Source organism: Blastocatellia bacterium, assembly GCA_025055075.1.
In the GTDB taxonomy this organism is placed as follows: domain Bacteria; phylum Acidobacteriota; class Blastocatellia; order HR10; family HR10; genus HR10.
Map to the genome: position 1 here is coordinate 114,402 of JANWYV010000045.1, position 57,671 is coordinate 172,072.

The 57,671-nt window shown below is 61.2% G+C and carries 49 protein-coding genes and 2 tRNA genes (1 of these 51 only partly in view); 25 read left to right on the forward strand and 26 right to left on the reverse strand.

Translation table 11 applies throughout. The features are described from left to right. Positions 1–87 precede the first annotated feature (87 nt). The 6 genes from NZ746_10855 (at position 88) to NZ746_10880 (ending at position 6,595) form a co-directional block, all read left to right on the forward strand. Positions 88–528, forward strand: coding sequence for a helix-turn-helix transcriptional regulator (locus NZ746_10855; GenBank protein ID MCS6817862.1), 441 nt, complete (start codon positions 88–90; stop codon positions 526–528). Between the two features lie 19 nt (positions 529–547). Next, positions 548–772 carry a translation initiation factor IF-1 gene (gene infA / locus NZ746_10860; GenBank protein MCS6817863.1) on the forward strand — a complete coding sequence of 75 codons (225 nt, stop codon included), beginning with the start codon at positions 548–550 and terminating at the stop codon, positions 770–772. Between the two features lie 236 nt (positions 773–1,008). Next, complete coding sequence (locus tag NZ746_10865) at positions 1,009–1,623, forward strand: TetR/AcrR family transcriptional regulator (protein ID MCS6817864.1); 615 nt, start codon at positions 1,009–1,011, stop codon at positions 1,621–1,623. Between the two features lie 69 nt (positions 1,624–1,692). Next, positions 1,693–3,210 (forward strand): hypothetical protein, encoded by a 1,518-nt coding sequence (locus NZ746_10870; protein ID MCS6817865.1) that lies wholly within the window; start codon positions 1,693–1,695, stop codon positions 3,208–3,210. 48 nt (positions 3,211–3,258) lie between these two features. Then, entirely contained in the window at positions 3,259–5,436 is a 2,178-nt protein-coding gene (locus tag NZ746_10875) for an acyl-CoA dehydratase activase (protein ID MCS6817866.1), read from the forward strand. Positions 5,437–5,449: 13 nt separating this feature from the next. Then, positions 5,450–6,595 (forward strand): acyl-CoA dehydratase activase-related protein, encoded by a 1,146-nt coding sequence (locus NZ746_10880; protein MCS6817867.1) that lies wholly within the window; start codon positions 5,450–5,452, stop codon positions 6,593–6,595. Between the two features lie 9 nt (positions 6,596–6,604). Here NZ746_10880 and NZ746_10885 read toward each other — a convergent pair whose 3' ends face one another. Both NZ746_10885 and NZ746_10890 read right to left on the reverse strand, forming a co-directional pair. Further along, on the reverse strand, positions 6,605–8,056 hold the full coding sequence (locus tag NZ746_10885) for a DUF4139 domain-containing protein (GenBank protein MCS6817868.1): 1,452 nt from the start codon (positions 8,054–8,056) through the stop codon (positions 6,605–6,607). Positions 8,057–8,239: 183 nt separating this feature from the next. Beyond that, on the reverse strand, positions 8,240–9,661 hold the full coding sequence (locus NZ746_10890) for a hypothetical protein (protein ID MCS6817869.1): 1,422 nt from the start codon (positions 9,659–9,661) through the stop codon (positions 8,240–8,242). Between the two features lie 231 nt (positions 9,662–9,892). On the opposite strand from NZ746_10890, the gene NZ746_10895 reads away from it, so the two are divergent. Then, a complete protein-coding gene (locus NZ746_10895) occupies positions 9,893–10,684 on the forward strand; it encodes a PhzF family phenazine biosynthesis protein (protein ID MCS6817870.1) in 792 nt (263 codons plus the stop codon). Positions 10,685–10,713: 29 nt separating this feature from the next. Beyond that, entirely contained in the window at positions 10,714–11,853 is a 1,140-nt protein-coding gene (locus tag NZ746_10900) for an ArgE/DapE family deacylase (GenBank protein MCS6817871.1), read from the forward strand. A 198-nt stretch (positions 11,854–12,051) separates the two neighbouring features. Here NZ746_10900 and NZ746_10905 read toward each other — a convergent pair whose 3' ends face one another. The 3 genes from NZ746_10905 to dnaB all read right to left on the reverse strand — a co-directional run bounded on the left by NZ746_10905 (position 12,052) and on the right by dnaB (position 15,560). Beyond that, positions 12,052–13,143, reverse strand: coding sequence for a VWA domain-containing protein (locus tag NZ746_10905; GenBank protein ID MCS6817872.1), 1,092 nt, complete (start codon positions 13,141–13,143; stop codon positions 12,052–12,054). Next, entirely contained in the window at positions 13,121–14,089 is a 969-nt protein-coding gene (locus NZ746_10910; GenBank protein MCS6817873.1) for a VWA domain-containing protein, read from the reverse strand. The genes NZ746_10905 and NZ746_10910 overlap by 23 nt, the downstream gene beginning before the upstream one ends. Positions 14,090–14,225: 136 nt before the next feature. Next, positions 14,226–15,560: a replicative DNA helicase gene (gene dnaB, locus NZ746_10915; protein MCS6817874.1), complete on the reverse strand. Its 1,335-nt coding sequence runs from the start codon at positions 15,558–15,560 to the stop codon at positions 14,226–14,228. Between the two features lie 131 nt (positions 15,561–15,691). Here dnaB and NZ746_10920 point away from each other — a divergent pair, with 131 nt between their 5' ends. Genes NZ746_10920 through NZ746_10960 form a run of 9 tightly spaced genes read left to right on the forward strand, consistent with a single transcriptional unit; the run spans position 15,692 to position 24,501 of the window. Beyond that, positions 15,692–16,726: a gluconolaconase gene (locus NZ746_10920; protein ID MCS6817875.1), complete on the forward strand. Its 1,035-nt coding sequence runs from the start codon at positions 15,692–15,694 to the stop codon at positions 16,724–16,726. 27 nt (positions 16,727–16,753) lie between these two features. Further along, on the forward strand, positions 16,754–17,428 hold the full coding sequence (locus tag NZ746_10925) for a site-2 protease family protein (GenBank protein ID MCS6817876.1): 675 nt from the start codon (positions 16,754–16,756) through the stop codon (positions 17,426–17,428). 10 nt (positions 17,429–17,438) lie between these two features. Continuing rightward, positions 17,439–18,422, forward strand: a complete 984-nt coding sequence (gene trpS / locus NZ746_10930) for a tryptophan--tRNA ligase (protein MCS6817877.1) — start codon at positions 17,439–17,441, stop codon at positions 18,420–18,422. A gap of 16 nt (positions 18,423–18,438) precedes the next feature. Beyond that, complete coding sequence (locus NZ746_10935) at positions 18,439–19,239, forward strand: segregation/condensation protein A (GenBank protein MCS6817878.1); 801 nt, start codon at positions 18,439–18,441, stop codon at positions 19,237–19,239. Between the two features lie 32 nt (positions 19,240–19,271). Continuing rightward, complete coding sequence (scpB, locus tag NZ746_10940) at positions 19,272–19,811, forward strand: SMC-Scp complex subunit ScpB (GenBank protein ID MCS6817879.1); 540 nt, start codon at positions 19,272–19,274, stop codon at positions 19,809–19,811. Positions 19,812–19,817: 6 nt separating this feature from the next. Continuing rightward, entirely contained in the window at positions 19,818–20,597 is a 780-nt protein-coding gene (locus tag NZ746_10945) for an rRNA pseudouridine synthase (protein MCS6817880.1), read from the forward strand. Positions 20,598–20,600: 3 nt separating this feature from the next. After that, positions 20,601–22,274, forward strand: a complete 1,674-nt coding sequence (locus tag NZ746_10950) for an acyl-CoA carboxylase subunit beta (GenBank protein MCS6817881.1) — start codon at positions 20,601–20,603, stop codon at positions 22,272–22,274. Positions 22,275–22,284: 10 nt separating this feature from the next. Further along, positions 22,285–23,223, forward strand: coding sequence for a PfkB family carbohydrate kinase (locus tag NZ746_10955; protein MCS6817882.1), 939 nt, complete (start codon positions 22,285–22,287; stop codon positions 23,221–23,223). Between the two features lie 33 nt (positions 23,224–23,256). After that, positions 23,257–24,501: a glycosyltransferase family 4 protein gene (locus NZ746_10960; GenBank protein ID MCS6817883.1), complete on the forward strand. Its 1,245-nt coding sequence runs from the start codon at positions 23,257–23,259 to the stop codon at positions 24,499–24,501. Here NZ746_10960 and NZ746_10965 read toward each other — a convergent pair. Together NZ746_10965 and NZ746_10970 are read right to left on the reverse strand one after the other, a co-directional pair. After that, positions 24,476–25,252: a transcriptional regulator gene (locus NZ746_10965; GenBank protein ID MCS6817884.1), complete on the reverse strand. Its 777-nt coding sequence runs from the start codon at positions 25,250–25,252 to the stop codon at positions 24,476–24,478. The genes NZ746_10960 and NZ746_10965 overlap by 26 nt on opposite strands. 130 nt (positions 25,253–25,382) lie before the next feature. Then, entirely contained in the window at positions 25,383–25,964 is a 582-nt protein-coding gene (locus NZ746_10970; GenBank protein MCS6817885.1) for a VanZ family protein, read from the reverse strand. Positions 25,965–26,393: 429 nt separating this feature from the next. Here NZ746_10970 and NZ746_10975 point away from each other — a divergent pair, with 429 nt between their 5' ends. After that, positions 26,394–29,168 (forward strand): vitamin B12-dependent ribonucleotide reductase, encoded by a 2,775-nt coding sequence (locus tag NZ746_10975; GenBank protein ID MCS6817886.1) that lies wholly within the window; start codon positions 26,394–26,396, stop codon positions 29,166–29,168. Between the two features lie 306 nt (positions 29,169–29,474). Here NZ746_10975 and cmk read toward each other — a convergent pair whose 3' ends face one another. Genes cmk through hemW form a run of 3 tightly spaced genes read right to left on the reverse strand, consistent with a single transcriptional unit; the run spans position 29,475 to position 32,420 of the window. Next, entirely contained in the window at positions 29,475–30,179 is a 705-nt protein-coding gene (gene cmk, locus NZ746_10980; GenBank protein ID MCS6817887.1) for a (d)CMP kinase, read from the reverse strand. Between the two features lie 7 nt (positions 30,180–30,186). Further along, complete coding sequence (locus tag NZ746_10985) at positions 30,187–31,239, reverse strand: aminotransferase class I/II-fold pyridoxal phosphate-dependent enzyme (protein ID MCS6817888.1); 1,053 nt, start codon at positions 31,237–31,239, stop codon at positions 30,187–30,189. Positions 31,240–31,280: 41 nt separating this feature from the next. Continuing rightward, on the reverse strand, positions 31,281–32,420 hold the full coding sequence (gene hemW / locus NZ746_10990) for a radical SAM family heme chaperone HemW (protein ID MCS6817889.1): 1,140 nt from the start codon (positions 32,418–32,420) through the stop codon (positions 31,281–31,283). A 209-nt stretch (positions 32,421–32,629) separates the two neighbouring features. Here hemW and NZ746_10995 point away from each other — a divergent pair, with 209 nt between their 5' ends. The 3 genes from NZ746_10995 to NZ746_11005 are packed head-to-tail and all read left to right on the forward strand — an operon-like array spanning position 32,630 to position 36,320. Further along, complete coding sequence (locus NZ746_10995; GenBank protein ID MCS6817890.1) at positions 32,630–34,618, forward strand: 2-oxoacid:acceptor oxidoreductase subunit alpha; 1,989 nt, start codon at positions 32,630–32,632, stop codon at positions 34,616–34,618. Between the two features lie 24 nt (positions 34,619–34,642). After that, on the forward strand, positions 34,643–35,524 hold the full coding sequence (locus NZ746_11000) for a thiamine pyrophosphate-dependent enzyme (GenBank protein MCS6817891.1): 882 nt from the start codon (positions 34,643–34,645) through the stop codon (positions 35,522–35,524). Position 35,525: 1 nt separating this feature from the next. Further along, a complete protein-coding gene (locus tag NZ746_11005) occupies positions 35,526–36,320 on the forward strand; it encodes an alpha/beta hydrolase (GenBank protein ID MCS6817892.1) in 795 nt (264 codons plus the stop codon). Here the strand turns inward: NZ746_11005 and NZ746_11010 are convergent. From NZ746_11010 to NZ746_11040, 7 genes are all read right to left on the reverse strand, one after another. Then, complete coding sequence (locus tag NZ746_11010) at positions 36,286–37,101, reverse strand: glycosyltransferase family 2 protein (protein MCS6817893.1); 816 nt, start codon at positions 37,099–37,101, stop codon at positions 36,286–36,288. The two genes, NZ746_11005 and NZ746_11010, sit on opposite strands and share 35 nt — an antisense overlap. Positions 37,102–37,185: 84 nt before the next feature. Beyond that, on the reverse strand, positions 37,186–38,967 hold the full coding sequence (locus NZ746_11015) for a TolC family protein (GenBank protein MCS6817894.1): 1,782 nt from the start codon (positions 38,965–38,967) through the stop codon (positions 37,186–37,188). Positions 38,968–39,218: 251 nt separating this feature from the next. Then, positions 39,219–40,088: a deoxyribonuclease IV gene (locus NZ746_11020; protein MCS6817895.1), complete on the reverse strand. Its 870-nt coding sequence runs from the start codon at positions 40,086–40,088 to the stop codon at positions 39,219–39,221. Between the two features lie 262 nt (positions 40,089–40,350). After that, entirely contained in the window at positions 40,351–40,767 is a 417-nt protein-coding gene (locus NZ746_11025; GenBank protein ID MCS6817896.1) for a cobalamin B12-binding domain-containing protein, read from the reverse strand. 35 nt (positions 40,768–40,802) lie between these two features. Further along, positions 40,803–42,482, reverse strand: coding sequence for a methylmalonyl-CoA mutase family protein (locus NZ746_11030; GenBank protein MCS6817897.1), 1,680 nt, complete (start codon positions 42,480–42,482; stop codon positions 40,803–40,805). A 101-nt stretch (positions 42,483–42,583) separates the two neighbouring features. After that, complete coding sequence (locus NZ746_11035) at positions 42,584–43,717, reverse strand: hypothetical protein (GenBank protein MCS6817898.1); 1,134 nt, start codon at positions 43,715–43,717, stop codon at positions 42,584–42,586. Between the two features lie 91 nt (positions 43,718–43,808). Then, the gene (locus tag NZ746_11040) at positions 43,809–45,023 is read right to left on the reverse strand and encodes a right-handed parallel beta-helix repeat-containing protein (GenBank protein ID MCS6817899.1); all 1,215 of its coding nucleotides are present in this window, start codon (positions 45,021–45,023) and stop codon (positions 43,809–43,811) included. 285 nt (positions 45,024–45,308) lie between these two features. On the opposite strand from NZ746_11040, the gene NZ746_11045 reads away from it, so the two are divergent. The 4 genes from NZ746_11045 to NZ746_11060 all read left to right on the forward strand — a co-directional run bounded on the left by NZ746_11045 (position 45,309) and on the right by NZ746_11060 (position 46,302). Further along, positions 45,309–45,386: transfer RNA gene (locus NZ746_11045), tRNA-Pro, on the forward strand. 7 nt (positions 45,387–45,393) lie between these two features. Next, positions 45,394–45,669, forward strand: a complete 276-nt coding sequence (locus tag NZ746_11050; GenBank protein MCS6817900.1) for an acylphosphatase — start codon at positions 45,394–45,396, stop codon at positions 45,667–45,669. A gap of 33 nt (positions 45,670–45,702) precedes the next feature. Further along, positions 45,703–46,224, forward strand: coding sequence for an adenine phosphoribosyltransferase (locus tag NZ746_11055; GenBank protein ID MCS6817901.1), 522 nt, complete (start codon positions 45,703–45,705; stop codon positions 46,222–46,224). Between the two features lie 4 nt (positions 46,225–46,228). Further along, positions 46,229–46,302 (forward strand) — tRNA-Arg (locus tag NZ746_11060). A 2-nt stretch (positions 46,303–46,304) separates the two neighbouring features. On the opposite strand, the gene glmS is transcribed toward NZ746_11060, so the two are convergent. From glmS to NZ746_11105, 9 genes are all read right to left on the reverse strand, one after another. Further along, the gene (gene glmS, locus NZ746_11065) at positions 46,305–48,170 is read right to left on the reverse strand and encodes a glutamine--fructose-6-phosphate transaminase (isomerizing) (GenBank protein MCS6817902.1); all 1,866 of its coding nucleotides are present in this window, start codon (positions 48,168–48,170) and stop codon (positions 46,305–46,307) included. 105 nt (positions 48,171–48,275) lie between these two features. Then, the gene (locus tag NZ746_11070; GenBank protein ID MCS6817903.1) at positions 48,276–49,289 is read right to left on the reverse strand and encodes a GDP-mannose 4,6-dehydratase; all 1,014 of its coding nucleotides are present in this window, start codon (positions 49,287–49,289) and stop codon (positions 48,276–48,278) included. Positions 49,290–49,436: 147 nt separating this feature from the next. Continuing rightward, positions 49,437–50,663, reverse strand: coding sequence for a glycosyltransferase family 4 protein (locus NZ746_11075; protein ID MCS6817904.1), 1,227 nt, complete (start codon positions 50,661–50,663; stop codon positions 49,437–49,439). Further along, the gene (locus NZ746_11080; GenBank protein MCS6817905.1) at positions 50,644–51,894 is read right to left on the reverse strand and encodes a glycosyltransferase family 4 protein; all 1,251 of its coding nucleotides are present in this window, start codon (positions 51,892–51,894) and stop codon (positions 50,644–50,646) included. The genes NZ746_11075 and NZ746_11080 overlap by 20 nt, the downstream gene beginning before the upstream one ends. Then, entirely contained in the window at positions 51,875–52,846 is a 972-nt protein-coding gene (locus NZ746_11085) for a GDP-L-fucose synthase (GenBank protein ID MCS6817906.1), read from the reverse strand. Before NZ746_11085 ends, NZ746_11080 begins: the two co-directional genes overlap by 20 nt. Beyond that, entirely contained in the window at positions 52,827–54,581 is a 1,755-nt protein-coding gene (locus tag NZ746_11090) for a carbamoyltransferase (GenBank protein MCS6817907.1), read from the reverse strand. Before NZ746_11090 ends, NZ746_11085 begins: the two co-directional genes overlap by 20 nt. Then, positions 54,560–55,783, reverse strand: coding sequence for a glycosyltransferase (locus tag NZ746_11095; GenBank protein ID MCS6817908.1), 1,224 nt, complete (start codon positions 55,781–55,783; stop codon positions 54,560–54,562). Before NZ746_11095 ends, NZ746_11090 begins: the two co-directional genes overlap by 22 nt. Continuing rightward, positions 55,771–56,934 carry a glycosyltransferase family 4 protein gene (locus NZ746_11100; protein ID MCS6817909.1) on the reverse strand — a complete coding sequence of 388 codons (1,164 nt, stop codon included), beginning with the start codon at positions 56,932–56,934 and terminating at the stop codon, positions 55,771–55,773. Before NZ746_11100 ends, NZ746_11095 begins: the two co-directional genes overlap by 13 nt. Positions 56,935–56,943: 9 nt before the next feature. Further along, positions 56,944–57,671, reverse strand: partial view of an O-antigen ligase family protein gene (locus tag NZ746_11105; GenBank protein ID MCS6817910.1) — the end only. It continues 901 nt past the right edge of the window; the window shows 728 of its 1,629 coding nt (coding positions 902–1,629); its start codon lies beyond the right edge, outside the window; it ends in the stop codon at positions 56,944–56,946.

Here is a 57,671-nt window from a genome sequence, read left to right on the forward strand (position 1 = left end):
AAGCTAGACTCATATATTAGCATTCTCCTCCGGAAACGAGGATGTGTCTCGTCTTCCGAATCGCGCGCATGGGAGAGAGCCAATGGGGTGAAGAAGCGGAAAGAGAAAGGCTACACGATCAGCGCGGTGTCTGAGGCCTATGGAATTCACCCGCAGACGCTGCGGCTTTACGAAAGGCACGGGCTCTTGAAACCTTCCCGCTCGAAGGGGAACACGCGCTACTATTCCGAGAAAGACCTTGAGCGATTGGAATTCATCCTGACGCTCACGCGCGAGTTGGGGGTGAATCTGGCCGGAGTGGAGATCATCCTCAACATGCGGGACAAAATGGATGCCATGCAGCGAGAGATGCAACGATTCTTGGAATACCTGCGGATGGAGCTGGGCGAGCGCTTGGTCTCGCAGGTGACGGAGAAGTTCGCGCTGGTGCCGCTCAATTACAGCGCATGGCTGCGCGCGCGCGCTTCGGCTTCGGAGTCGGAAGACGAAGGCGACGTCTCGTTCACATACATCGAACACGATCGCTGAACGAAGGAGGTGAACGCCTATTAGCAAAGAGGACATGATTCCGGTGGATGGAACGGTCGTTGAGGCGCTGCCCAATGCGACCTTCCGCGTGAAGCTCGATGGCGATGGCCATGAAGTGCTGGCGCACCTCTCTGGGAAGATGCGAAAGAACTACATTCGCGTCCTGCCCGGGGATCGCGTGCGCGTGGAGCTCTCCCCATATGATCTGACACGAGGACGGATCACCTATCGTTACAGCAAGTGACGAGCGCGCTCACGCTCGGGCTCTGCTGTGTCCCATCCACTGAAGCCGAACCGAGGGCCTTCTGGGCGAAACCGGGATTGTACCTTCGTCCGAGGCTCGAAATTGAGTGATCTGTCGTCCCCGCACTCCCTCGAAGCCATTGGTCCGTGTTGCCAAACTCAACTTGACAGAGGCGATCCCCATGTGATAAGAATTCTTCCTCTTCGCGGAGATCTTCATAGGGAGGAGTAGGCGGGGTGGTCGTTCACAAAGAGCTGAAGGAGGCACGGCGGAATCAGATCCTTTTCTTCGCCAAACAAGTCTTCTCGCAGAAAGGGTATCACAACGCGAGCGTCTCGGACATCATCGAGAGTGCAGGCATCGCGCGGGGGACGTTTTATCTCTATTTCACGAGCAAACGCGACATTTTTGACAGCCTCTTGGATGAGGTCCTCAAGGAGTTGCGCCAGCGGATTCGGCCTATTGATCTCAGTCCGGGTGCGCCCGATCCGCTCGCGCAAGTCAAGGCGAACATCGGTCGGGTCCTGGAGTTTCTCGTCCACGATCCCGAGTTGACGAAGATTCTCCTCCATCACGCAGCGGGCTTGGATGAACGTTCCTCTGCGATGCTGCAAGCCTTCTACGAGCGTGTCCTTTCGCTCATCGAGCGGTCGTTGGAGCATGGGATCCGCATGGGTCTTGTGCGTCCTTGTCAGACGCGCATCGTTGCGTCCTGCATCTTGGGGACGATGAAGGAGGTGGCCGATCAACTGACGACTCATCGCGAGGATCTTCCGCCGCTTGAGGCCGTCGTTGAGGAACTCTTCAACTTCGGGCTGCGCGGCGTTTTCGCCCGTTCGGCCACGTTGTGAATTTTTTTACCTCCTCACTAGACTGACATGTCAGTCTAGTGGGTGTCGCAACAAATGGGAGGTATGCCTATGGAGACGATCCAGAGGATCAACCATTATACGGCCTATCGGCCTCGCCCCTTCACGCGAGAGGAACGGGCGACAGTGACAATTCTCTTCGGGGGATTGACCTGGAAGCATGAGCGACTGATTCAGGGCGTGATGCATAACCTGGGCTATCGGGCCCAACCGCTTCCGAATATCACGCGGGCGGATTTGGATGCGGGGAAGGAATTGATTGATGTCGGGGCGTGTTGTCCGACGATCTTCACCACGGGGAATTTGGTGAATTTCCTCAAGTCGGAGGTGGCCGCGCTGGGTCGCGATGAGGTCGTCAAGCGCTATGTCTTTCTGACGGCCGGAGCATGCGGCCCCTGCCGGTTCGGGCAGTACCATGAATCGTACACGATGGCGCTCGATGGGCTGGGACTTCGAGATTTCCGCCTCTTCCTCCTCGCCCAGAATCAGCTCGACCAAGGGGCGACGCACGGTGGGGGATTGGAGATCAATCTCCCGCTGAGCTTAGGGCTCATCTGGGCGATCCTCTGTGCTGATGTGCTGACCGATCTCGAGTACATGACGCGTCCCTATGAGGTTGTCCCCGGAGAGACAGATCGCGTCATGCGCGAAAGCATCGAGTACCTGTACGATGTCTTCCGACGTCGGCCTCAAGAGAAACTGCAGGGAGGAAAGTTGAAGGTCTTCGCGTGGCATGTCCTGACCGACTACTTCACCGATGCTCTGCGCGAAGTGCGGAAGCGGTGGGACACCATTCGCGTAGATCGGCTGCAGGTCAAGCCGAAGGTGAAGATCACGGGCGAATTCTGGCTCCAGACGCACGAGGGTGACGGCAACTACAACATCAAGCGATGGCTCGAACAAGAAGGGGCGGAAGTCATTCCGCCGCCGATCGCCGTTTGGCTCGACTATCTGCTGCATTCGCCGATCACTTCCGAAGAGTGGAAGGGCGCTGAGCGCAATCGCAAGAAGATCGCGCTCATTCGCGCCTTGGAGCACATCTATCACTTCGTCTACAATCGCTTCCGCAGGGCGCTTGGGAATCTCCCCTACGAACTGCCCGATCAAGAGGAGCTCAAGCAACTGGCCAAACCCTACTACCACTACGAACTGCGCGGAGGCGAGGGGCACATGCTCGTGGGGAAAGCCCTCTATGCTTATCGGCATAAGAAGGCGCATATGATTTGCGAGCTGTCGCCTTACTCCTGCATGCCGAACACGATGTCCATTGGGGCGATGGCCAACGTGCTCGGCCGCTATCCCGATCTGCTCTATGCACCGATCGAAATCAAGGGGGACGCCGAGGTGCACGCTCTCTCTCGGTGCCAGATGATCCTGACCGAGGCCAAGCGGCGCGCTCAAGCGGAATTCGAGGACGCGCTCGCCAAGACCGGACTCACCGTGGAGGCGATCCGCCGCTATGAGGAGCGGTACCCGGAGGTGCAACGAAGCACCTATCGCATCCCGCACTACGGCTATGCGGGGACGGCGGCCAATTACGTCATGCATCTGGCGCGGAAGATGCGATGAGCGCCAGCAGACTTCGCGACGAGAAGTCGTCGGCAAGGAGGAGGGGTGATGATCTGCGGCATTGATGTCGGCAGCACGACGTGCAAATACGTTCTGGCATCGCCTGACGGAGAGATCCTGGCGCAAGCGTATGAACGGCACAACACGCGGCAGGCGGAGAAGGTCTTGGAATTCCTCACCCGTCTGGAGCGCGAGCACGGACTGACGCCGGGGCGAGATCGCGTCTTCTTCACCGGCTCCGGAGCCGGTTTGATCGCTTCGCTCGTGGGTGCTCGAGTCGTGCAGGAAGTCGTCGCCGTGGCGGCCGCCGTCGAGCGTTTGCATCCGGCCGTACGGTTCGTCAGCGAGATCGGCGGGGAGGACATGAAGACGATCTTCTTCACGGGCGATGGCTCCTCCAAAGGGAAGCAAGTCCTCATGCAGAGCGCGTGCTCGGGGGGGACCGGCACCTTCATCGAGAAGACGGCGCGCAAGCTGCAGATCCCGCTCGAGCAACTGTCGGAGATGCGCTACGAGGGGTATCCGCTGCACAAGATCAGCAGCAAATGCGGCATCTTTGCCGAAGCCGATGCCAACACGCTGCTCAAAGCGGGCGTTCCCGTCGAAGAGATCATCGCCTCTCTCTTCGAGGCCGTCGTCTATCAGAATCTCGCGACGCTCACGCGCGGCAATACCCCGATGCCGGAGGTCCTTCTCCTGGGCGGACCGAATCTCTTCTTCAAAGGTTTGCAGGAAGCCTGGCGCCACCATTTGCTCAAGATCTGGAAGGAGCGTAAGGTCCCGCTGCCGGAAGATCGGGACCCAGCCTCCCTCATCTCCGTCCCCAAGGAAGCGCTCTATTACGCAGCTCTCGGATGCATCGAGATCGCACGACGCGAACCCGAACACGTCGGCGTGTACCAGGGCATGGATAAGCTCCGGTGGTGGATCGAGGAGGGACAGTACGAGGAGAAAAGGCGCGAGGGGCGAAAAGGCCTGTGGACGACGCCAGACGAGCTGCAGCAGTTTCGGATCACTTATGGGAACAATGGGCGCTCCGACCCTCGGCTCTCCATTCGGAGAGAGCGCCCGACTCCTGATCTCTCGCGCGTGGTTCTCGGCTGCGATTTCGGTTCGACGACGGCCAAAGCTGTCTGCCTCTCGCCCGAGAAGGAACTGGTCTTCTCCTGTTACGCCCTCAGCCGCGGCAACCCCATCGAAGATGCCAAGGCGCTCTTTCGTCAGATTCGAGCGGCCATCGGAGACGGAGAGATCCTGGCCGTGGGTATCACCGGTTACGGGAAGGATCTGCTCAAAGGGATCATTGGGGCCGATTGCGCGGTGGTGGAGACGATCGCGCATGCGACGGCCGGACTCTATTTCTTCCCTGATGCCGATTGCATCTGCGACGTGGGCGGGGTGGACGTCAAGATCATGATCCTGAAGAACGGGACGGTCTCGGACTTCCGACTCAACTCGCAATGCTCCTCGGGAAATGGCGCGTTCCTTCAAGGTGTGGCCGAGCGGTTCGGCATCCCTCTGGAGCAGATCGCCGACTATGCCTTTCGTGCGCAAGCCATGCCGCAATTGACGATGGGCTGCGGCGTCTTCCTGCAGAGCGACATCGTCAACCAACAGCGCAAGGGCTGGCAAGCGGAGGAGATCCTCGCCGGGCTCTGCGCCATTCTCCCGTTGAACGTATGGATCTACGCCGGCGGATTGAATAATCTCGCGCAGGTCGGACGAAAATTCATCCTCCAAGGAGGGACGCACAAAAACCTGGCCGTCGTCAAAGCACAGGTGGACTTCATCAAGTCGAAGGTCCCGGATGCTGAGATCGTCGTCCATCCGTACTCCGGTGAAGCGGGAGCCATCGGCGCAGCGCTCATCGCGCACGAATGGTGGGAGCGCGGCGGGCGCACTCATTTCCGTGGCTTCGACGTCATCGAGCGTCTCACCTACAAGACGACGACCTCACCGGATACGGTTTGCAAATGGTGCCCCGTCAACTGCCAGCGCAGCTTCATTGACGTCGAACTACCGGGTGGCAAGGGGCGTCCTTGGAGCAAGGTCCCCCTTCCCGAAGGATGGGAGCGCGTGATCGTGAATAATTCCTGCCCGAAGGGACTCGTGGAAGACGTCAATGAGATGAAGGCCATCAAAGCGGAATTGGAGAAGACGAAAAATGCGTATCCCAACATTGCGGATTTTGTTCGGAAAGAAGGCTTCCGTCGCGTCGCCGCCTAAGGATCGCTCGCAGGTGCGCGTGGGGATCCCGAAGGTCCTCAATATTTGGAGCACCCATCAATTCTGGGTGGGATTTCTGACGGCCCTGGGGATTTCGCCCGAGAACATCGTCTTCAGCTCCGACACCTCTGAGGATCAATATCGCGAGTACGGCAAGGGGCGAGGCACAGTGGATTGCTGCTACCCGGTCAAGTGCATGAGCGGACACTATGGGGAATTGATCTTCGGCCAGAAGAAGAAGATCGACATCTTGCTGAGCCCGATGATCTATTCCCTGCCGTCTTTTCTGCGCGGTCACGTGCTCGACACGCTCACCTGCACGCGAGTGATGGCAGGGCCAGAGAACATCAAGGCGGGATTTCTCAAAGAGCGTGACGTCTTCGCCGAGAATGGGATTCGATACGTCTCGCCGTTCGTCTCGCTCGGCGAGCCGGAGAAGGTCCCCAAGCAACTTCACCTCGCCCTCAAGGATGTCCTCGACCTGAGTGAAGAGGAGACAGTGCGAGCTGTCGAAGCCGGGTATCGCGCCCTGGAGACGTTCAACCAAAGGATGCGGCAGAAGAGCCGGGAGATTCTCACCTGGTGCGCGCGTCACGACCGTCCGTGCATTCTGGTATTGGCGCGCCCGTATCACATGGATCCGGGCATTGGGCATGAGATCGAAGCCGAGCTACAAGCCCACGGATTTCCCATCCTGTGGATGCAGTACTTCCCGATCGACGAGGATCTCATGCACTGGCTCTTCGGCGAGGAGATTCGCGCCGGACGGATCAAAAGTCCCTTCGACATCTCGGATGTCTGGCCCTCGTCCTACAGTAGCAACACGAATGAGATCCTATGGGGAGCGAAGGTCGCCGCTCGCTGTCCATGGATCACGTGCGTCATCCGCTTCTCCAGCTACGAATGTGGAATGGATCAACCGACCTACACGCCGACCCAAAAGATCGTGGAGGCGTCGGGCACGCTCTATTTCAAATTCGGCGATCTGGATGCCACTAAGCCGGCCGGCAGCATCAAGATTCGCGTCGAGACGATCGTGCACTACGTCGAGAAATACTCGCGCGACATCATCCGGCGTAAGCTCGCTGCGCTGCCGCCGCGATGTCCACTGCTGGAGGACGCGGCCTCAACCTCTGAGAGCGCTCCATTGGCGGCTTGACCGATCCGCTCACGATCGCACGCGCACGCGGTAGACGAGTCGGGCTTCGGCACCGCGCGCGACCGGAACCGCGAACCGAATCGCGAAGGCTCCCGCTCGCTCCCAAGGGAAGGTCGAATGGAGGATCTCCCAATCGCCCCCGACGGGTTCGATGACCGTGAGCGTGACGTCCTCATTTTTGCGATTGCGCACGAGGAGCTCGTATTCGGACTCATAAGCGTCGCGACCGATTCGTTGAAAGGCTGTTTGCCGACGCTCGACGATGAGATCGAATGCGCGTCCGACAGTGATCCGCGCCCATTCCTCGCGCGGAGTGTGGGGCAGACGATCTTCGCCGAGCAATTGCGGACCCGCCTGCGGATCTCTCTTGTAGATGCGGACCGTCCCGGCCGGAAGCGGAAGGCCGAGACCGTGCTCCTTCGCATTCCGGAAGCTGAGCATCACGCGCACGGGTTCGCGTATGGGTTGCCCCGGTTCGACCGGCTGGCGGTAATAGTATCCCTGCCCGGTCACCACGTACTCTTTCCTCAGGCCCACATCGCGCGCTGCCACCAGCGCCAGTTGTTTCGTCTCGTTGTGTTCGAGGGTCACCGGACGATCGAAAGCGTAGACGTGATATTCGAAGACCTCTTGTCGCTGCACGTCCGGAACCTGAGCCTGCGCCTCGCGGGCGAGCGCATAGAGCTCGATCTCGCGGGGACGCGAGGGACCAACGCGCTGAATCTCACCAGCCATCAGCCGCAATTCGGCTTGGTGAAAGGCGACCCCGCTGCGATTGGTGACCGTCGCCCACGCGTTCAAGTCGGCCGAACGTTCGGCGCCATCCACCGTCAGGACGTAATGCGCTTCCCAACTGAGACCGCTGGCCAGATAGGACAGCTCCAGCTCGCGCTCGCTTCCCGCTTCATTTCTCACCGTCCAGAGAAGCGCCGGTTGAACGGTCAGCCCTTCCGGGAGGGAGGGGAATCGGATCTCGGCGATCGCTGGTTGGATGACGATCTCATCGCCGATTTTCCACACGGCCTGACCGTCACGATAAGCGAGGAGCACAGCCTTGACCGGAATCAACTGCTCCGCGCCATTCACCATGAGGCGACGAACGAGCGTCAACTCTCTCCCCACGGAGCGCTCGAGCAATCGGTCGGGCTTGAGGACATCGTAGGCATAGGTTTGTTCCAACACGGCGAAGGCCGCGCCGCCATCGCGCGTCGTCACGGAGACGGTCGCCGGATCGAGCGTGCTCGCGACATCTTGAACGCGAATGCGCGCGATCCCGCGCGGCAAGCGCACGCGACGAATTTCACGGACGAGGCCCAAGTCATTCGCATAAATGGTGAGCGTGACGCGCTGCCGATCGCTCCGCGTCGTCGCCACGTCTTGAGCGATGACGAGCGGCGAGGAGATTCGCCCAATCCCCACGCAGAGCGCGCCGACGCCAAGGAGGCGAAGCCAATCGTTCATTGTCCCCTCCACCGTTGAGATCTCTCGCCCATACGGATGCCCCGAACCCAACACCCGTTGTCCTGCTCAAGGGTATCCCACGGCAGCGCTCATTCACAACGGCAGCCCAAGGTCGGACCGGACGAGCGAGGTCCTGACGCGCGAATCGCAGGACGTCGCCCTCTAGTCGCTCGGTTGGGATCGCTATCGTTTCACCCGTCGCCACAGCTCGGCGAGCGCTTCCTGCGCTGCCGAGCGGCAAAAGGTCGCGGCCGCTTCCTCCGGCTTTCCCTTCACATCCTGGCCGAGCGAACGGGTCACGAGCGTCTCCATCTTCGTTGGCTCGATCCAGCGATAGTCGAGCCTCACGGTCGTCTTCTCGCTCGTCTCGATGCCAGCTCTCCGTCCGAGGAGTCCGCCGAGCCTTCGTCCCCAATCGGGCTTCGCCTCTCGAAGATTCAACGCGAGGATGTAATCCACGTGCTTAGCCTCAGCCTCGGCTTTGAGGGCCGCGGGATCGGCGGCCACTAAGCCGATCGCCTCAAGCTGTCCCCCTCCTCCATTTTCGAGCGCAGCGATCACCTGCTCGCGAAGGGCGACGATGTCCAGTGAAGCGCCGGACTCATCAGTGAGCTGCACGCCGATGCGCAGAAGGCCCGTCCGCTTTGCGGGAACGGCTCGCGTCTCCCGCTCAGCCGCCGAGCGGGCGGTTTTCATCGCTTCCGAGAACGAGAGCGCGGTCTGTCGCCCGACGCTCGCCCAAAACGCCTCCGCATCGGCGATCTGGCGACAGTCGGCCGGCATCTCGAAGAGCGCGGCATCAGATGGTGTGGTCGAGAGGTCCGTCACTTCCGCGATCACGGACATCGTCTGGCCCTGGACGGTCATCGTCGCTTTGGTGAAGAGAGGGAGGTGATTGAGGAGCGAGGCATCCCCTTTCATGTCAATGCGAAAGCGATCCACGCAATCGGGGCGAGCCGTTGGCACAAGATGCGAAGGGGGCATTGGGCGCACGTCGCAACTCCAAATGGGGAGATCCGTGACCCACAGCTCCAAGGTCATCTCGAATCGCCCCGGCGAGCAGGCGTCGGGCGAAGCGTCGAGGACCTGCCGGACGAGCAGACGTCGAGCCGGACGGCCGAACATCTGCTTGCGCTCCCCCGTGTCAGTGATCTCTCCTCGGATTGAGACGATCCCTCCCCTTCGCGGGACTCCCGACCGGCGCGCCGCGTGTTGCGGAGCGGCGGATTCTTCGCGAGAGCGTTCGCCGATCTCGATGAACGGTTGAATGAGGCACGTCCGATCGCGCACGTTGATGTAGATGGTGCGCTGGAGATCGCATTGCGTCAGCGTGACGAGCTGCTGGTGGCGATCCTCGCGGCGCTCACGGTTTCCGCGAACGAGGACGAGCATCTCGCCACCACCCGTAGGGAGGCGCATTCCTTCCATCTCCACGCGCGTCGCGAGGGTATAGCGAAGCGTCGTCTCGCGCTGGGACTGAGCGCCCACCCACTCGCTCGGAGAAAGTGAAGGGGGCATCACTGTGGCGTACAGGAGCAATCCTCCGGTGATCGCGCGGGATCGCCAACTGATGAGGCGACCATCGAAACCTTGATGTTCCCTCATATAGCCTCCTTTCACGAGGATTTCGATCCTCGCCCGTGCGCGATGCGCTCAAATGCGCGGTCATCCTACTACAAACAAGGCGCAGCCACAAGGATCGCGAAGAATTCCCCGAGCATCGGATTCGAAAGCCCCATCTCATTGAAGGGGCGACGCCTCTCGACGTCGAGAGGGGCTTCGGCTATGCTTACGATTTCTCCGACAGCGATCGCTTGCGGGAGAACTACACTGACGATGGGGACGCCGATCTTTCAGGTCAACGCCTTCACGGAGGTACCTTTCTCAGGCAATCCGGCAGCCGTGTGTGTGCTCTCGGAACCGAGAGATGCGCCGTGGATGCAGCGGGTCGCGCGGGAGATGAACCTCTCCGAGACGGCCTTCCTCTGGCCGGGGGAAGGCGGATTTCATCTCCGATGGTTCACGCCGACTGTCGAGGTCGAATTATGCGGCCATGCGACGCTGGCCAGCGCGCACATCTTGTGGACGGAGGGATATGTCGCTGCGCGCGAGCAGATTCGTTTCTTCACGCGAAGCGGCGTGCTCACGGCCGCGCGTCGCGATGAATGGATCGAGCTAGATTTCCCAGCGACTCCGGCCGAGCCGACGGAGGCGCCTCCCCGACTTCAAGAGAGCTTGGGCGTGACGCCGCGCTTTGTGGGTCGGAGCTGCTTCGATTATCTCGTTGAAGTCGAGTCCGAAGACGTCTTGCGACAGCTCGCCCCCAATTTCGCCTTGCTGGAGACGATTCCCACGCGCGGCGTCATCGTCACGAGTCGTTCGACGACGCTACCTTTTGATTTCGTCTCGCGCTTTTTCGCGCCGCGCGTCGGCGTCCCCGAGGATCCGGTCACGGGATCGGCGCACTGCTGCCTAGGGCCATTCTGGGGCCAGCGACTCGGACGCACGGAGCTGCTCGCGTATCAGGCCTCTGCACGTGGCGGCGTGATTCGCATTCGTCTGGCCAACGATCGCGTCATCTTGGGCGGACAAGCCGTCACGATGTGGCGCGGCCATTTGCTGTGGTGAACGATTTCCGCTTGTGGGGAGTGCATGCCATGCGCGAATGGACGATCCAGTTGTTGCGCGACCTGGTGGCCATCAATTCGGTGAATCCATCGCTCGTCTCCGACGGAGCGGGAGAGAGGGAGATCGCCGAACAGGTGGCCATGACGCTTCGACGCCTCGGCCTGGATGTCGAAGTCGCGGCAGTCGCCCCTCATCGTCCGAATGTCGTCGCCGTCTTAGAAGGGCGAGCGCCGGGTCGTTCCCTGATGTGGTGCGGACATTTGGATACGGTCGGCGTGATGGGGATGGATGCTCCATTTGAGCCGAGGGAGAAGGAAGGACGTCTCTACGGGCGTGGCGCCCTGGACATGAAGGGCGGATTAGCCGCGATGATCGGCGCAGCGCGCGCACTGGCGCAGAAAGGAGGGATGCTGCGGGGCCGCGTGATCCTGGCCGCCGTCATTGACGAAGAGTACGCGAGCTTGGGCGCCGAAGCGCTGGTGAAAGCATGGAGGGCAGATGCCGCCGTGATCCTAGAGCCGACGGATCTGCAGATTGGCATCGCCCACAAAGGATTCGCGTGGATCGAAGTCGTGACTACGGGCATCGCGGCGCATGGGAGCCGCCCGCACGAAGGTCGAGATGCCATCCTTCGAATGGGGCGCGTGCTGCAGCGGTTGGAATCGCTCGATCGCCGACTGCAAGCTCAGCCGCCGCATCCGCTGTTGGGAACGGCTTCCCTTCATGCGTCGTTGATTCGCGGCGGACGCGAGCTGAGCACGTATCCCGATGAATGCGTCCTTCAAATGGAGCGGCGGACGCTCGCTGGAGAGCCTCCGGGCGCCGCATTGCGCGAAGTCGAGGAGCTACTGGATGAGGCGCGACGCGAAGATGCGGAATTCGTCGCTCATGCGCGACTGCTCTTCGAGCGACCGCCGTATGCGATCTCTCCGGATCACGAATTGCTGCGTCAGCTCGGAACGGCGCTGACGCGAATTGGCCGCTCACCGAGCTATGTGGGATTGAGTTTTTGGACGGATGCAGCGATCCTCGGTCGCGCGGGCATTCCCACGGTGGTCTTCGGACCCGGAGGAGCCGGCCTTCACGGCTTGGAAGAATACGTGAACGTGGACGATGTCCTCACCTGCGTTCGCGTCCTCACGGAATTGGCGGATCTCTTCAACGCATGAGCTCCGAAGCCAAGGAGACGTCGCTCCCTCTCCCGCCAAACGGCAGGATAAGAGGCACAAAGGATGCGAAATCTCCTCGAGCGAATGCCGAGGCCGCGTTCGCATGGGGGCCTGACGAAAAGTTCGTGACAATATCTCCCGGCCGGGCACCTGCGTGAACTGCGCAAGGAGAGAGCGTCTCTCTCGGGCGAGGACCTTTCACCGCGACGGTGGCTTCGCGGCGGCTTTCCTCACGGCGTAATACCCGGCGCGCGTTCGCGCTGTCAGGGGGCCGCGCTCCTTGTCGGAGATGACTTCGACGCGAACCGTGCGCCAGCTCCCATCTCGCTCGGGATTGCTCGGATAGTAGCCGATGGCATATTGCGTGCGCAGCTCTCGCGCGATGGCGCTGGCGATGGCGTCCAGCTCATCGAGGCTCTGCGGGAAGAAGGCGCGCCCGCCGGACTCGCGGGCCAACTCTTCGAGAAGCTTGCGCGCTCTCTTCTCTTGGCCGCTCAAGCGGCGGCTCTCCGTCTGTCGGAAGATAGTCGCCTCTCCGAGCCCCTCGGTGAAGCCGACGACATAGACCTGCACCTCAGACCCGCGCAGCCGCTCCAGCACTTGCTCTCGGGTGTAGTAACTGTTGCGATCCTCGCCATCAGTGACGACCAGGATCGCCTTACGCCGATGTTTGCCGTATTTCTGCGCGTGCTCGACCGAGAGGTAGACGGCGTCCAGGAGCGCCGTCTGTCCACCCGCGATGAGATTATCGAGGGCATCGTGAATGAGGGAGACATCCTGCGTGAAATCTTCCAGCAGCTCCGCCTGTCCTTTGAACTCGACTAGGAAATACTCGTCTTCGGAATGGCTCTGACGCATGAGGCTCTTGGCGGCGGCAACGACCTTGTTGAGCTTGCGCCGCATGCTCCCGCTGGTGTCGAGCACCAAGCCGAGGCTCACCGGCGTCTCTTCCCGACTGAAGAACGCGATCTCTTGCCGCACGCCGTTCTCATAGACAGCGAAGCGTTCCTTCCCCAGATCGGCGACCACGTGATTGCGCCGATCAACGACGGTGACATCGAGGATGACCAGCTCAGCCGTCAGCGCGACGACCTCTCCGACCTCCTCCCCCCGCGACTGAGGCTCACCCTTCTTCTGCGCTCCTTGAGCAGATGGCGCTTGCTGCGGCCAAACGACGACGCTCATCCCGAGCCATGCGGCAAGCGCCCAAACAAGAGCGTGGGAGGCGCGAAGACCGCGATGTCGCTTCTCGTCGCGCATCTGCCGATCATTGTTGTGGAGAGGTCGCATAGTATCCCTCGCGGGCTCGAACGGTCAACCGAGGCAATCCGCGCGGCGGGTTGACGCGCACGCGAATTCGGCGCCACTCGCCTTCGCGGGAGATGTTCGTTGGATAGAACCCGAGGCTGTACTGATGGCGCAGCTCGAGAGCGATCCGAGTGAGCACGTCATCGAGTTCAACGGGCGTATCTGGGAAGAAGGCGCGTCCGCCCGTGAGCGAGGTGATCTCCTCCAGAATCGAGCGACCGAGCGCCTCGTTCGAGGTCGCCCGCTCGTTCAACCCGAAGATGCCGATGGCGTAGATCTGCACGTCGGACTCTTTCACCAGGTCGCGCAACTGGCCGTAGGTATATCGCGAGGAGTTATCCTGCCCATCGCTGATGATGAGCAGGGCCTTGCGCGCATGTTTGCCCTGTCGCACCTTCTCGATCCCCAGGTACGCGGCATCATAGAGCGCCGTACGTCCCTCCGGAGCGATGAGCATCAGCTTGGACATGATCGTCTCGGTGCTCATGGTGAAGTCCTGAACGAGCTGCACCCGATGATTGAAGGCGATCACGAAGAACTCGTCGTCGGGATGGCTGGTGTCTAGAAACCGCCGCAGGGCGGCGCGGGCGCGAGTGATCTTCTCGCGCATGCTGCCGGAGACGTCGAAGATGATGCCGATGGAGAGGGGGGCGTCTTCCTCGCTGAAGAAGACGATCTCCTGCTTGATCTTCTCGTCGTAGATCTCGAAATGTTCCTTTCGCAAACCGGTGACGAACCGGTCATACGGATCCATGACCGTGACCGGGACGATGACGAGGTTCGTGCCCAGCCGGACAGCCGGCATTTGCTCCGAAGGGGCTCGTTGTCCAGTGGAAGGCATCCCCTGAACGGAAGGCGTCTGCGCCAGGATAAACGGAGTGACGAGCCAGAGGAGAGATCCGACCGTAGCGGCGCTCAGGGCTTTCATTTTCTTTCCTCCCACAGCTCTCTGAGCGGCCAATCCACATCGCCACGTTCGACCGGCGCCCTGATTGGCCGAAAGGTATTTTAGCATCGCCTCGCTGCCGCTGCCATCCGCGGGCGGCTTCCCGGAGCTGGCGCCTCTATTCCTGCCAGAGATTCTCGAACCGCGTGAACTCCTTCACGAAGGCCACCTGCACGCTCCCCGTCGGCCCGTTGCGTTGCTTTCCGATGATGATCTCGGCGATCCCTTCGTTCTCCTCGCCCGGATTGTACATCTCCTCGCGATAGACGAAGAGCACCACATCGGCATCCTGTTCGAGCGATCCCGAGTCGCGCAAGTCCGAGAGCTGCGGTCGGTGACTGGTTCGCGCTTCGGGCGCGCGCGAGAGCTGACTCACGGCGATCAATGGCACGTTCAAATCCTTGGCGATTTGCTTCAGCTCGCGCGAGATGGCTGAGACCTCCTGCTGCCGATTCTCGAATCGTCCTCGGGTGGCCATCATCTGCAGGTAATCCACGATGAGCAGATCCAATCCCTTCTCATGCTTGAGGCGTCGCGCTTTGGCGCGCAACTCCAGCGGCGTCATCGCGGGCGTATCGTCAATGAAGATCTTGCACGCCGCCAGCCTCCCCAAGGCTTCCGCCAAGCGCCCCCATTCCTCGCGGCTCAAGAATCCTCCACGAAACCGATGGAGATTGATCCGCGCGGCGGAGCAGAGCATGCGCTGCACGAGCTGCTCCTTGCTCATCTCGAGGCTGGCGATCCCGACCGTGTATCCCTTCTCGGCGACATTTTGAGCGATCGAGAGCGCGAAGCTCGTCTTCCCCGAGGAGGGCCGCCCAGCGACGATGATCATATCGCCAGATTGAAGCCCCGAGGTCATTTGATCCAAATCGGTGAATCCCGTCGGCAATCCCGTGATCATCTGCGGCCGACCAGCCATCTGCTCGACGTGAAGGAGCTGCGCGCGCGCGATCTCCCCGATGCCGACAAAGCCACGCGTCGCGCGCTCTTCAGCAATGCGCAGGATCGCCGCTTGGGCGCGATCGATGACCTCCTCAGGATCCTCAGGAGCACCCAAACATTCGGTGATGATCTGCTGGGCGGCGCGAATCAATTTCCGCAAGAGCGATTTCTCGCGAACAATGCGGACGTAGTGCTCGATGTTCTGAAGCTGCGGCAGGCCGTCCATCAATCGGGCGATGGCCACGGCTCCCCCCACCTGCTCCAATTCGCCCGAAGCCGCCAGTTCCTCCTTGAGGGTGATCGGGTCCACGGGACGTCCCTTCTCGTAGAGCGCGATCATCTTCTCGAAGATGCGCCGATGAGCGTCCACGTAAAAGTCCTCGCGATTCAGGTGAGCCAGGACGTGATGCAGCGCGGTATTATCGAGTAGGATGAGGCCGAGGATCGAACGCTCCGTCTCGACCGCGTGCGGCAATGTGACCGCCGAATCTTCGTAGACCCCCGACATGACCCTCCTCGCGATGGGATTATAGCGCGCAGGGGCTTCGTGCAAAAAGTTCCCTGGTGGACAAGAGCGACATCTTCGCCGTATGATTATACGTCGCGCGTGCCGGAAGGCCCACATGAGATGATGCCGATATGAGGCCAGCGATCATCAGCGTCTCGCCGCCGGCTGGCGTTGACGGCGGAGAAGTGATCATCACGTGCCAGAATCTGGATACGAGCCGATTCGGGCGCTTTCGCGTTCTCTTCGGGGACGTGGCCGGGCGCATCGTCGGCGCCTCGCCGCATCGGGTGACGGTCGCTGTTCCGGGCGAGGCGGGACGAGAACCGCAACCAGTGCCGCTCGCGATTGAGGTCAATGGCGAGCGCAGTTCGAGCGTCCCCTTCCTGGTCGGCCGCTTGATCGCCACGGAATTGCACCCGGTGACGAATCCCGCTTACGACATCGAGAGCGGCTACATCTACGTCACCTACAGCGGTAGTCGAGGGCAGAAGGTCCCGTGCTCGATCTATCGCATCTCGCCCCTTGGGGAGAAGAGCGAGTTCCTGCACGACATCATGAATGCGACGGCGATCGCCTTCGATCGCGAGGGAACGATGTTCGTGACGAGCCGCTACGATGGGACGGTCTACCGAATCTCGCCCTTCAAAGAAGCGGAACCCTTCGCTCGCGATCTGGGCATCGCGACGGGCTTGGCGTTCGATCGTGAGGGGCGCATGTTCGTCGGCGATCGCAGCGGGACGATCTTCGCCGTGAACGAGATCGGTGAAGCGAAGCCTTTCGTGGAACTGGAGCCGAGTGTCTCGGCCTATCATTTGGCCTTCGGCCCCGATGGCCATCTGTACGTGACCGGACCGACGGCATCCAGCAACGAGTCCATTTATCGGATTTCTCCCGACGGAGAGGTGAGCTTCTTCTTCACGGGACTCGGGCGGCCGCAAGGGCTCGCCTTCGACGTGGAGGGGAATCTCTATGTGGCCGCCAGTTGGCGCGGGCGCCGCGGCATCGTCAAGATCACCCCGCGGGGCGAAGCGGACCTTTTCGTCGCGGGGAAGACGCTCGTCGGTCTGGCCTTCGACGATGCCGGCAATATGATCTTGGCGAGCACGCAAGGGGAGATTTACATGCTCCCCATGGGGATTCGGGGATACCTGCTCGAGTTGTGGTGAGCAGGTCCCAGAAAGGAGCGAGCGACCTTGATCGAACGCAGCATCGGCGATTTCATCCTTTGGTTCGTCGTCTTCCTCTTCTCCCTCTCGTTGCACGAAGCGGCGCACGCGTGGACGGCGAACCGATTCGGGGATTACACGGCGTATTATCTTGGCCGGGTGACGCTCAATCCGGCCGCCCACGTGGATCTCTTCGGCACGATCCTGTTCCCGATCTTCAGCTTCTTCTCGGGCGTGCCCTTGATCGGATGGGCGAAGCCAGTCCCGGTGAATCCTCTCCATCTGCGCGAGACGCGAAAACATCACATCCTGGTCTCGCTGGCCGGTCCGGGGAGCAATCTGCTTTTGGCCGGCATCTTCCTCGGGCTCATCCTGCTGCTCAGCTTGAATTGGGAGGCGACGGCGCGCAGCCTGGGGGGGATGTTCATCCCTTTGGGGAAGATGCTCCTCATCGGCCTGATGCTGAATGTCGCGTTGGCCGTTTTCAACCTCATTCCGATCCCGCCGCTCGACGGGCACTGGGTTCTCTACCATCTGCTGCCGGAACATGCGGCTGATGTGTTCGATCAGATCCGCCCGCTGGGCATCTTCCTGCTCTACGGCTTGATGCTCCTGGGCGTCTTGCGACTGGTCTTCGCCCCTGTCTTCTGGCTGATCGTGAACATCCGGCCGGTGACCGAACTCTATCTCCTCGTCCGATGAAGGAGGCCATATGCCGCGCGTGGTGAGCGGAATGCGACCGACGGGAAAATTGCACCTCGGTCACTTGGAAGGAGCCTTGAAGAATTGGACGCAGCTTCAGCACGAGTACGAGTGTCTCTTCTTCGTCGCCGATTGGCATGCGCTCACGACCGATTATGCCGATCCATCGCAGATTCGCCCGAACACGTTGCTTATGGTCGGGGATTGGCTAGCGGCGGGGCTCGATCCCAATCGCGCGACGCTCTTTGTGCAATCGCTGGTGCCCGAGCATGCGGAGTTACATCTGTTGCTCTCGTGCGTGACACCACTCGGATGGCTCGAGCGCGTCCCGACATACAAGGAGCAGCGGGAGAACATCCGGGATAAGGACTTGGGGAACTATGCCTTCCTCGGCTATCCGGTCTTGCAAGCGGCGGACATCTTGATCTATCAAGCCCACTTCGTCCCGGTGGGGGAGGATCAAGTGCCGCACATCGAGTTGACGCGCGAGATCGCTCGGCGGTTCAACAAGCTCTATGGCGAGGTCTTCCCCGAGCCGCAGGCGCTTCTGACGCAGGCTCCCCGACTGCCCGGCACTGATGGGCGGAAGATGAGCAAAAGCTACGGGAACGACATCCGCTTGACCGATCCGCCCGAGCTGATGTGGGAGAAACTGCGGACGATGGTGACCGATCCGGCCCGCGCGCGTCGCACCGATCCGGGGAATCCCGACGTCTGTCCAGTCTACGCGCTGCATCGCGTCTTCAGCCCACCGGCCCATCAAGCGCACGTGGACGCGGAATGCCGCCGGGCTGGCATCGGCTGCGTGGACTGCAAGCGCATCCTCTATGAGAATCTTCGGGAGCGCCTCGCTCCAATCGCTGACAAAAGTGCCTATTACGAGAGCCGTCCTGAAGAAGTGCGAGAACTCCTGGTCGAAGGTTCGCGCCGAGCCCGTCAACGCGCCGCCGAGACGATGGCGCGCGTTCGCGAAGCCATGCGGATGACCATCTAGGCGATGGGGGAAGAACGTGCGCGCAGACGACTGGTGTGATCTTCCCGAAGAGAGCCCGTCCTGGGAAGCGGAGCCCGACAGAGAGCCGTCCCAACGCTATACGGTCAAGCTCGACGTCTTCGAGGGTCCCCTCGATCTGCTCCTCCATCTCATCAAGAAAGAGCAGGTCAGCATCTACGATATCCCCATCGCGCGCATCACCGAGCAATATCTTGAGTACTTGCGCCGCATGGAGGAACTGGATCTGACGATCGCCAGCGAATACTTGGTCATGGCGGCGACGCTCATCTACATCAAGTCGAAGATGCTGTTGCCGCGAGATCCGGCGCAGATGACCGACGCGGAGGACGAGGAGGATCCGCGCCGGGAGTTGGTCCAACGCTTGCTCGAATACCAGAAGTACAAGGCGGCCGCCGAACTCCTCTGGTCGAGGGCGGAGCGCGAGCAGGCGGTCTTCACGCGCGGGCCTCTGGAGACCGACGACGCGAATCCAGAGGTGAACGTCACGCTGTTCGACCTCTTTCGCGCTTTTCAGCGCGCGATGGAACGGCTCAAGGAACGGCAGGAACTGATCATCGCTCGCGAGGAGATCACGATGGCCGAGAAGATCGCTGAGCTGCGAGTTCTCCTTGAGCGAGAGGAACGTTTGGACATCACGGCGCTCTTTGAAGCGGCGCGTTCGCGGCGCGAGTTGCTGATCCTCTTCCTCGCCGTGCTAGAATTAGTTCGGGCTGCCGTCATCCGGCTGGTGCAGACGGAACGATTCGGTCGCATCCTGGCTCTCCGTGCTCATGCTTCGGCCGAGATCGCGACGTGAGCGGGAGCAATGGCGCGCAGGGGATGGCCGTCATGAGGGTGGAGGAACTCAAGCCGATCTTGGAAGCCTTGATCTTCGTCGCTGCGGAACCGATCACTGAGGAGGAGTTGGCGCGACTTCTGCCGGAAGTCGATCGGGCCAGTCTCAATGCGGCTATAGATGCGCTTCGGCAGGAGTACGCGGCTCCCGCACGCGGCCTGGAGTTGCGGCGCGTCGCCGGAGGGTATCGGATCAGCACGCGTCCGGAATATCACGACTACATTCGGCGATATTTGAAGACGCGACCCTCGGCTCGCCTCTCGATGGCCGCGTTGGAGACCCTGGCCGTCATCGCCTACAAGCAACCGATCACGCTGCCGGAGATCCAGGAGATCCGCGGCGTCAACTCCGCGCGCGCGGTGAAGACGCTGCTGGAGAAGCGACTCATCGAACCGAAGGGGCGAAAGCCGGTCGTCGGTCGCCCGATCCTCTATGGGACTTCCCGGGAGTTCCTCATCCAATTCGGGCTGAATGACCTGAGCGAGCTGCCGACGATCGAAGACTTTGAGGAGCTGGGACCGGGAAGCGCATGAGCGACCATGGAAGTACGCTTGCAGAAGTTGATCGCCGAAGCGGGGATCGCCTCTCGGCGAAAGGCCGAGGAGTTGATCCGCATGGGACAGGTGACCGTTAACGGGCAGGTCGTCACGAAGCTGGGGACGAAGGCGGATCCCGAGCGCGATCACATCAAGGTTCGCGGGAAGCTGATCAATCCGTTGCTCCGCTCGCGGAAGAAGGTCTACATTTTGCTCAACAAACCGAAGGGGTATCTGTCGAGCCTTTACGATCCGCAGGGACGTCCGTTGGTGACGAAACTGCTGCCACCGCTTCCGGCGCGCGTGCATCCGGTGGGACGGTTGGATTTCAACACGGAAGGATTGCTGTTGCTCACTAACGATGGCGAGTTCACGGCGCTCATCACGATGGCGAAGTTTCGGATCCCTAAGGTCTACCACGTGAAGGTCAAGGGCATCCCGGACGAGAAAGCCATCGAGCGCTTGCGACGCGGCGTGGTCATCGATGGCAAGCGCACGGCGCCGTGCGAGATCGTCCTAATTGAGCGCACGAAGACGAACGCTTGGTATGCCGTCACGCTTTATCAAGGGATCAGCCGTCAAATTCGCAAGATGTTCGACCTGATCGGCCACTCCGTCATCAAGCTGCGGCGCGTGGCCATTGGGTTTCTCACCGATGAGGGATTGAAACCGGGCCTGTGGCGATACCTCACGCCGGAAGAAGTGCGCCGCTTCTTCGCCGTGCGCGAGGGGAAGACGATCGCCCCGGTCGTTCCCTTGAAGGTGCGACGGACAGAAAGGTGAGGTATGACGGAACGTCTGCATCGGAGCGATCCCTCGCCGACGCCGCTCTCGCCTGAATCGGAGCGAGGCGCTCCCCCCAAGACGCTGCGCCAACGAGTGGAAGAACTCCGGGCGCTGGAAGCCCGCCTCCGCCTGGGGGGCGGCCCGGAGAAGATCGCTCGTCAACATCAGCAAGGAAAGCTGACCGCGCGCGAGCGGATCGAGCGCTTGTTGGATCCGGGCAGCGATTTTCTGGAGATCGGGCTCCTGGTCGCCTACGACCAATATGAGGGAGAAGCGCCTGCAGCTGGCGTCGTCACCGGTATCGGTTTGGTCCATGGACGTCCGATCGTCATCGTCGCCAATGATGCGACGGTCAAGGCCGGGGCATGGTGGCCGGAGACGATCAAGAAGATCCTGCGCATGCAAGAGATCGCCATGCGCAATCGCGTCCCCATCGTATACCTGGTGGATTCGGCCGGCGTCAATCTGCCATATCAAAGCGGCGTCTTCCCCGGACAATACGGAGCGGGGCGCATCTTCTACTACAACTCGATCATGCGGCGGTATCTGAAGGTCCCGCAAATCGCCGCCGTCATGGGGCCCTGCATCGCCGGAGGAGCGTACTTGCCCGCATTGAGCGATGTGATCCTCATGGTTGAGAAGACCTCGTTCATGGGACTCGGTGGCCCCAATTTGGTCAAGGGCGCGACCGGTCAGACTGTGGATAGCGAGACCCTCGGCGGCGCGTGGACGCACAATGCCCTGAGTGGCGTCGCGCACTATCGCACTCCAAATGACGAAGCCTGCTTGGCGAAGATCCGCGATCTCATCGCGTTACTTCCCTCTCCCCCACCGCCCCGATTGCCGATCAGAGAACCACGACCGCCGCTCCATCCTCCGGAACAGATCTACGACATCTTGCCGGCGGATCATCGCCAAGCCTACGACATGTATCAAATCCTCGTGCGCCTCTTCGATGATGGCGAGATCACGGAATTCCAAGCCGATTACGCCCGCGAGATGATCTGCGGGTACGCGCGCATCGAGGGCATCCCCGTGGGCTTTCTGGCCAATCAGCGCGGACTCATCAAGAATCCGAAGGGAGGAGCGCCGCGCCTGGGCGGCATCATCTACACGGAGAGTGCGGAGAAGTCGGCCTACTTCATCGAGACGTGCAACCGCGAGGGTCTGCCCATCCTCTTCATCCAAGACGTTTCCGGATTCATGGTCGGACCTGAGGCCGAGCAAAGCGGGATCATTCGCGCTGGAGCGCGCATGGTCGAAGCCATGGCGACGGCGACCGTCCCTCGCTTGGTCCTCACCATCAACCACGCTAGTGGAGCGGGATATTACGCCATGGCTGGTCAAGGATTCGATCCCAACTTCATCTTCACCTGGCCCACGGGACGCATGGGCGTGATGGAGGGTGACACGGCCATCTATGCCGTGCTCGGCCCACAGTTGGAGAAGGCGAAGGAGACCGGACAGATGAGCGACGAGCTGCGCGCGGCCATCGAGCGCATGCACGCCGAGTACGAGCACACGCTCGATGCGCGCTTCGCCGCCGCGCGCGGTTTCGTGGACGCCATCCTCGCGCCGGAAGAGACGCGCCGCGCTCTCGCCTTGGCTTTGCGCGTGACGCTGCACAATCCCGGGCCGCACATCGGGCCTTTCCACATTCCCACGTTGGAGTGACGCGCGCACTATGCGTGATGATTTCGAACATCGACTCCCCGAGGGCAAACCTTTCGATGCCGTCGGCTTCGGTCTGAATGCGGTGGATTATCTGATCACCGTCCCGCAGTATCCGGCCTTCAATACGAAGGTGCAACTGCGCGAACACGTCGTGCGCCCAGGCGGGCAAGTGGCGACGGCGATGGTCGCCTTGGCACGGTTGGGCTGCCGCACGCGATACATCGGGAAGGTTGGCGATGATGAGTTCGGACGGCTGCAACTGCGTTCGCTCGCCGAAGCCGGCGTAGAACATTCCCACGTGAAGGTCGTCCCGGGCGCTACGAGCCAGTTGGCTTTCATCCTCATTGATGAACAGAGCGGCGAGCGGACGATCATCTGGGGACGTGATCCTCGCTTGGTCATGCGTCCGGAGGAATTGAGTCGCGAAGCGATCACCTCAGGGCGCGTCCTTCACCTGGACGGTCACGATGTCGCCGCCGCCGTTCAAGCCGCCCGATGGGCCCGCGAGGACGGCATCCCCGTCGTCATTGATCTGGACACCTTCTATCCGGGCATCGAGGAATTGCTGCCGCTTGTGGACTACCTCATCACGTCCGCCGAATTCCCGAAGCGATTCCTCGGGATCGCCGAACCGGAAGACGCCCTGCGCACGCTCAAGCAACGATACAGAAATCATTTCGTCGCGATCACGCTCGGCGATCAGGGGGCGATCGCCTATTATCACGGTGTCTTCATCCACTCGCCGGCCTTTCGCATCCCTTGCCGCGACACGACGGGCGCGGGCGATGCCTTTCGCGGCGGCTTCATCTACGGACTCCTGAAGGGCATGAGCGTGACCGAGACGTTGCGCTTCGCCAACGCCGTCGCGGGATTGAACTGCCGAGGCGTGGGCGCTCGCGGCGGCTTGCCGACGCTGGAAGAAGTCGAGGAATTGCTCCGCGCGCAGTGATCGGATGCGCGCCCGTGAAGCGGCGAACGAAAGATGGGGAGCGACGCTCTTCGCCTGGCCATGATCTCGCCGGAATTCCCCGCTCCCCCGACGAGCGGGGGGAAGAAACGGACGTTTCACCTGCTCGATGCCCTCGCTCGTCTCGGAACAGTGGACCTCGTCACGTTCTCCGAACGTCCCGAGGCCGAAGCGTCGCAACTCTTGCGACCAATGTGCCGACGTTTGAACATCGTTCGCTTGCCCGAGCACCCGCGGCGATTTCTTCCGTTCCTCGCTCGAAATCTCCGACGCGTCGCGCGAGGGATCCATCCCTTGATGGATCGCTTCTCCGAGGCTTCCGTGCGCGAGGCCGTGGAACACGGCCTTCGCCATGGGACATACGACGTCGTCGTTCTCGAACACTCTTGGATCGCGCACTACATCCCGATCGTGCGGAACGCGCAACCGCAGGCTCGGATCATCCTCGATTGCCACAACATCGAATCCGACCTTTGGCGTCAGTATTACGAACGTCCGCCCAAATCTTGGTACAAGCCGGCGGCCTATCGTTTCTGGCGATCAGCGCTCGAGCAGGAGCGGACGTATCTCGCGCGCGCGGATCTGGTTTGGGTCGTCTCCGAGACCGATGCCCAGCGCGCACGTGCTCTCGCACCGTCGGCTCACATCCGAGTTCTCCCGAACGGGACCACTCCACTTCCGGAAGATGCCCTCGCTGCGAAGGCAACCGGACCTCCGATCATCGGCTTTCTCGGTTCTTTGAAATACCCACCGAACGAGAGCGGGATGCGGTTCTTCTTGGATCGCATTTGGCCCGCGATTCGAGAAGCCGTGCCCGAAGCGCATTTGATGATCGTCGGACAACCGACCGAGTGGCTCCTGAGACGAGCGCACGCTGACGCGAATCTGCTCGCCGTCGGCGAAGTATCGGACATCACGCCGTACCTCCGACAGTGGGCGCTCATGGTCGTCCCCCTGCTTCATGGTGGGGGGACGCGGATGAAGATCCTCGACGCCTGGGCTCACGGGATCGCCGTCGTCTCCACGAGCAAGGGCGCAGAGGGCATTCGCGCCACGCCGGGCGAGGAGTTATGGATCGCTGATGCTCCGAATGAGTTCGCGCAGGCCGTCATCCACCTGTTGCGCGAGCTCCCCGAACGTCACCGTTTGGCCCGCAACGGATACGAACGTGCCAGATGCGAGTACAGCTGGAACGCCATCGCCGAACGCGCGCGCCATCATGTCGTCTCGTTGGTTACTGGGAACGACGTTTCGCTTTAGAGGAGACGACTCGACGCCGACGAGCTTCGGACGCCTGGCGGTGACGCTCGCCCTCAGAAGACGCCGTCCTCCGGCGCAGGGGGATCGGAGCCGATTCGTGGATGACGTACGAGCAACATGTCCCTCCGCTGGCGATGTGATTGACGCGCGTCACTTCGACGCCGAGCAATTCCCGAAGGAAGGCCAACTCCGTCTGACACGGTTGCGGATAAACGCGCGCGACGTGATAGAGAGCGCAGTTGTGCTCAGTGAGCACATACCCTTTCTCTGTCTTCTGCCAGCGCGCCATGTATCCGTTCTCACTCATGATGCGCGCGATCTCGGCCACGCGCTCTTCGAGCGTCTTCCCTTCAAGGCGCGGCGCATACGCGGCGATCAACCGTTCCTTGCGGCATTCGAACAGCTCGTCCACACGCTCCGCCCCGCCCTCCGCCATAAGACACTCGAGCAGACTCAGGACGAGCTGATGATATCCTTTCGGAAAGAGCCCCTCCGCCTCTTCCGTGAGCTTATAGACATAAGTCGGACGCCCCATCGGGCGACGCTCGATCTCGATCCGCACTAAGTTAGCGTTCTCCAAAGCCGACAAATGACGCCGCACCCCCATCGGGGTAATGTTCAACGCTGCGGCCACTTCATCGACCGTCGCGCGACCGCGCCGCTTGAGCAGATCGAGGATTCGACGTCGCGTCGAATCTTTAACCCATTTGTCCGTTCGCATCTCACTGATCTCGCGCAGCTCGAGCGTCATAGTCTCCCTCTCGACGATTCCTCGCTCCATACCAGCGCGGCGCGCGCTTCGCGCGAGGCTCCTTTTGCAAGGCCTCCGGCACCGTTCGGGGCGTTGGCTCCTTTTCCGATCATGACGGCTTCATTATAGGTCAATTCCACCCGCGCCTTCCACCACACGTGGTCCTTCGCCCCCATATCCACAAGACGACCATAGCCAAAAGCGCGCCGCCGAGATCAATCCCCCAATCGCGGAGCGAACCGGTCCGCAGCGTCGAGAGGCTCTGCCGATATTCATCCACAGCCGCCACGACAGCGACCGGCAAAAGGGCGTGCCCGACATCGCCGGCGCTCTCAACGCCCAATCGTCCGCTCCAGGCGCGGACGAAGAGCGCGGCTAGGATCGCATACTCGATCACGTGAGCGAGCTTGCGGATCCCCAGGTGAAGCGCATCGAGCGTCTCGGGATCTGCCGAAGGAAACATCCAGCGCAGCAGGGGCAGGAGCAACCGCGACGTCTGTGTCGCCGCGAATGCCTCCGACGAGAACCCTAAGACCACGCCCGTCCACAGCAGCGCGGGAAGCCATCGGACCGTGAAGATCCGAAGGACGGACCTCTTCGGCGAAGACGGAGAAGCCCTATGTCTTGGCGCGGGTTTTCGAGCACACGACGTCCGCTCGTCGGCAGCGATCGCCGAACCGTTCGACGAAATGCCTCCTGGCCTTCGACTCATGAGGACCTCCGCTCGCTCATCCTCAGCACACCCGCGAAGACGAAATCCCACCGTCGATGGCTCGTACGCGCGACGTGCCCACAGATGTCTCTTCGACTCCTTGCGCTTGACGTGCGCACGTCTAGTTTGGCAGATTCCCCTGGCCTTGGCAAAGCGGGACGGGGCTTCATCGGCCAGGGGCGGCATTTCCTTGAGGCGGTGGCGCTTAGCGGAGACCACAATATCTTGTGATCTTTTCTCTTGACAAGCCAGCATATTGTGCATACACTAGGGGCCGTCACGCTGGCCAGTGGTTCGACCGGCGCTGCCGCCGTCAACGGGCGAGGAGCACGAGGGAGAGGTTTTTCCCTCCGGAGCCCCGCGCTGGGATGCGAGGAGGCCGGCGAGCCCCAACGTGACAGATAGTCTCAAAGTCAGGAGGAGCGACCTATGCAGAAGCGAGAGGAGATCGGCCAGGTGTCCTTCGGTTACCCAATGCTGATTCGGCGATTCTTCACGCGTCCGGGCGTCCACCCCTTCGACGAAGTCCCATGGGAGCGACGAACAGCGCGCATTCTCGGCAGCGACGGCTCGGTCGTCTTCGAGCAAACGAACGTAGAATTCCCGACCTTTTGGTCGCAATTGGCAACGGACATCGTCGCGCAGAAATATTTTCGCGGACGGCTCGGCTCCCCCGAACGGGAGTCCAGTGTGCGCCAATTGATCGGGCGCGTCGTCAACACGCTCACTGAGTGGGGGATCAAAGACGGATATTTCGCTTCTCCGGAGGTCGCCGAGACCTTTCGCGCCGAGCTGACCTATCTCTTGCTCCATCAAATGGCTTCCTTCAATAGCCCCGTTTGGTTCAATGTTGGCGTCGAGCCGCATCCGCAATGCTCGGCCTGTTTCATCCTCTCCATCGAGGACAACATGGACTCGATCCTGGAGTGGTACAAGACCGAAGGCAAGATCTTCCAAGGCGGATCGGGATCGGGGATTAATCTCTCGAAGCTGCGTTCCTCGAAAGAATATCTCTCCAAAGGTGGGAGGGCATCGGGTCCCGTCTCCTTCATGCGTGGCGCGGATGCCATCGCCGGGACGATTAAAAGTGGCGGGAAGACCCGACGGGCGGCCAAGATGGTCGTCCTCAACGTGGATCATCCCGATATCCTTGAGTTCATTTGGTGCAAGGCGAAAGAAGAACGGAAAGCCTATGCGCTCGCCGAGGCCGGGTATGACATGTCCTCCCTCGATTCCGAAGGCTGGATCTCAATCCAATACCAGAACGCCAACAATTCCGTCCGCGTGACGGATGAATTCATGCGCGCGGTGCTCGAAGATCGCGAATGGCCGTTGCGCGCCGTCACGACGGGAGAAGTCGTGGAAGTGCTGCCCGCGCGAGAGATCCTGCGCCAGATCGCGCAGGCGGCATGGGAGTGCGGTGATCCGGGGATGCAATATGACACGACGATCAACGATTGGCACACTTGCCCCAACAGTGGGCGCATCAATGCCAGCAATCCGTGCTCCGAGTATATGCACCTGGACGACAGCGCCTGCAACCTGGCGTCGCTCAACTTGATGCGCTTCGTCCGTCCGGATGGCGAATTTGACATCGAAGCGTTTCGACACGCCGTTTCGATCATGATCCTGGCGCAGGAGATCATCGTGGGGAATTCGAGCTATCCGACGCCGAAGATCGCGCACAATGCCATCGCCTTTCGACAACTGGGACTCGGATACGCCAATCTCGGTGCTCTCCTCATGTCGCGTGGTCTCCCCTATGATTCCGAAGAGGGGCGCGCATATGCTGCGGCGATCACGGCCTTAATGACCGGGCAAGCTTACCTGACGTCGGCCATGATCGCCGAACACATGGGACCCTTTGCCGGTTTCGCGATCAATCGCGAACCCATGCTGCGGGTCATTCGCAAACATCGCGACAGCTTAGCTCGAATTGATCGGCGGCTGGTCCCACCGGATCTGATGGAGGCGGCCGAGGACGTGTGGGAGGAAGCACTCCGCATGGGCGAGATCTATGGATATCGAAATGCCCAAGTGACCGTGCTCGCTCCGACGGGGACGATCTCGTTCATGATGGATTGCGACACGACGGGGATCGAGCCCGACATCGCCCTGGTCAAGTACAAGAAGCTTGTCGGCGGCGGCGTCATCAAGATCGTCAATCAAACGGTCCCGCGCGCCCTTCGCCGATTGGGCTACGATGAAGGGCAGATCCGCGAGATCATGGCGTATCTCGAAGAGCGCGGGACGATCGAGGGCGCTCCGCATCTCAGGGAGGACCATCTCCCGGTCTTCGATTGCGCCTTTCGTCCCGCCAACGGTCAGCGCTCGATTCACTACATGGGACATGTGCGGATGATGGCCGCTGTACAGCCCTTCTTGAGCGGTGCCATCAGCAAGACGTGCAACCTCCCGCATGACATCACGGTCGAGGAGATCGAGCAGCTCTACATTGACGCTTGGAGGATGGGGCTCAAGGCCATCGCCATTTACCGCGACGGTTCCAAGCGCACGCAGCCGCTCTCGACGAGCAAAGAGGAGAAGGAACGCTCGTCCCCGAACGTCAATGAGGGGAAGACGGCCGAGGCGCTTCCATCGGAGACGTCGCACCGTCCGGTCCGACGCCGATTGCCCGATACCCGTCGAGCGATCACACACCATTTCACGATCACGACGCAAGACGGATCGGTTCACGACGGCTACATCACCGTGGGCATGTATGAGGACGGCAGTCCGGGCGAAATTTTCGTCACCGTCGCCAAGGAAGGGAGCACGATCTCCGGCCTGATGGATGCCTTCGCGACGGCGATCTCCATCGCCCTGCAGTACGGGGTTCCCTTGGAAGTCCTCGTGCGTAAGTTCAGCCACATGCGCTTCGAGCCTTCGGGAGTAACGACCAATCCGGAGATCCGCGTGGCGAAATCGCTCGTGGACTACATCTTCCGGTGGCTGGCTTCGCAGTTCCTGGATACAGCGACGCAAGCGCAACTGGGCGTATTGACGCCTCAGGCGCGAGCGCGACTCGCCGCCGAATCGGAACGATCCGCGACGCTCGAAGGGCGACACGAAGCCCCCATCGCGCGCGACACGTACATCAATCAAGCGGATGCTCCTGTATGTCCAGACTGCGGGGCCATCATGGTGCGGAATGGTTCGTGCTACCGCTGCTTCAACTGTGGCGGGACGACCGGGTGCTCATGAGCGAGGACGGCCCCCGCGCGCTCGACGGCAGTGCTGCGCGCGGGGGATGCTTCTCCCCTTCGATGCACCACTCATGATCCGAGCTATCTTCGCCGCGAGCGCAGGCGCGTAGGTTCCCTTTCGGTTCATCACGTGGTGCTTCTTGTGACAGGCGCAGCGGAGATGGGTTAGGGAAAATCACCGCTTCGACGGTTGTCCTCCGTCTCGGGCATGTGCTCTCGCTGCTCGGCTATGCCGGATGGTTCCTTGTCTACGTCGCCAATCCCGCAACGCGGGTCTTTTCATCGAACGGCGCGCGCGCCTCGCTCATGACTGAGCGGAACGAGACGATGTCCCTTCGGGCAACCGCTGCTGGATGATCTCCAGCATGTGTTCGACGACCTGCTCGACGCTCACGTCGGAGGAATCAAGATAGATGGCATCCTCTGCCCGACGGAGGGGGGAAGCCGAGCGCTCTTGATCCCGACGATCGCGCTCGAGCGTCTCTTGCAGCGTCTCCTCGAACGAGACCGCACGGCCTTGCGCGCGCTCTTGCTCCAATCGCCGCTGCGCGCGCACTTCGGGGCGCGCGTCCAAGAAGAATTTCACATCGGCGTCGGGAAAGACGACCGTCCCCGTATCTCGACCTTCGAGCACAACGCCGCCCTCCCGCCCCATCTCCCGCTGCGCAGCGACGATCGCGCGTCGAACGCCTTCGATCGTCGCAATGACAGAGGCAGCGCGGCTGATCTCCGGAGAGCGGATCGCTTCGGTCACGTCGTGACCATCAATGGTGACGCGCACGTGTTCGGGATCTCCCGAGAGCATAATGCGCGAGGCTTCGGCCAAGCGCGTGAGCGCCTCTGAGTCCTCCAGGGCGATTCCCAATTGAAGGGCCTTCCATGCGAGCGCGCGATACATTGCGCCCGTGTCCATGTAGAGATAGCCGAGCCGTCGGGCCAAGAGCCGTCCCACCGTGCTCTTGCCCGATCCGGCCGGCCCATCTATGGTGATGATCCCTCTCCTCGGCATCGGGGCCCTAGGCCGTCGCTCCAGGAGCCTCTCGAAGGACATCGCGAATGAGGCGAAGCGCCATTAGGCAATCGTCGCGGCTGACCTCGTAATGCGTCACGAAGCGAACGGTCGTCGTATCGAGGCTCCCCACTAAAACCCCTCGCGCTCGAAGTCGCGCGACGAACTCAGCCGCTGTCCAACCCGTTCCCGCCACGTCCACAATGACGATGTTCGTCTGGACCTTCTCGGGATCGAGTGCGAGTCCCGGAAGCTCAGCCAACCCAAAGGCGAGCAAGCGCGCATTCTCATGATCCTCGATGAGGCGGGTGGGCATTTTCTCCAAGGCGATCAATCCGGCGGCGGCGAGCACACCCACTTGCCGCATCCCTCCGCCGAGCATCTTGCGCACGGCGCGCGCTTCTTCGATGAACGCGTGCGAGCCGAGGATGAGCGAACCGACCGGAGCGCCGAGCCCTTTCGAGAGGCACACCATCACGGAATCAAAGGGCTCGGCCAACTCCGCGACCGATCGCCCACAGGCGACGGCCGCATTGAACAGGCGCGCTCCATCCAGATGCACGGGCACGCCGCGCTCATGCGCGCGCGCACAGATCTCACGCGCCACCTCCAGGGGCAGGACCGTCCCTCCTGCCAAATTATGCGTGTTCTCCAAGCAGATCAATCCCGTGGGTGCGCGGTAATACACTGCCGGACTCAATGCCGCCTCGATCGTCGGCCAATCCAGGAGGCCCTCGCGCCCCCGCACAACGCGCGGAAGAGTCCCAGAGATCACGGCCATCGCCGCCATCTCGAAATTGTAGATGTGGCTCTTCTCCTCGAGGATCACCTCCTGTCCGGGACGCGTGTGCACTTTCACGCAAATCTGGTTTCCCATCGTCCCCGAGGGGACGAAGAGCGCCGCTTCTTTCCGAAAGATCTCGGCCGCGCGCTCCTGCAAGCGATTCACCGTCGGATCTTCCAGATAGACATCGTCGCCGACCTCAGCGCGGGCCATCGCCTCGCGCATCTCTGGCGTCGGCCGCGTCACGGTATCGCTTCGAAAATCAATCAGCCGCATCGTCGCCCTCTCTATCGCGTGGGGGATAACTGTACCCGACCTCAGACGAAGACGGCAAACACCTCGTTGGCGAGGACGAATCCTTTTCGCGTGAGGCGAAGGACGCCATCGCTGATCTCGATGAGTCCAGCATCCTCCAAAGGCGCCAGTTGCGCCCCATAGCGTTCGAGCACATCCACGCCGTAGCGTTCCCGAAAGGCGTTCAAATCCACCCCCGCACATCGGCGCAGCCCGAGCATGAGCGCTTCTTCGATCCGCCGCGACTCGGTCATGGGGATCCGGCCCGCGACAGCTTCTCCTCGCTCGCGCATGGCCTCCACATAGGCGCGAGGCGTCGCCAGATTCCATCGTCGCTCTCGAAAATCGTACGAATGGGCGCTGCAACCGAAGCCAAGATACGGCTCGTCGGACCAATATTTGAGATTGTGTCGAGAAGCGAATCCCGGGCGGCAGAAGTTCGAGATCTCGTAGTGCTCGTATCCCTCGGCTTCGGCTCGATCGAGGAACCAATCGTACATTTGAACGGTGAGCGCCTCGTCCGGTTCGACGAGGACGCCGCGCGCCAATTGAGCCGCCAGCGGCGTCTCCTCGTGAACTTCCAACAGGTAGACCGAAATATGCGCCGGCCGCAGCGCGAAGACGTGTTCCATGGTTCGCTTCCAACTCGCCAGATCTTGGCCCGGGATCCCGAGGATCAAGTCCAGGTTCACGTTCTCTATTCCGGCCTCTCGGAGAAGAGCGATGGACTCGACAACGTGTTCCACTGTATGGTGACGCCCGAGCACCCGCAATTCGTCTTCGGAGAAGGTCTGCGCGCCGAGGCTCACGCGATTCACGCCCAGTTGACGGAGCGCCCGCGCCTTCTGCGCCGTGAGCGTCCCCGGGTTCGCTTCAATGGTGATCTCGGCGCCGGTATGGACGAGGAAGCTTCGGCGCAGAGTCCAAAGCAGATCGCCGAGCCTCTCCGGGTCAAGCAACGAGGGCGTCCCGCCGCCAAAATAAATCGTATCCACGAACGCCTCCTCACCAGCCAACAAAGCGCTCGTTCGCCCGATCTCTTGCTTCAGCGCGGCCAGGTAAGCGGCGATCAGCGACTCCGGATACACGCCGGAGTCGAAGTCGCAATACGAGCACTTGTATGGGCAAAACGGAATGTGCACGTAAATGCCCCATCGCGCCATACGCGCTAGTATATCACGATCCCTCGCCCCGGAGGGGGCGTCGGGCGATCCCCGGCGCCTTTGGCTTGACGGTCAGGGACCATGGACCTATCATTGTGGTTTGATTGTGGAGCGAGGTGAGGTGAAGAAGGTCATGTCCCGGCTATCGGGAAATTGCAAGACCTGCCATCCCGACAGCTCTCATCATCTTTGAACGAGGAGAGGACACCATGCGAGAAGTCACCGTCGGCATTGGCGGAGCGGCTGGCGATGGCCTGGATAAGACGGGTGATACGCTGGCTAAGACGGCCGCTCGATTAGGCCTGTACGTCTATGCCTACAACAGCTACCAATCTGTCATTCGCGGCGGGCACATTTGGTTGCGCGTTCGGATCGGGGAGAAGAAGCTGACCTCTCATGGAGATCACGTGAACGTCCTCATTGCCCTGAATCAGGATTCGATCGAGCGACATGCCCGCGAGGTCGAGTCCGGTGGAGCGATCATCTACAACTCCGACAAGCTGAAGCTCGATCCGACGTTGCTGCGAGACAACGTATTGCCGGTTCCGCTGCCGGTCTCCACGATCACGAAGCCGTTTGGAAAGGTCCCGCCGGTCATGCAGAACACGGTGGCACTCGGCGCTTTGCTCTTTCTGATCGGATTGGACTTCGAGACGGCGGCGAGTGTGCTCACCGATACGTTCAAGCATAAGGGACAAGCCGTCATTGATCAGAACGTCGCCATTGCGCGAGCGGGATATGACTACGCGAAGGAGCACTTCGTCCCGCTCGGCTACACGTGGACATTCACCCATGTGCGTCGGCCCTTCATCACGGGGAATGAGGCCTTCGCCATCGGGGCGGTGACGGCCGGGTGCAAGTTCTATTCGGCTTACCCGATGACGCCGGCCTCCTCGATCCTCCACTGGATGGCTGCTCACGCTGAGCGCTGCGGCATCGTCGTCAAGCAGTGCGAGGATGAGTTGGCCGTCGTGAACATGGCCATTGGGGCCGGATACGCTGGCGTTCGCGCCATGTGCGGGACATCGGGCGGCGGCTTCGCCTTGATGACGGAGGCGATCGGACAAGCGGGGATGATCGAAGCCCCCGTCGTCGTCATCGAGGTGCAGCGCGGAGGGCCTTCGACGGGCTTGCCGACGAAGACTGAGCAGGGCGATCTCAATCAGGTCTTCGGCGCCTCGCAAGGCGATTATCCCCGCGTCATCATCGCCCCTGGAGATGTGGCGGACTGCTTCGCGGCAGCGGTCGAGGCGTTCAACCTCGCCGAGAAGTATCAGCTGCCCGTGATCCTCATGAGCGATCTGTTACTCAGCGAGCATCCGGAGACGATCGAGCCCGACGCTCTGCGCTACGATGTCCCCATTGAGCGCGGGGAGTTGGTGACCGAGTGGGACGAATCCCAAGGGAAGTACAAGCGCTACGCCTTCACCCGCTCGGGCGTCTCTCCGCGCGCCCTCCCAGGGACCGAAGGCGCCGCTCACGTCGCGGCCACCGATGATCACGATGAGGAGGGGATCCTCATCAGCGACGTCTTCACCTGTCCTCCGGTGCGACGCAAGATTCACGAGAAGCGGATGCGCAAGCTCGAGGCCGTTCTTCGCGAGCTTCCTCCGCCTACGCTCGAAGGACCGGAGGACGCGGAGGTGACGTTGATCGGGTGGGGCTCCACCAAGGGCGTCATTCGCGAGGCCATAGAGAAGCTCGCCCAGGAGGGGATCCGCGCGAATCACTTGCACATCAAATACCTCTTCCCCTTCCACGCGCGCGAAGTGGCTGAGATCTTGCGACGCTGCCGGAAGACGATCTGCGTCGAGGCGAATTACAGCGGACAGTTCGCGCGCTACCTCCGGGCGGAGACGGGCATCTCCGTGGATGCCCACATTCGCAAATACGACGGCGAGCCCTTCGAGCCTCGATATATCGTCGAGCGGGTGAAGGCGATCCTCGAAGGAGCATCACACACGCTCGACGTCACCGAAGACGAAGCGCGCGAGATCGCGTATCACTATATCCGCACCCATCTCGATGACGATGCCCGTCCTGGACGCATCTCCCGCCTCGAGCGCGATGGGTTCGAGGAACCCATTTGGGATGTGGAGATCATCTCGCGCGAGACGGGGCAAACGCGCGGGCGATTGTTCATCGGCGTCGAGACGGGCTCGACGTATCATTGGCAACCAGCGGAATTGGTGTCCTGAAGGAGGACAAGGAGAAGGAGGACTATGGCGACTGTCATCGAGCTTCCAATTGAAGTTTACGCCGGACCGGTTGATCCCGATTGGTGCCCGGGATGCGGCGACTTCGGCGTCCTGAAGGCCGTGAAGATGGCAGCCGGAAAGCTCGGCATCAAGCCGAAGGACCTGGTGATCATCTCTGGCATCGGCTGCTCCTCGAACCTGCCGGGCTTCATTCACGCCTATGGCGTCCACAGCCTGCACGGGCGCGCTGTCGCCGTGGCCCAAGGCATTAAGCTCGCCAATCACGATCTGCACGTCGTCGTCACTGGCGGTGATGGAGATGGCTACGGCATCGGCATCGGGCATTTCATCCATGCCATGCGCCGGAACATTGACATCACCTACGTTGTGATGAACAACCAGATCTACGGCCTCACCACGGGGCAAGCGTCACCGACGACGATGAAGGATGTGCGCACGAAATCCACCCCCCGCGGGAACGCTGAGCCGCCGATCAATCCCATCGCATTGGCGCTCGTTTCTGGAGCGACCTACGTCGCGCGGGGGTTCTCGGGTGAGCCCGAACACCTGGCGCAATTGATCGCCGGGGGGATCGCCCATCGTGGGTTCGCGCTCATAGACGTCTTCAGCCCGTGCGTGACCTACAACAAGGTCAACACCTACCCGTGGTTCAAACAACGCATCTATAAGCTCGAAGAAGAGCCCGGATACGATCCGTCTGATGTCATGGCGGCGCTGCAGCGGTCCTTCGAATGGGGCGATCGCATCCCCATCGGTCTCTTCTATCGAGACGAACAACCGATCTATGAAGACAGCGAACCGGCCTTGCGAAAAGGGCCGCTGGTGCACCATCCCCTGAGACCGGAGCGCGCTGTCTTCGAGGAGTTGATCGAAGAGTTGATGTAGCGTGCCGACGGTCCTGGCCAACGGCGTTCGGCTGTACTACGAGACGCACGGGACTGGGGCGCCGCTATTGCTCATCGCTGGGCTCGGCGTTGGACACTGGATCTGGTACAAGCAAATCCCGGCGTTCTCCCCCCATTTTCACACGATCGTCTTCGATAACCGCGGGATCGGGGCCTCGGAACTGGGAGAGGCCCCCTTCACCATACGCACGCTCGCCGAGGACGCGGCTGCGCTGCTCGCCGCGCTTGGGATCGAACGCGCTCATGTCCTCGGCGCTTCGATGGGGGGATTCATCGCGCAAGAACTGGCCTTGGCTTATCCGTCGCTCGTCGAGCGACTCGTCCTCGTAAGCACGAGCTTTGGGGGACCGAACCACATCTCCGCTCCCCCCGAGCTCATCCAAGCGTTTCTCTCGCCGGAAGGGTTGAACACGGAAGAACGCGTGCGCGCTGGCCTGCCCATCGTCTTCACGACGCGCTTCCTGGCTGAACATCCCGAGGAGGTCGAAGATCTCGTGCAGCGTCGGCTGGCCCATCCGATCGCCGAGCAAACGTTCCTCGCCCAAATTCAGGCCATCATGGCGTTCAACGCCGAGGATCGCGTCTCCGCTATTCGAGCGCCGACACTTCTCCTCACGGGGGATGCTGACCTCTTGATCCCGCCGCAGAATTCACGGAATCTCGCGGCGCGGATTCCCAATGCCCAACTGCACATCATCGAAGGCGCCGGACATGCCGTCTTCATCGAACGGGCCGATGCCTTCAACCGCGCTGTCCTGGAATTTCTGCGCTCGTGAAGTCTCTGCCGACGGGCGGCTGCCCCCATCCTTCGGGAAAGTGCACGCGTTCCCACAGCTTGGCATTCTTGAGGAAGACGTAGTAGGCGGCAAAGCCTGAGATCACGAGTCCGGGGATCCCATCGCGAAATCCCTGTCGGAGCACATAGCTTCGCAGGAAGGCCAATAACGGTCGCAGGCACAAGGCGAACCACCCGGCGCGCTTCCCCCGAGCGAAAGCTTCCTCTGCGGCGAGCGTCGTATAGCGATTCAAGACCTCGTGATGCTCGCTCAAGCTGCGCCGCGTCAGGTGCCAGAGTTCGCCCTCCAGCGTCCCTACACTTCCTTCGACGCGCACGGATTCATGGACGTAATCACCGACCCATCGCGCCCGATCGCGACGATAGAGGCGGAGTTGATAATCCGGATACCAACCGCTGTGCCGAATCCAGCGCCCGAGATACCACGCGCGGCGCGCGACGCGATACCCATCATGTCGTGGACCTTCACGCTTCAGGCGCTCGATCGAGCGCCGCAATGCTGGTGAAACGCGCTCATCGGCATCGAGCGAAAAAATCCATTCGTGCGTGGCCTGCTGATCGGCGAAAGTCTTCTGCGCGGCATAGCCCGACCACGGGCGCACGAAGACGCGGTCCGTGTACTGTCGAGCGATCTCCGCCGTGCGATCTGTGCTGCGGGCATCCACGACGACGATGATCTCATCGGCCCACGCGACGGACGCGAGCGCGTCGCCGATGCGATCCTCCTCATTGCCGGCGATGAGCGTGGCCGAGATCTTCATATACGGGTAGAGAGCGAGCGTCGGCCTCCGCGCGAGGAGATGCGCGGGAGGCCCCGCGTCACGCAGCGAGGCCTCCGAGAGCCGTCACTTGCCCGATTGTGCGGAGATTTTGATATTGTACGCGTCCAGCGTCGTGGACATCACGCGCTGGAGATTGGCGATCGCCTTGTTGTAATTGACCAGCGCTTGCAGCTCCTGCGCTCGCGCGGCGGCCAGGAAGTTCTGAAATTGCAGGACGAAGAACGTCGTCGAGAGTCCAGCCTCGAATTTCTTTTGCTCGCCCTCCAGCTGGCGCTCGCGCGCGATCCGCTCCGCGCGCGCGGCCTCGATGTTCTGGCGGGCGACTTCTACCTGCTGCAGCGCATTCCGAACCTCGACGCTGATCTGCTGGAGCAACTGCCGCTCCTGAAAATCGAGGCTGCGCTGCTGCGCCAGCGCCGCGCCAAAATTTCCCTCGGCCGTCCGATTCCGCAAGGGGAAGCTGAACGAGAGACCAAAGCTGTAGGAGCGGAAATCATTCGAGAACGCCGTGCGCAAGGCCTTCGCGGGTCCACCGATGAAGCGCGGAGGTACATCGCGCGGCACGCGCTCCAAAATAGGATCTCCGGTATCCGGATCCGTGATCGGATTCCCCTCCTCGTCCACTTTGATGCGCGTTACCATCGTCGGTGTGCCCGCCAAGCCCGAACTCCCATACGTCGCCACGAGATCAATCTGCGGTCGCATCTGGTTCCGGAGGTACTTCAGGTCGATCTCATTTTGCGCCCTCCGAAAGCGCAACTGCTCCAGCTCAGGGCGATTCATCATCGCCACCCGCAACGCGCTCTCGAAATCCACGGCTGGCGGCAGGAAGTCGATGCTCTCGGTCGGGACGATGTTGGCCGACCACTCCGGCGAGTTGGGATCGCCGAGGATCAAATTCTTGAGCGCGTTCTCGGCGACGGTGACTTGCCCGATGGCCGCCGTCACCTCCTGTGTTCGGCGTTGCACCTCAGCCTCGGACTGCGCCAGCTCGATCGGCGCGAGGGTCCCCGCTTGCACTTGCCGCCGATTGTTCTCCAGATTCGCCTTCGCCAGCTCGAGCGACTGCTGCGCGATCTCCACGTTACGGATGGCGAAGACGAGATCCCAATAGGCGTTCTGCACCTGCGTGATGATCTCGATCACGCGCTGCCGGAATTGACTATCGGAGAGATCGAGCGCCCGCTTCGCGATCTCGATCTGCCGCCGCGTTTGATCCATGCGGAAATTCCGGAACAACGGCTGGCGCAGCTCGAACTGCACGGTGCTCACAAAAGACGGATTAAAGGCGACCGCTGAATCGCGACTCTCGATGCCCAAGAAACGCGAGACGAAGACTTGATCGGTCGTCTGTCGGGTGTTCAAGATCTGAAAGCGCCACGTCCCGCCAGTCGGCAACAGTTGCTGCAACGAGAGGTTATAGTTGAGCTGCCGATTGGTGAAGGCCGGATTATCCGCGCCCGTGGTGAAGGAGCTGGTGCTCGGGCGCGTCGCCGTCGTCCCCGTCGTGTCAAAGCTGAAGAGAATGTCATAGGCGCCACGCGCCGCTAGAAGGCTCTGTTCGCTCGATTGCACGCTCATGCGCTCGATTTGAATCTGATTGTTGTTCTCCAGAGCCTTCAAGATCGCGTCGTGCAAGGAGAGATAAAGGAGCTGATCCGGATTCACGCCCACGCGCGGCACGCGAAGCGGTTTCACCCGTTCCAGAATGACTTGAGGTCGAGTCGTCTCCTGATGTCCCGACGATGCCGGCGGCTGCTGCGCCCACGTCAGCCGCAGAGCTCCCATCATCAGGGTCAGGATCCCGACCCCAGCAAGCAGCCCATCGAACATTCGTCTCTTCATACGCCTTCCCCCTTCCTTATCGTCACGCCAGAAACTACGCTCGAAGGAGCGATGGAGTTTCATCGGGATCGCCCTGCGAAGAACGAGGTCGCGCCCCTTCGGCACGAAGAGACGTCGTCCATCGAATGCCGAAGGGGAAATGAAGGATCGCCATGTGCCGCTTTCGCCTCACGCTATCCCATCAGCTTGAGCGCTCGCCGTGCTCGCACCTTCCTCACCGTCCATCGAATTCGCGCGATAGCCTAGCATATTCATCCATTGGAAGCAACCCAGGCACGAACGCGCGCCAGATTCCGGCGATCATCCTCCAACGTCTTCCTCGGCGTTTCGAGGATGAGCGGACGTCCTCGGAAAGCCACATTCGCGAGGAGGCGACGGAAGGCCTCCGCGCCGAGATTTCCCTCACCGACATGCCAATGCCGATCCACGCGCCCACCGCGCGCCACGCGCGTATCGTTGAGATGCAAGAGGCGCACGTGCTCTAAGCCCACCGTCGCCCGCAACCGGGCCAGCGTTTCAGCGAATCCCGCTTCAGTCGCCAGATCGTATCCGGCGGCGAACGCATGCGCCGTATCCAAACAGATGCCGACCGGGATCCCCTCCAACTCATCGAGAAGCGCCGCCAGATGCTCGAACCGCCACCCGATCTGATGCCCCTGACCGGCCGTGTTCTCCAGCAGAATAGTGAGCGAATCCAGGGTCATGCCGCGCACCGCTCGCCGGAGGGCGCGGGCGCACGCGCGAATCCCTTCTTCCGGGGAGCAACCGGGAGCGCTTCCGGGATGAAGGACGAGATACTCGGCGCCCAACTGCACCGCGCGCTGAATCTCTTGCCGAAGAGCGCCAATGGATCGCTCTCTTATTTCCGGATTCGCTGCCGCGAGGTTGAGAAGATACGGAGCGTGAATGATGACGGGATCCAGCCCGAGTCGCTCGCGCTCGCGACGAAAAGCAGCAACCTCATCGGCATCGAGCGCGCGCACCGTCCACGCGCGGGGATTACGCGAGAAGAGTTGTACGGTTTGACATCCCAGCTCGGCCGCCTCCCTCAGCGCGTGGGCCAATTCTCCGGAGATCGAGGCGTGAATGCCGATGCGGCTATCGCCCTCGGATGCCGACACGTCTCATCGCTCCCTGGGAGATCTTCTCGTCTCTTGCGATGGCCGATCCTCGGCGCACGATGAGCGCGAGAGTCACGTCGGCACGCCAAGCCGAGGAAAAACGTACCGCATGAGGAGCACATAGCCAAGAGCGAGAAGCACAATCGTCAGGACATCCATCATCGCCGTTCTCCCTTCGAAGGAGCGAAAGCTCGCTTCCTCAGACATGGAGGCGCTTCGGTGACGGAACGCTTGTGGACGCACAGACCTTCCGCGAGCACGTTCACTCCGATGTCCCGAGCGGTCGCTTCACGATCTGTCGCACTGCCTGTACGATCTGTTCCAACAGCGTCCCCGGCAAGAAGACCTCGGCCACGCCCAATGCCTTCAGCTTCGGGATGTCTTCTTGCGGAATGATCCCGCCGACGAAGACGACGACATCCGTGAGGCCTTTCTCCCGCACCAACTCCATCACGCGGGGAACAAGCGTCATGTGCGCTCCAGAGAGAATGGAAAGACCAATGACGTCCACGTCTTCTTGAAGCGCCGCCGTGACGATCTGCTCCGGCGTTTGCCGAAGTCCCGTGTAGATCACCTCCATGCCCGCATCGCGCAAGGCCCGCGCGACGACTTTCGCGCCTCGATCATGTCCGTCCAAGCCGGGTTTCGCGATCAGCACGCGAATCTTTCGTTCGCCCATAACTCCCCACAGGGCCGCTCCCAAAGGCCCCCCGATCAGAACGGCGGCTCTTGATACTCGCCGAAGACCTCCTTCAAGGCGTCGCAGATCTCCCCGAGCGTCGCATAGGCGCGCACGCACTCGAGGATATACGGCATCGTGTTCTCGGTACCACGCGCGGCTTCCTTCAACGCCTCCAACGTGCGCTGCACCCTCGCGTTGTCGCGTCGCGCGCGCAGGCGCCGCAGCCGCTCCCTCTGGATCTCCGCGACCGATTCGTCAATATAGAGGATGGGGACCTCGATCGGTTCTTTCTCCAGGACATATTCGTTGACGCCAACGATAATCTTCTCGCGCCGATCTACAGCCTGCTGGTAGCGATAAGCCGCCTCCTGAATCTCCTTCTGAGGGAAGCCGCGCTCGATGGCGGCGATCATCCCTCCCATCGCGTCAATCTTCTCGAAGTATTCGTAGCAACCGCGCTCCATCTCGCTGGTCAACGCCTCGACGAAATAGCTTCCGCCCAAGGGATCCACCGTGTTCACGACGCCCGATTCGTGCGCGATGATCTGTTGCGTGCGGACCGCGAGCATGGCCGCGAATTCCGTCGGCAAGGCGAGCGCCTCGTCCAACGCGTTCGTGTGCAGGCTCTGCGTCCCGCCGAGCACAGCCGCGAGCGCCTGAATCGTCGTGCGCACGATGTTGTTGTAGGGCTGCTGCGCCGTCAGACTACATCCGGCCGTCTGCGTGTGGAAGCGACACATCCAGGAGCGCGGATCGCGTGCGCCGAACCGTTCCCGCATCACGCGCGCCCAGACCTTTCGCGCCGCTCGGAACTTCGCGATCTCCTCGAAGAAATCATTATGGCAATTGAAGAAGAACGAGAGGCGTGGGGCGAACGCATCCACATCCAGACCGGCGCGCACGCACCACTCCACATACTCGATCCCATTCCGCAGGGTGAACGCCAGCTCCTGTAAGGCCGTCGCCCCCGCCTCGCGAATGTGATAGCCCGAGATCGAGATGGGATGCCAACGCGGTACCTCCTGCGTACAAAAGGCGATCGTGTCCACGATCAAGCGCATCGAGGGCTCCGGAGGATATATCCACTCCTTTTGCGCGATGTATTCCTTCAGGATGTCGTTTTGAATCGTCCCGGAGATCTTCTTCCAATCGGCTCCCTGCTTCTCAGCGACCACCAGATACATGGCGAAGATGACGGCCGCCGGCGCGTTGATCGTCATCGAAGTCGTGACTTCTTCCAACGGGATGCCCTCGAAGAGAACTTCCATGTCTTCGAGACTGGAGATGGCCACTCCGCACTTCCCCACCTCCCCTTCTGAGAGCGGATGATCCGAATCCAATCCCATGAGCGTCGGCAAATCGAACGCGACCGACAATCCCGTCTGTCCTTGCTCCAGGAGATATTTGAAGCGCTTGTTCGTGTCGAAGGCCGTACCGAAGCCAGCGAACTGCCGCACCGTCCATAGCTTTCCTCGATACATCGTCGGATGAATGCCGCGCGTGAACGGATACTCGCCGGGAAAACCGATGTCGCGCTCGAAATCAAGGTGTTGAATGTCCAGAGGGGTGTACAAGCGCTTGATCGGTCTCAGTGACGTCGTCGTGAATTCCGCGGCCCGCTCCGGCAAGCGCGCGAGGGTTGGCTGAAGCGTTTGTTGCTCCCATCGGTTGAGGGCTTCTTCCAAGTGGCTCGTCGCCTCTTTTGTCGCCATACGTCCCCCTCCGTCATGACTCGGAGTGTAAATGGTAGGGCAGTGCCGAGGAATGTGTCAAACGCTGGGCCGAATCACGCTCCTTGTGCCCACCTCATGGATCAGGAGGACGACTCGCGATCGGGAAGCTCACCAACGAATGACTTCCACCAGGCGAGTGCTCCGAAGAACAGGAAGCTCACTCCATAATCGGCCAGATGCACGTCGAGCTGCCCAGCTCGAAGCGTCGCGAGGATCAAGCCACAGGCGATAGGGAAGGCGAGCACCCGCGCACTCTCCCGGAAGAAACCAATCACGTCTGTGCTCGCGCGAGAGCGGATGAACGCATATCCCCATGCCGCGAGCAGAACAAAGAGGCTCACATGGGGGAAGGCTTCATCGAACCGAGCGAATTTGTTCTGTTCCAGGAATGGAGCGACGCCATGTGGGGCGTGCCGCGCGAAGGGCAAGACAATGCCGCTGAAGGTCCCCAGGACGAGTCCCATGAGTCCGAGCGCCATCTTCCCTCCGACCTCTCGCCGAAGGAGCGCGAAGAGCAGTGGCAGAAGGAGCAGAAAGTGCACCCGCCAGGCCAATCCAAGCCCCAGAAGAGGAGCTGCCGCCCATTTCCACCTTTCGGGAGCACCAATTAGAAGCCAGGAGAAGACAAGAACGGCAATGCTATTGGCGGGAAGGTCGCCGCCGGTGATGATCTGTTGCAAGAGCACCGGCGAGAACGCGAGAAGACTCCAGAGGAGAAGAAGCGCCTGCCGGCCTTCGCGCAAGATTTGGTGGGCGAGGAAGAAAAAGATGGCGAGCCAGAAGAAGTTTTGATAAGCGCTGTTTCCCAGCAGGACGAAGGGGAGCGAGAGGAACAAGCCTCCTGGAAGCGGAGCGATCGGATTCCCCAAATAGGTCGTGACGTGATACGGACAGCGCCCATGGAGCAACTCACCGACGCCGAGATTCAACGCATCATCCCGATCGCTCCCCCCCCCTATGATCCCCGAGTCAGCCAAAGGATAGAGCACCAAGAACGCCAGCAAGAGCACCGATCCCGTCGCAGCAGCGAATCCATGGATCCAGCGCTCCGGTAGCTTGCCTCCCCATCTGTGAAGAAATCCAGACGCGAGGCCCCAAAAGCCGAAGACCGAGAGAACATAAAGGAGCAGCCCCCATGTTCCCCCATACTTCTGCACCTGACCGAGGGACGGCCCAGCGAAGATGAGCGCCAGAGCAAGAGCCGTTCGTTTCACATCCCTCTAACGGGTCATCATCCTCCGACGAAGCCGCCTCCCGTTGCATCGGAGGGTGCTCCCTCTCCATCGTCAACAAGGGAAGGATGCCTCAGGCTCCTGCGAGCCGATTGGGCGCTGTTCGGATAGGACACGTTCTCACCGATCCGCCTCCAGAGGCCGAGCAGTCCACGCCATGGGCGTTAATGGGTAAGCCCGTTCCTCCTCCGGCCGGTCCGGCGCAGTTCGATCCCGTCGCTTCGGGACACGTCGTATTGCCCGGAGCAGGATTCTCGGCTGAGTCCGGTCCCGTACTCGCTCCCCAATAATTGTTCCGCGCATCCAGCGTATAGGTCCCCGTGACGAAGCTGAGTCCTTCGGCCCCTGCCGCCCGACAAGCGCCCAAGCTCGTGCACGTGATGTTGTTATCGTTGATCACCGGCGGGGTCCCGCTTGTCGCCACCGTCGTATCCACGGCGATCCCGATCCGATTATCCTGAAGATGGTTGGCCAGGATCTTACTCCCGGGCGCTCCATCCACGATGATCCCTGTGCCGAAGTTCAGGATCGTATTGCGCTGTACAACGACTCCATTGCTGCCCGGATTGAGGAGGATGCCAACGGCCCCTAGTCCAAGGTCTCCTCCATCCAGGACGTTTCGCTCGATGATGACCGAGCTTCCCGGCGGAATATCCGACACGATGATCCCGGCCGTCACATCGCTGCCGATGCGATTTCCTCGTACGATCGCTTGGAGAGGCGAAGTGCTCCGGCCATCGATGAGAATAGCAGCGCTCACCAATTGATTCGTGATTTGGTTCCCTTGGATGAGGAATGGTCCCCCGGATTCATTCATCAAGGCGATGCCGGAGAAGAGCGCCGACTGATTACGCCCAATCAGCCGGCAATTGCGCACTGTCAGGGGAATCCCACTCTCCCCAGAGAGGATGCCGTAGCACCCGGATGGAACCTCGATGTTCAACCCGACGATTTGAACGTGGCCTCGTCGCCCCCGTGCGTCGATTACCGCTTGATTGGGCGGGCACGTCCCCACCGAGATGACTGCAGGAATGCCACCATTTACCCTCCCAAGGAGAGTGATCCCACCGGGGGCCAGAGCGAGACTCACGGCGCCTTCGACTCTCCCTGCAATGAGCAACGTATCCCCATTTCGGGATTGCGCCAGTGCCTCATTCACCGTCGGATACGTTCGCCGCAGCCGAGGATTGTAGACGCTCCCTGTCCCCTGCGTGAAGACGAGAGCTGGAAGCACGAATCCTCCGAGAATCCCGATCGTGAGAAACCACTGAAACGCACGTGACCGCATGATCATCCACCTCCTTTCCGAAAAGATCCCCTCGCTCTCTCACGAGCCGCCCGCATGCGCAGACCGCCTGAGAGTTCGCTCGAACTGGCTCTCGAATTGCGGACGAAAGCCCCGCCTCGAGGACGACTTATCAAAGAACGCGCGTGATCATCGCTAGGGCGAGTATAGCCGAAGCGAAAAGCTTCGTCAAGCTGAGGCTGAGCTCCTCTCATCCCCAGCCTCCAAGGTCGCCGAGGCGTGGTTGACAATTCGCAGGGATGAGGCATATGATTTTGAATCTGCTTTCGGGGCGTAGCTCAGCCTGGTGAGAGCGCACGGTTCGGGACCGTGAGGTCGGTGGTTCAAATCCACTCGCCCCGACCAGTTTCTTATGCACATCGCGCGCCGCTTTTTGATCAGTGGGATTGTGCAAGGTGTGGGCTATCGGTATTTCGCCCTTCGGGCGGCGGAACGCCATGGAATCGTGGGCTATGCGCGCAATTTGCCGGATGGGCGCGTGGAGGTCGTCGCCGAGGGCGATCCCGAAGCCATGGAGGCCTTCAAGCGCGAGTTGCACCGCGGCCCAGCAGCGGCTCGCGTGACGCATATCGCCGAAGAGATCTTGGAGCCGACGGGCCGCTATCGCCATTTCGGCATCGCATATTGAGAAGGCCTCTTCATGACCGGAGGAGCGACGTGCATGGAAAAACTCAAACGTTTGATTCGAGAGATTCCGGATTTCCCCAAGCCAGGCATCCTCTTTTACGACATCACGACGCTTTTGAAAGATCCGGAGGGATTCCGCACGACTGTGGATCTGCTCTCGGAAGCGTTCGCGGGCGAACGCGTGGATCGCGTCGTCGGGATCGAGGCGCGCGGCTTCATCTTCGCCCCAGCCCTGGCCTATAAGCTCGGGGCCGGTTTCATCCCCATGCGCAAGTCGAACAAGCTTCCGGCTCCTACGGAGAGCGTGACCTACACGCTCGAATACGGGACCGACCGTTTGGAGATTCACAAGGATGCCATCGAGCCGGGACATCGCGTCCTGATCATTGACGATCTTCTGGCGACGGGAGGGACGGCGAAAGCAGCGATCGAGCTGGTGGAAAAGCTCGGCGGTCAGGTCATCGGCGTGGGATTCGTCATCGAGTTGGAGTTCCTCAAAGGGCGCGAGCGTTTGGCTGGCTATCGCGTCGTCTCCCTGCTAAAATACCCGTCCTGATGATGCTCCCGTAGCTCAGTTGGATAGAGCGAGCGCCTCCTAAGCGCTAGGCCGCAGGTTCGATTCCTGCCGGGAGCACTTCACTCCACAGTGACCGATTTGGCCAAGTTTCTCGGCTGATCCACGTCGCAGCCGCGCCGGACGGCGATCTGATAGGCGAGAAGCTGCAAGGGTAGGATTGCCAGAAGCGGCATCACCCATCGGGACGCAGCGGGGACCGTCAGCACCTCCGCTTCAGCATCTTCTCGACACGCCCGAAGGGCCTCCTCATCCATCTCCTGCACAATGGCGAGCGCTGGTGCCCCTCGGGCCCGTACCTCGAGCAAATTGGCGAATGTCTTCTCATAGAGCACCCGCCCCAGCTCCTCCCCTCGATCATAGGCCGCCAGCACCACGACTGGCACTTGGTCATCCAACAGTGCATTCGCCCCGTGTTTCATCTCTCCAGCCGCACACCCTTCGGCATGGATATAACTCAGCTCCTTCAGCTTCAACGCTCCTTCTAGCGCGATGGGATACAATAGGCCTCGCCCCAGATAGAGCGCATTCCTGGCTGCCGAAAAGCGTCGGGCCACAGTCTCGACCTCTCGCTCTCGCTCCAATACCCGTTCCATCCGAATCGGCAGACGAGCAAGCTCCTCAAGCACCTGCCGTACTTTTTCTGGAGAGAGCACGCCTCGCTCGCGCCCCAGCTTCAGGGCCAGAAGCACTAGCACGACGAGCTGCGTCGTGAACGTCTTGGTCGCGGCCACCCCGATCTCTGGGCCCGCTCGCGTGTAGAGAACCCCCTCGACCTCTTGCGTGATCGTCGAACCCAAGACGTTCGTCAGAGCAAACACTCGCACCCCCTGTTGCCGCGCCTCCCGCACCGCCCCTAACGTATCGGCTGTCTCCCCTGATTGCGTAATGGCCAGAAGCAGCGTCTTCTCCCGCAGCACCGGACGCCGGTATCGAAACTCGCTCGAAAGCTCTGCCTCCACGCGAATCCGCGCCGCTTCCTCCAGCAGATATTTCCCCACTAGACCCGCATGAAAGCTCGTCCCGCACGCCACGATGATGATCTCCTCGGCTTCCCTGAACGCCTCTTCGATCTCCTCTCCGAACGCGATCCCCCCCGACGCTGCATCTGCATATGCACTCATCGTCTCTCGCACCGCTCGCGGCTGCTCGTGAATCTCCTTGAGCATGAAATGGCGATATCCCCCTCGCTCCACCAAGATCGGATCCCACAGGATCGGCTGCACCCGCAGTGGACGCTCGTGACCCATGCTGTCCAGCACCTGCACCTTCTGTGGCGTCAAAAGCGCCAACTCCCCATCCTCCAGCACATGCATCCGCCGCGTGAAGGGCAAAAGGGCGGGAATATCCGAAGCCACCCAACACTCCCCTTCCCCTAAGCCCACTACCAGTGGCGCTCCTCGTCGCAAGGCCACAATCGTCCCCGGTTCTTGAGCCGAAATCAACGCCAGCGCGAAAACCCCTTGAAGCCGCTCAGCGGTCCGACGCACGGCTTCCCGAAGCGGGACCTCCCGCAGCTCTTCCTCAACCAAATGAACGATGACCTCCGTATCCGTCTCCGATCTGAAGCGATGGCCCCGTCCCTCCAATTCCCGTCGCACGGAGAGATAGTTCTCGATGATGCCGTTGTGCACAACGGCTACCCGACCCGTGCAATCTCGATGCGGATGGGCATTCTCCTCGCTCGGGCGCCCATGCGTCGCCCAACGCGTGTGCCCGATTCCCGAGGTTCCTTCCACCTGGTGGCCGCGCAACGCTTCTTCTAACCGATCCACCTTCCCCTGAGCTCGATAGACCTGGATCCGCCCTTCGGCATCGGACACAGCGATTCCTGCCGAATCGTATCCTCGATACTCCAATCGCTTCAACCCTTCCAGCAGAAGGATCGCCGCTGGGCGCGTTCCCGTGTAGCCGATGATCCCACACATCGTCCCGATGTCGAGAAGACATTCACCATAAGAGGGGGTCGGCTGAAGTGTCAAGCAAGAAGGCGAGTGGGGTCTCGCGCGACTATGAGGGAAGGCGCGCGGCGTTCAAACGCGCGATGGGGACATGGCGTGCGCGAGATCTCGCTTCAACGTGCCCTCGAACTGGCGATAGTAGGCGATCACCCGCCGCAAAATCTCTTCCAATCGAACGGCAGGCTGATACCCCATCAGCGCTCGAATCTTCGTCAGATCGGGCACGCGCCGCCGCATATCCTCGAAGCCATCGCCATAGGCGCGGTCGTAGGGGACGAAGATGATGGGAGAAGCACTTCCGGTCAGAGATTTCACTCGGTGGGCGACGTCAATGATCCGCACTTCTTCATCACTACCGACGTTGAAGATTTGACCGACGGCCCCCGGATGTTCGGCCAAGGCCACGAGCGCCCGCACCGTATCCCCCACCCAACAGAAGCTGCGCGTTTGCTGCCCATCTCCGTACACGGTGATGGGTTCCCCCCGTAAGGCCTGTCGGACGAACGTCGGGATGACCATCCCGTAGCGATCCGTCTGCCTCGGCCCGACCGTGTTGAACAAACGCGCGATCACAACTGGCACCTCGTGCTTCTGCCAATACGCTAAGGCGAGAAACTCCCCCAGAGCTTTCGAGCACGCGTATCCCCACCGAGAACGCCAAGGCGCCCCCAAGATCAAATCATCATCCTCGCGAAATGGCACCCGCGCGGCCTTGCCATATACCTCGCTCGTCGAGGTGAAGACCACCTTCTTCCTTTTCGGCGCGGACAACTCCAGAATAATTTCCGTCGCGCGCATGTTTGTCTCGATCGCCCGAACGGGATCCTCGACAACTAATTTCACTCCCACTACCGCCGCCAGGTGGAAGATCACATCCGCCCAGTCTACCAATGCTGCCATGAGCCGACGGTTCAAGACCGTGTCAATGACGCATTGGAACCGAGCTTCTGATCGCAACGGTTCAATATTCTCAATGCTCCCGGTCGAAAGATCATCAACGACGGTCACCGCATGACCTGCGCGCAGCAATTCTTCCGCCAAGTGAGAACCGATGAATCCTGCTCCTCCCGTGATCAAGTACCGCATATCCGCACGTTCTCCTCCGTCAAAAGGATGCAAAGATTAGCACACCTGTGAGGCGCTGGCAATCGGACATGCGCCGTATCTTTCTCCTGCTCGGGATCGCATTGGACCGAAGCATCATCTCCACTCGCTCTCCCTTCCGCTCACCGGTCAGCGGCACCGATGGCGATGGGCATCATCCCGCACGCGCTCGAAGATTCTCGCCAACTGATCTCGGATTTTCGCCGGATCATGGACAGCCAGATACCGCTGTCGCGCGTTCTCCTGAAATCGCCGGAGCAGATCGAGATTGGTGATCAAGGCCTCGAGCCGCTCGATCAATCCACGGACATCTTCGGGGGCGATGAGGAATCCCACCTCGGCATCCGGGAAAAGCTCCGGCATCGGATCGAAGTTCGAGATGACGATGGCGCACCGATGAGCCATCGCCTCGACGGGCGCGATACCGTATGTGTCCGCATGCGTGGGCGAGACGAAAAGGTCAGCTTCCCGCATCAGTTCGAATATTCGCTCATGAGACAGTGGGGGATGGATCCGAATTCCCCACGCCTCTGGCGGAACGTCTGTCCCGAGGAATCGCCGCCAAGTCTTCCTACCGAGAACGCGCGTCACGACATCGAGCCGAAGGGACGAATACTTTCGCCTCAATTCGCCATAGGCCCGCAGCAGCTCCGGTAATCCCTTGAGCACGGGGTCTAGCCCGACGAAAAGCAATCGAATGATTCCATCTCGCTGCGAAGGCTTCATCTCGGGGATCGTCGAAGGGACGAAGACGGGAACCGGAACGACGTGGACTTTCCCCTCCAGCTCCGGACACCATCGCAGAAGGGTTTGGGCTCCAGATTCCGTCGCGATCAACACGGCTTGCGCCCTAGGCCCAAGGACGCGATAGAGGAAGATGACGTCCTCGAGCGGCCACTGCCCGCGGCGCTCATAGTACGCCGCGGGGGCGATTCCCTGCGAACTCCAGATCACCGGAACGCGTGGGTGCGGAAAAGGAAAACAGATGTGCGAGAGGACGAGATCAGCCTGGCTCGCTACGGAGCGAGGGAGATAGAGGAGTCGCGCCATCAGCAAAAGGAGGCGCCGCGCGCCCGTTGGCTCCCACGGACGTGCGAGCTTATCGCACGCTTTTCGTAGAAAGGCTTGTGTCCGTCGCCTCCATGAAGAAGGGAGCATTCGGAAGACGAGACGCTCATCGCTGAGGCGCAGCCAGTTTTGATAGAACTTGATGTCTCCCCCGCGCCCCCGTAACTCCTCGGGCGTCGCGTTCAAGAGAACGCGTAACGAATCCTCCCTGGGCTTCGCCCGGGAGCTGGCGTTCTCTCCCGCGAGGCGCTGGAAGCCGACATGACGCTCAAGCTGAAGGACGGTCATGAGAGGATACCTCGCGATGAAGCGCGCGCAGCATGCGGTCATATCGGTTGACAGCACGAGATCGGTCGTAGAAGCGCAGCAGAGCCGCTCGACCATTTTGGCCCAGCCGCTCTCGTTGAGAACGATCGGTCAACAGCGCGCGCAAAGCTTCGGCCAAGGCATCGGGCTGTCCCGGTGAGACGATCACACCGCAGGCGTGCGCGCGAGCGATTCGAGCGACTTCGCTTCTGGAGCCGATGGCGGCGACGAAGGGCCGCCCGCTGGCCATGATTGCATAAACCTTGCTCGGCTCCACATACCCCTCCAAGCCCGGCTTCAGCAAAATCACCGACACGTCAGCCGAGGCGAGCGAATACCTCACGCGCTCTCTCGGTTGATACGGCAGGAAGAGGACATTCGTCAGCCGACGTGCGACCACTTCTTTCTGCAACCGCTGCTTGCTCGCTCCATCGCCGATGATGACGATCCGCACGCCGTCGGAGTCCTCCGAAGAGCGAAGCCGTTCGGCGCAGCGCAGCAGCGTCTCGAAATCCTGCACGAGTCCGACATTCCCCGAATGCAGGACGACGCGCGTTCGATCCAACCCATGCGCGCGGGCGAACGCATTTGTCCTCTCGCATGGGACGATCGCGCGTCCATCGGCCCAATTGGGGATCACGACGATGTTCTCCGCGGAGACGCCCTTCTCCAAAAGGCGTCGCCTCATGCCTTCGCTGATGGCGACGACGCGCGTCGCTCGACGAAGCGGCAGACTGATGAGAGCATTCATGAGGCGAATGATCCAAGGATGTCGCAGAATTCCCACGCGGACCGCGACTTCGGGATAAACGTCTTGCACGACGACGACCAGAGGTCGACGCCGCGCGAGTGCGATCACCCATCCGACGAGTGGGAGAAGTGGTGGATCGGTCCAGGTCATCACGACATCCGGACGACGCACGACCAATCCCGCAAGCAATGCCGAGCAGAGGAACGTCACATATGTGGCTGCGCGCGAGGCGAACGTCTTTCGAGAACCGTGCCACGTGTAGACGCGAAAGACGCGCACCCCATCAATGTCCTCTCGCGCGAAAAGCCCCCGGCGCTGCAGTTCCAAGGGATCGTAGGTCGGGAAGCCCGTGATCACCCGCACGTCATGCTCCCGCGCCAGGCTCGTGCACAGCTCCGTGAGCAATTGGCCGGTGGCTGCGACGTCCGGATAGAAGTACTGGTTAAGGACAAGCAGCCGCATACACTGGTGTCGGTACGACGCGATGCGCGCGATACCATGCGATCGTTCGCCTCAGGCCTTCCTGAAGCGGCGTCTTCGCTCGGAAGCCAAATTCGCGCTCGGCGCGGCTTGTATCCAGGCATCGGCGCGGCTGTCCATCCGGTTTCGACGTGTCCCAAATGACGCGTCCTTGAAATCCCGTCAGCCGCATGATCAGCTCGCACAATTCCCGGATCGTGATCTCCATGCCTGATCCGATATTCACCGGCTCAGGCTTATTGTACCGCTCCGTCGCCAACACGATGGCTTCCGCCGCATCCTCGACATAAAGGAATTCGCGCGAGGCATTTCCCGTCCCCCACACGACGATGTGATCCCGTCCCTCGTCCATCGCCTCGAAGCATTTCCGAATCAACGCTGGGATGACGTGCGACGTCTCGGGATCGAAATTATCGCGCGGTCCGTAGAGGTTCACCGGCAGGAGCGAGATCGCGTTGAACCCATACTGCTGTCGGTACGCCTGCGCCTGTACGATCAGCATCTTCTTGGCCAACCCATAGGCGGCGTTCGTCTCCTCCGGATACCCGTTCCACAAATCCTCCTCGCGGAAGGGGACGGACGTGTGCTTCGGATACGAGCACACGGTCCCGATGACGACGAACTTCTCGACGCCGAAACGTCGCGCTTGCTCCATCAATTGCAGTCCCATGATGGCGTTCTCGTAAAAGAAGCGACCGGGCTGGCGCTGATTCGCGCCGATGCCGCCCACGCGCGCCGCCAAATGGATGATGATGTCCGGGACCGTATCGGCGAGCAGCCTCACGATATCCGCTTTCTCGCGGAGATCGTAGACCGCACTGCGCGGGACGAAGACGAACCGACAGCCGCGCTCCCGCAATTTCTCCACGACGTATGATCCGAGAAATCCGGCTCCACCTGTGACAACCACGCGCTTATCCCTCCAGAACGACATCGCCGTCCTCCTTCACGACAAGATAGGGTCCGATGGCGAGCAGGTCCATCTGCGTCCGCTGGAAACACCGAATGGCTTCCTCAGGATGACACACGATCGGCTCGTTCTCGTTGAAGGACGTGTTGATGAGCACCGGCACTCCGGTGAGGCTTCCGAAGCGCACGAGGATCTCCCAAAAGAGGGGATTGACAGCGCGAGAGACCGTTTGTACGCGCCCCGTCCCATCCACGTGGAGCGCGGCTGGAATGAGCGCGCGTTTTTCGGGCCGCGCGGGATAGGCCATGAGCATGAACGGCGAGGGATGCGTCTGCTCGAAATATTCCCCCACGGCCTCCTCCACGATGGAGGGGGCGAAGGGGCGAAACGGCTCTCGATTTTTGACGCGGCGGTTGAGGAGGTCCTTCATCTCCGGGCGACGTGGATCAGCGAGAATACTGCGATTCCCGAGAGCGCGAGGACCGAACTCCATGCGGCCTTGAAAGAGGCCCACGATCTTCCCCTCGGCCAAAGCTCGTGCGACTGTCTGGACCATCTCCTCGGAGGAGAGGCGCCGCGCCGGCAGATCGTAGCGATGAAGGGTCTCTCGAATCTCCGATTCGGACCATTCGGGCCCCCAATAAGCGTGCTCCATCGTGAAGGCGCGGGGACGCTTCAAGTGTTCGTGCCACACGAAGAAGGCCGCTCCAATGCTCGTCCCCGCGTCCGAGGCCGCTGGTTGAATATACACGCGCTCAAAGGGCGTCTGCTGGAGAATCTTCCCATTGACGACGCAATTCAAGGCCACGCCCCCGGCCAAACACACGGCCTTCACGCGCGTGCGTTCGTAGAGCCGCACAAGCAACGCGAGCATGACTTCCTCCAAAACGGCTTGCAACGAAGCCGCGATCTGCTCCTGTCGAGGCTCGATCGGAGCTCCTGGCTCGCGCGGCGGTCCGAGCGCATGCACTAACTTCGAGGAATAGAGGGGACCGAGCACGGGCGCGCCTTCGTCCCACGTCATCGAGACGCCTTCCACGTGATGGATGAAATGCGAGAGATCGAGGCGAAAGCCGAGGTCGCCGTCCACGCGCACGATCTGGCGAAAGAAATCAAGATATGTCGGTTCGCCGTACGCGGACAGCCCCATCACTTTGTACTCATCGCCGTAATGAGGGAATCCGAGGTATTGCGTCACGGCTGTGTAAAGGATCCCCAGCGAATGCGGGAACGGCACGACGCCCATGATCCGCATCCGCGATCCGCGCCCGATCCCCCACATCGTGCTCACGAAATCGCCCATGCCATCTACTGAGAGGAGAGCTGCTTCGTCAAATCCCGAGACGAAGAAGGCGCTCGCCAAATGGGCGCGATGATGTTCGACGTAATGCACCTCGGCCCGAAGGTCCCGCGGATCGACGCCGAGCCCATGGGCGAGCGTCGCCTTCACGTCCCGGAGACGAATGGCGTTCTTCACGCGATCGCCGATTCGATCCAAACGCGGCCTGTGAGTGAGCGCCGCCCAGAGTTTTCGATGGAGACGCGCGCGAGGATTCCGCGAGATGGCGATGTGGGTAATCTCCCGGGGGGTAATTCCGGCGGCCTTCAAGCAATAGGCGATCGCCTGATGCGGAAATCCCGCAATATGCTTCACGCGCGCGAAGCGCTCCTCTTCGGCCGCGGCTACCAATTGTCCATCCACGACGAGCGCGGCCGAGGCATCGCCGTGGTAAGCGTTCACCCCCAAGATGACAGCCATCGAGCATCCCTCCCCTCTTCCAGCGGGGCTGGTTCCATCGGCTTCCGGCGGATGACGTCGGTATAGAGGCGCTCCAGTTGCTCTATTGGTGCCTCCCACGAAAGCTCTTCGCGTGACCGAAGCGCTCGTTCGGCAAACTGTCGTCGCAACGCTTCATCTTGCAGCATGCGCCGCAAGGCGCTCTTCAAGGATTCCTTCTCTGGCTCGATCACGAGCCCGGTGCGTCCTTCAACCAGAGAGGCCACTCCACACCGATTCGTCACGATGACGGGCGTACCGCAGACGAGCGCTTCGGCGACCACGTTCCCGAAGTTCTCGTGCATCGAGGGCAAGACGAGCACATCAGCGTCCACGAGCGCGCTCACGCGTTCGCGACCGTACAGCGGTTCGAGGACGTGAACGGAATTTCGAATTTCCATCCGCGCGATCGTCCGTTCGATCGCCGCGCGCGTCCCGTCCCCATCATCCGGACCGATGATCAAGAGCCGCGCGTTGGGCAACTGCACTTCGGCGAAGGCTTCGATCAAAAGGGGAACGTTCTTCTTCACGGCGAGCCGCCCGAGGTAAAGGACCACGCGCTCATCCTCTCCGATCCCCAAATGCGCGCGAAACATCCCGCGCGGCGGCAGCGGATCGAATTCTGAGAGATCGAGTCCATTTCGGCGCACGACGATCTTCTCTCGAGGGATCCCCCAGGCGATGGCCTCTTCGGCTTCCTGCGCGGCAGTCGCGATGACGCGAGCCGCATGCGTGAGCAGGGTGCGCCCGAAGAGCCGATCGTACATCCGCTTCTTCCATAAGCTCCGCCCGACCGGCAGAAGCATCCCCATCGGCTCGACGATATACGGGAGACCGCGCCGTCGAGCCGCCCAACAGACGATGGTCGAGAGGAAATCCCGCACGCCGTAGACGTGGATGAGGTCGAATTGCTCCAGCTCGCTCAGGTACCGGAGGACATCCGGTTGCACGCCGTCCCATCGGTATCGCACGACCGTGTGGAAGTACACGATACGCACCCCCTCCTCCTCGGCCACGAGTGTGCGGTCCGACAATCGGCGCCTGGCATCGAGCAAGTTCGAAGCATAGACGGTCACCGCATGCCCGCGGCGCACTAACGCGCGAGCGATATGCGAGACGGTTTGGCTCATGCCGCCACCAGCCAAAGCAGGAGGGAAACACCGCGTGATCTTCAAAATCCGCATCGTCGTCGCGCGGGCAGATGCTCGCTTGATCCTTCGAGACGCTCCCGCCGGGGCGCCAGGAGCCCAAGCTCGCTCAAGATCATCGCGAGGTTTTGCCGAAATCGTCCGGGCGTAAACTCGCGCCATGCGCGCTCGCGCGCCCACGCGCCGAGCATCAACCGTCGGCTCTCATCGCGCAAAAGCTCGAGCACGGCGCGCGCGATCTCCGCCGGATCGGAGGGATCGACGAGCAGTCCCGTCACCCCATTGAGGACGGCTTCGGCGCTCCCCCCTTCGCGACCGGCGATCGCCGGTTTGCCGAAAGCAGCGGCCTCGAGATAGACGATTCCGAAGCCCTCTCCTTCGCAGGGATCCATCAGCCGCACCCGACTCGGCATCACGAACAGATCGCAACTGCGGTAATACGCCGGAAGCCAAGCGTCATCCACGTCGCCGGCGAAATGCACGGTATTCTCCAGCCGCCACTCGCGCGCCAACTGCTCCAATCGCGAGCGATCGTCCCCATCGCCGACGATCACGTAGGCGACTTCCGGTACAACCTCTCGAACGTGCGCGAGCGCGCGGATCACCATGTCGCAGCCTTTATAGCGCCCCCTTCGCGTCAGGCGACCGACCGTGAGCAATACGCGTTTGCCGCGAAGCCCGTGACGCTCGATCACGTGCTCTGGAGAGCTGGGCGAGTGCAGGAGTCTCGGATCGAGCGCCGGCGGAAGGAGCCGAATTCTCGCCGCGCTCACCCCATGCCGATCCCGAAGCCGATCGGCCGTGAACCGACTGACACTGAGGATCGCCGTCGCTTCGCGAAGCGCATACGAAGGCGCCGTTCCCCACACTTCATCTCCGTGGGCGAGGACGATGTACGGAATGCCGAACGTCAGCTTCATCAAAGCCGCGACGGGAGCGATCCCCACATGTGTGCACACGACCGCCGCAGGTCGAAATCGTCCTCCATCGAGGAGCGCGGAGAAGGCGAAGGCTCCTTTCTCCCGCATCCCGGGTGGAAAAGCGCTCTTCCAGAGAAAGCGCACGCGCACGGCCTCCGGCCCGAACAGCTCGCGAAGGCTTTCCAAGAGAAGATGGGTGTACCGCTGAATCCCTCCGCGCGTATGCGCGTCCGTGGCGAGCACGAGGATTCGAGATGTTGTCCTCATCGCCGCTCCTCACTCCGTCGGCGCATCAGGAGCCGCTTCCGCAGCGAGCTTCGGCAATCGAAAGAGCAAACCGCACAGGAACCAATGGTAGGCGTTGTTCACGTAGTTCTGATACACGGGCAGCCCCAGAAAGAAATAGGGGAAGTGCAGCAGCCCCAGAAAGAGCACGAGCGCTATCGCGAGCCCGAAGAAGCGAGAGCCCTCGAGCCGCCGCGCCGTGCGCGCGGCCGTGAAAACCAGAACTGTCGTCCACCACAGCCAGAATGCGATGCCGACCCATCCCCACTCCCAGATGACCGAAGCGTATCCTCCCTCGACGCGGTAAATGGATCCCGTCTCCCCGTGATAGAAGTAGTCCAGGCCGTACAGATACTGCAGGCCGAGCGAAGCCGTACCCGTGCCATGTCCGAAGATGCGAGATTCTTGCAGGGCGAAGAGGATATCGCGCCAATAGACGCCCGGACGCCAGGTCACTTCCGTTTCCCGAGCCATGGGCGAGAGCGTCTCGGCACAGAACCGATAGAGGGCGATGAGGTGCTCTGGATGAATCAGGGCGAGTCCCACCAGCGCTAGGACGATTCCTCCGCTGATCTTCCCGATGGGAAAGGAGGGCTTTCGAAATCGGGCGATCCACGCAGTGAGCTGATCTCGCCCAACCCTCACGGCGAGGAGCAAGAGCGCAACGCCAACAAGCAGAAGTGCTGCGCGCTGCGCGCTCACGATGAGTCCCGCTCCGA

Excerpts from the sequence above, each read along its gene's own strand:
- NZ746_10870 (MCS6817865.1), top strand. The coding sequence starts at position 1,693 with ATGGAGACGATCCAGAGGATCAACCATTATACGGCCTATCGGCCTCGC.
- NZ746_10875 (MCS6817866.1), top strand. The coding sequence starts at position 3,259 with ATGATCTGCGGCATTGATGTCGGCAGCACGACGTGCAAATACGTTCTG.
- NZ746_10885 (MCS6817868.1), bottom strand. The coding sequence starts at position 8,056 with ATGAACGATTGGCTTCGCCTCCTTGGCGTCGGCGCGCTCTGCGTGGGG.
- NZ746_10890 (MCS6817869.1), bottom strand. The coding sequence starts at position 9,661 with ATGAGGGAACATCAAGGTTTCGATGGTCGCCTCATCAGTTGGCGATCC.
- NZ746_10895 (MCS6817870.1), top strand. The coding sequence starts at position 9,893 with ATGGGGACGCCGATCTTTCAGGTCAACGCCTTCACGGAGGTACCTTTC.
- NZ746_10900 (MCS6817871.1), top strand. The coding sequence starts at position 10,714 with ATGCGCGAATGGACGATCCAGTTGTTGCGCGACCTGGTGGCCATCAAT.
- NZ746_10905 (MCS6817872.1), bottom strand. The coding sequence starts at position 13,143 with ATGCGACCTCTCCACAACAATGATCGGCAGATGCGCGACGAGAAGCGA.
- NZ746_10910 (MCS6817873.1), bottom strand. The coding sequence starts at position 14,089 with ATGAAAGCCCTGAGCGCCGCTACGGTCGGATCTCTCCTCTGGCTCGTC.
- dnaB (MCS6817874.1), bottom strand. The coding sequence starts at position 15,560 with ATGTCGGGGGTCTACGAAGATTCGGCGGTCACATTGCCGCACGCGGTC.
- NZ746_10920 (MCS6817875.1), top strand. The coding sequence starts at position 15,692 with ATGAGGCCAGCGATCATCAGCGTCTCGCCGCCGGCTGGCGTTGACGGC.
- trpS (MCS6817877.1), top strand. The coding sequence starts at position 17,439 with ATGCCGCGCGTGGTGAGCGGAATGCGACCGACGGGAAAATTGCACCTC.
- scpB (MCS6817879.1), top strand. The coding sequence starts at position 19,272 with ATGAGGGTGGAGGAACTCAAGCCGATCTTGGAAGCCTTGATCTTCGTC.
- NZ746_10945 (MCS6817880.1), top strand. The coding sequence starts at position 19,818 with ATGGAAGTACGCTTGCAGAAGTTGATCGCCGAAGCGGGGATCGCCTCT.
- NZ746_10950 (MCS6817881.1), top strand. The coding sequence starts at position 20,601 with ATGACGGAACGTCTGCATCGGAGCGATCCCTCGCCGACGCCGCTCTCG.
- NZ746_10955 (MCS6817882.1), top strand. The coding sequence starts at position 22,285 with ATGCGTGATGATTTCGAACATCGACTCCCCGAGGGCAAACCTTTCGAT.
- NZ746_10960 (MCS6817883.1), top strand. The coding sequence starts at position 23,257 with ATGGGGAGCGACGCTCTTCGCCTGGCCATGATCTCGCCGGAATTCCCC.
- NZ746_10965 (MCS6817884.1), bottom strand. The coding sequence starts at position 25,252 with ATGACGCTCGAGCTGCGCGAGATCAGTGAGATGCGAACGGACAAATGG.
- NZ746_10970 (MCS6817885.1), bottom strand. The coding sequence starts at position 25,964 with ATGAGTCGAAGGCCAGGAGGCATTTCGTCGAACGGTTCGGCGATCGCT.
- NZ746_10975 (MCS6817886.1), top strand. The coding sequence starts at position 26,394 with ATGCAGAAGCGAGAGGAGATCGGCCAGGTGTCCTTCGGTTACCCAATG.
- cmk (MCS6817887.1), bottom strand. The coding sequence starts at position 30,179 with ATGCCGAGGAGAGGGATCATCACCATAGATGGGCCGGCCGGATCGGGC.
- NZ746_10985 (MCS6817888.1), bottom strand. The coding sequence starts at position 31,239 with ATGCGGCTGATTGATTTTCGAAGCGATACCGTGACGCGGCCGACGCCA.
- hemW (MCS6817889.1), bottom strand. The coding sequence starts at position 32,420 with ATGGCGCGATGGGGCATTTACGTGCACATTCCGTTTTGCCCATACAAG.
- NZ746_10995 (MCS6817890.1), top strand. The coding sequence starts at position 32,630 with ATGCGAGAAGTCACCGTCGGCATTGGCGGAGCGGCTGGCGATGGCCTG.
- NZ746_11000 (MCS6817891.1), top strand. The coding sequence starts at position 34,643 with ATGGCGACTGTCATCGAGCTTCCAATTGAAGTTTACGCCGGACCGGTT.
- NZ746_11010 (MCS6817893.1), bottom strand. The coding sequence starts at position 37,101 with ATGAAGATCTCGGCCACGCTCATCGCCGGCAATGAGGAGGATCGCATC.
- NZ746_11015 (MCS6817894.1), bottom strand. The coding sequence starts at position 38,967 with ATGAAGAGACGAATGTTCGATGGGCTGCTTGCTGGGGTCGGGATCCTG.
- NZ746_11025 (MCS6817896.1), bottom strand. The coding sequence starts at position 40,767 with ATGGGCGAACGAAAGATTCGCGTGCTGATCGCGAAACCCGGCTTGGAC.
- NZ746_11030 (MCS6817897.1), bottom strand. The coding sequence starts at position 42,482 with ATGGCGACAAAAGAGGCGACGAGCCACTTGGAAGAAGCCCTCAACCGA.
- NZ746_11040 (MCS6817899.1), bottom strand. The coding sequence starts at position 45,023 with ATGCGGTCACGTGCGTTTCAGTGGTTTCTCACGATCGGGATTCTCGGA.
- NZ746_11050 (MCS6817900.1), top strand. The coding sequence starts at position 45,394 with ATGCACATCGCGCGCCGCTTTTTGATCAGTGGGATTGTGCAAGGTGTG.
- NZ746_11055 (MCS6817901.1), top strand. The coding sequence starts at position 45,703 with ATGGAAAAACTCAAACGTTTGATTCGAGAGATTCCGGATTTCCCCAAG.
- glmS (MCS6817902.1), bottom strand. The coding sequence starts at position 48,170 with ATGTGTGGGATCATCGGCTACACGGGAACGCGCCCAGCGGCGATCCTT.
- NZ746_11070 (MCS6817903.1), bottom strand. The coding sequence starts at position 49,289 with ATGCGGTACTTGATCACGGGAGGAGCAGGATTCATCGGTTCTCACTTG.
- NZ746_11075 (MCS6817904.1), bottom strand. The coding sequence starts at position 50,663 with ATGACCGTCCTTCAGCTTGAGCGTCATGTCGGCTTCCAGCGCCTCGCG.
- NZ746_11080 (MCS6817905.1), bottom strand. The coding sequence starts at position 51,894 with ATGCGGCTGCTTGTCCTTAACCAGTACTTCTATCCGGACGTCGCAGCC.
- NZ746_11085 (MCS6817906.1), bottom strand. The coding sequence starts at position 52,846 with ATGTCGTTCTGGAGGGATAAGCGCGTGGTTGTCACAGGTGGAGCCGGA.
- NZ746_11090 (MCS6817907.1), bottom strand. The coding sequence starts at position 54,581 with ATGGCTGTCATCTTGGGGGTGAACGCTTACCACGGCGATGCCTCGGCC.
- NZ746_11095 (MCS6817908.1), bottom strand. The coding sequence starts at position 55,783 with ATGCGGATTTTGAAGATCACGCGGTGTTTCCCTCCTGCTTTGGCTGGT.
- NZ746_11100 (MCS6817909.1), bottom strand. The coding sequence starts at position 56,934 with ATGAGGACAACATCTCGAATCCTCGTGCTCGCCACGGACGCGCATACG.